The sequence below is a fragment of the Ruminiclostridium herbifermentans genome, assembly GCF_005473905.2.
GTDB lineage: Bacteria > Bacillota > Clostridia > Acetivibrionales > DSM-1351 > Ruminiclostridium > Ruminiclostridium herbifermentans.
Genome location: NZ_CP061336.1, coordinates 634,384 through 692,054, shown reverse-complemented (window position 1 = coordinate 692,054; position 57,671 = coordinate 634,384). Strand labels below are relative to the sequence as shown.

The 57,671-nt window shown below is 31.4% G+C and carries 50 protein-coding genes and 5 tRNA genes (1 of these 55 running past the window's edge); 13 read left to right on the top strand and 42 right to left on the bottom strand.

All coding sequences use genetic code 11. From position 1 onward, the window contains the following. Window positions 1-202: 202 nt before the first annotated feature. Entirely contained in the window at window positions 203-832 is a 630-nt protein-coding gene (locus EHE19_RS02960; protein ID WP_137697541.1) for a hypothetical protein, read from the bottom strand. A gap of 300 nt (window positions 833-1,132) precedes the next feature. Between EHE19_RS02960 and EHE19_RS02955 the strand changes: the two genes are divergently transcribed. The 4 genes from EHE19_RS02955 to EHE19_RS02940 all read left to right on the top strand — a co-directional run bounded on the left by EHE19_RS02955 (window position 1,133) and on the right by EHE19_RS02940 (window position 5,920). Next, window positions 1,133-2,308 carry a polysaccharide pyruvyl transferase family protein gene (locus EHE19_RS02955; RefSeq protein WP_137697540.1) on the top strand — a complete coding sequence of 392 codons (1,176 nt, stop codon included), beginning with the start codon at window positions 1,133-1,135 and terminating at the stop codon, window positions 2,306-2,308. Window positions 2,309-2,471: 163 nt separating this feature from the next. Next, entirely contained in the window at window positions 2,472-3,413 is a 942-nt protein-coding gene (locus tag EHE19_RS02950) for a glycosyltransferase family 2 protein (RefSeq protein ID WP_137697539.1), read from the top strand. 286 nt (window positions 3,414-3,699) lie between these two features. After that, window positions 3,700-4,194 carry a DUF4330 domain-containing protein gene (locus EHE19_RS02945; protein ID WP_137697538.1) on the top strand — a complete coding sequence of 165 codons (495 nt, stop codon included), beginning with the start codon at window positions 3,700-3,702 and terminating at the stop codon, window positions 4,192-4,194. Between the two features lie 13 nt (window positions 4,195-4,207). Continuing rightward, entirely contained in the window at window positions 4,208-5,920 is a 1,713-nt protein-coding gene (locus EHE19_RS02940) for an O-antigen ligase family protein (RefSeq protein ID WP_137697537.1), read from the top strand. A 310-nt stretch (window positions 5,921-6,230) separates the two neighbouring features. Here EHE19_RS02940 and EHE19_RS02935 read toward each other — a convergent pair whose 3' ends face one another. The 4 genes from EHE19_RS02935 to EHE19_RS02920 all read right to left on the bottom strand — a co-directional run bounded on the left by EHE19_RS02935 (window position 6,231) and on the right by EHE19_RS02920 (window position 10,522). Next, window positions 6,231-6,716 (bottom strand): hypothetical protein, encoded by a 486-nt coding sequence (locus EHE19_RS02935; RefSeq protein ID WP_137697646.1) that lies wholly within the window; start codon window positions 6,714-6,716, stop codon window positions 6,231-6,233. Window positions 6,717-7,116: 400 nt separating this feature from the next. Beyond that, on the bottom strand, window positions 7,117-8,313 hold the full coding sequence (locus EHE19_RS02930) for a Coenzyme F420 hydrogenase/dehydrogenase, beta subunit C-terminal domain (RefSeq protein WP_137697536.1): 1,197 nt from the start codon (window positions 8,311-8,313) through the stop codon (window positions 7,117-7,119). A gap of 20 nt (window positions 8,314-8,333) precedes the next feature. Beyond that, complete coding sequence (locus EHE19_RS02925) at window positions 8,334-8,957, bottom strand: pentapeptide repeat-containing protein (protein ID WP_171003565.1); 624 nt, start codon at window positions 8,955-8,957, stop codon at window positions 8,334-8,336. Between the two features lie 107 nt (window positions 8,958-9,064). Next, window positions 9,065-10,522, bottom strand: coding sequence for a glycosyltransferase family 39 protein (locus EHE19_RS02920; protein WP_137697534.1), 1,458 nt, complete (start codon window positions 10,520-10,522; stop codon window positions 9,065-9,067). A gap of 310 nt (window positions 10,523-10,832) precedes the next feature. On the opposite strand from EHE19_RS02920, the gene nudC reads away from it, so the two are divergent. Beyond that, complete coding sequence (gene nudC / locus EHE19_RS02915; RefSeq protein ID WP_137697533.1) at window positions 10,833-11,669, top strand: NAD(+) diphosphatase; 837 nt, start codon at window positions 10,833-10,835, stop codon at window positions 11,667-11,669. Window positions 11,670-11,934: 265 nt separating this feature from the next. Here the strand turns inward: nudC and EHE19_RS02910 are convergent, their stop codons facing one another. From EHE19_RS02910 to spoVB, 4 genes are all read right to left on the bottom strand, one after another. Further along, window positions 11,935-12,606: a hypothetical protein gene (locus EHE19_RS02910; RefSeq protein WP_137697532.1), complete on the bottom strand. Its 672-nt coding sequence runs from the start codon at window positions 12,604-12,606 to the stop codon at window positions 11,935-11,937. A gap of 20 nt (window positions 12,607-12,626) precedes the next feature. Then, the gene (locus EHE19_RS02905) at window positions 12,627-13,181 is read right to left on the bottom strand and encodes a zinc metalloprotease (RefSeq protein ID WP_137697531.1); all 555 of its coding nucleotides are present in this window, start codon (window positions 13,179-13,181) and stop codon (window positions 12,627-12,629) included. Window positions 13,182-14,018: 837 nt separating this feature from the next. Further along, the gene (locus EHE19_RS02900) at window positions 14,019-14,456 is read right to left on the bottom strand and encodes an Hsp20/alpha crystallin family protein (RefSeq protein ID WP_137697530.1); all 438 of its coding nucleotides are present in this window, start codon (window positions 14,454-14,456) and stop codon (window positions 14,019-14,021) included. 178 nt (window positions 14,457-14,634) lie between these two features. After that, window positions 14,635-16,203 carry a stage V sporulation protein B gene (gene spoVB / locus EHE19_RS02895; protein ID WP_137697529.1) on the bottom strand — a complete coding sequence of 523 codons (1,569 nt, stop codon included), beginning with the start codon at window positions 16,201-16,203 and terminating at the stop codon, window positions 14,635-14,637. Between the two features lie 525 nt (window positions 16,204-16,728). On the opposite strand from spoVB, the gene EHE19_RS02890 reads away from it, so the two are divergent. After that, window positions 16,729-17,610 (top strand): C40 family peptidase, encoded by an 882-nt coding sequence (locus tag EHE19_RS02890; protein ID WP_137697528.1) that lies wholly within the window; start codon window positions 16,729-16,731, stop codon window positions 17,608-17,610. Window positions 17,611-17,930: 320 nt separating this feature from the next. Continuing rightward, window positions 17,931-18,665 (top strand): N-acetylmuramoyl-L-alanine amidase family protein, encoded by a 735-nt coding sequence (locus EHE19_RS02885; protein ID WP_137697527.1) that lies wholly within the window; start codon window positions 17,931-17,933, stop codon window positions 18,663-18,665. Here the strand turns inward: EHE19_RS02885 and dusB are convergent. The 9 genes from dusB to EHE19_RS02840 all read right to left on the bottom strand — a co-directional run bounded on the left by dusB (window position 18,622) and on the right by EHE19_RS02840 (window position 27,231). Continuing rightward, window positions 18,622-19,593, bottom strand: a complete 972-nt coding sequence (gene dusB / locus EHE19_RS02880) for a tRNA dihydrouridine synthase DusB (RefSeq protein WP_137697526.1) — start codon at window positions 19,591-19,593, stop codon at window positions 18,622-18,624. The two genes, EHE19_RS02885 and dusB, sit on opposite strands and share 44 nt — an antisense overlap. 451 nt (window positions 19,594-20,044) lie before the next feature. Further along, the gene (locus tag EHE19_RS02875) at window positions 20,045-20,845 is read right to left on the bottom strand and encodes a carboxymuconolactone decarboxylase family protein (RefSeq protein WP_137697525.1); all 801 of its coding nucleotides are present in this window, start codon (window positions 20,843-20,845) and stop codon (window positions 20,045-20,047) included. Between the two features lie 548 nt (window positions 20,846-21,393). Next, window positions 21,394-22,308, bottom strand: a complete 915-nt coding sequence (locus EHE19_RS02870; protein ID WP_137697524.1) for a helix-turn-helix domain-containing protein — start codon at window positions 22,306-22,308, stop codon at window positions 21,394-21,396. A gap of 169 nt (window positions 22,309-22,477) precedes the next feature. After that, window positions 22,478-22,546, bottom strand: a tRNA-Arg gene (locus EHE19_RS02865). 205 nt (window positions 22,547-22,751) lie between these two features. After that, window positions 22,752-23,225 carry a hypothetical protein gene (locus EHE19_RS02860; protein ID WP_137697523.1) on the bottom strand — a complete coding sequence of 158 codons (474 nt, stop codon included), beginning with the start codon at window positions 23,223-23,225 and terminating at the stop codon, window positions 22,752-22,754. Window positions 23,226-23,297: 72 nt separating this feature from the next. After that, window positions 23,298-23,663 carry a leucine-rich repeat domain-containing protein gene (locus EHE19_RS02855; RefSeq protein WP_137697522.1) on the bottom strand — a complete coding sequence of 122 codons (366 nt, stop codon included), beginning with the start codon at window positions 23,661-23,663 and terminating at the stop codon, window positions 23,298-23,300. Beyond that, window positions 23,632-23,946, bottom strand: a complete 315-nt coding sequence (locus tag EHE19_RS02850; RefSeq protein ID WP_171003564.1) for a stalk domain-containing protein — start codon at window positions 23,944-23,946, stop codon at window positions 23,632-23,634. Before EHE19_RS02850 ends, EHE19_RS02855 begins: the two co-directional genes overlap by 32 nt. 213 nt (window positions 23,947-24,159) lie before the next feature. Then, window positions 24,160-24,810 (bottom strand): recombinase family protein, encoded by a 651-nt coding sequence (locus tag EHE19_RS02845; protein ID WP_137697520.1) that lies wholly within the window; start codon window positions 24,808-24,810, stop codon window positions 24,160-24,162. 621 nt (window positions 24,811-25,431) lie between these two features. Then, window positions 25,432-27,231, bottom strand: a complete 1,800-nt coding sequence (locus tag EHE19_RS02840) for an AIPR family protein (protein WP_137697519.1) — start codon at window positions 27,229-27,231, stop codon at window positions 25,432-25,434. A gap of 590 nt (window positions 27,232-27,821) precedes the next feature. Here EHE19_RS02840 and EHE19_RS02835 point away from each other — a divergent pair. Next, window positions 27,822-28,121: a hypothetical protein gene (locus EHE19_RS02835; RefSeq protein WP_137697518.1), complete on the top strand. Its 300-nt coding sequence runs from the start codon at window positions 27,822-27,824 to the stop codon at window positions 28,119-28,121. A gap of 161 nt (window positions 28,122-28,282) precedes the next feature. Here EHE19_RS02835 and EHE19_RS02830 read toward each other — a convergent pair whose 3' ends face one another. The 11 genes from EHE19_RS02830 to spoIIE form a co-directional block, all read right to left on the bottom strand. After that, window positions 28,283-29,056 (bottom strand): hypothetical protein, encoded by a 774-nt coding sequence (locus EHE19_RS02830; RefSeq protein ID WP_137697517.1) that lies wholly within the window; start codon window positions 29,054-29,056, stop codon window positions 28,283-28,285. A 304-nt stretch (window positions 29,057-29,360) separates the two neighbouring features. Next, the gene (locus tag EHE19_RS02825; RefSeq protein WP_137697516.1) at window positions 29,361-29,819 is read right to left on the bottom strand and encodes a hypothetical protein; all 459 of its coding nucleotides are present in this window, start codon (window positions 29,817-29,819) and stop codon (window positions 29,361-29,363) included. A gap of 620 nt (window positions 29,820-30,439) precedes the next feature. After that, window positions 30,440-31,948, bottom strand: coding sequence for a DEAD/DEAH box helicase (locus tag EHE19_RS02820; RefSeq protein ID WP_137697515.1), 1,509 nt, complete (start codon window positions 31,946-31,948; stop codon window positions 30,440-30,442). A gap of 266 nt (window positions 31,949-32,214) precedes the next feature. Then, window positions 32,215-33,138 carry a tyrosine-type recombinase/integrase gene (locus tag EHE19_RS02815; RefSeq protein WP_137697514.1) on the bottom strand — a complete coding sequence of 308 codons (924 nt, stop codon included), beginning with the start codon at window positions 33,136-33,138 and terminating at the stop codon, window positions 32,215-32,217. 142 nt (window positions 33,139-33,280) lie between these two features. Beyond that, a tRNA-Arg gene (locus tag EHE19_RS02810) sits at window positions 33,281-33,355 on the bottom strand. A 113-nt stretch (window positions 33,356-33,468) separates the two neighbouring features. Beyond that, complete coding sequence (locus EHE19_RS19660; protein ID WP_244648378.1) at window positions 33,469-33,534, bottom strand: hypothetical protein; 66 nt, start codon at window positions 33,532-33,534, stop codon at window positions 33,469-33,471. 195 nt (window positions 33,535-33,729) lie between these two features. Next, entirely contained in the window at window positions 33,730-35,142 is a 1,413-nt protein-coding gene (locus EHE19_RS02800) for a dockerin type I domain-containing protein (protein ID WP_137697513.1), read from the bottom strand. Between the two features lie 773 nt (window positions 35,143-35,915). Beyond that, on the bottom strand, window positions 35,916-36,062 hold the full coding sequence (locus tag EHE19_RS02795; RefSeq protein WP_171003563.1) for a hypothetical protein: 147 nt from the start codon (window positions 36,060-36,062) through the stop codon (window positions 35,916-35,918). A gap of 119 nt (window positions 36,063-36,181) precedes the next feature. Further along, a complete protein-coding gene (locus EHE19_RS02790; protein ID WP_137697512.1) occupies window positions 36,182-36,823 on the bottom strand; it encodes a hypothetical protein in 642 nt (213 codons plus the stop codon). Between the two features lie 118 nt (window positions 36,824-36,941). Beyond that, window positions 36,942-37,274, bottom strand: coding sequence for a hypothetical protein (locus EHE19_RS02785; protein WP_137697511.1), 333 nt, complete (start codon window positions 37,272-37,274; stop codon window positions 36,942-36,944). A gap of 347 nt (window positions 37,275-37,621) precedes the next feature. Beyond that, window positions 37,622-40,042, bottom strand: coding sequence for a stage II sporulation protein E (spoIIE, locus tag EHE19_RS02775; RefSeq protein ID WP_137697510.1), 2,421 nt, complete (start codon window positions 40,040-40,042; stop codon window positions 37,622-37,624). Window positions 40,043-41,211: 1,169 nt separating this feature from the next. Between spoIIE and EHE19_RS02770 the strand changes: the two genes are divergently transcribed. Next, on the top strand, window positions 41,212-42,072 hold the full coding sequence (locus EHE19_RS02770; RefSeq protein WP_137697509.1) for a YitT family protein: 861 nt from the start codon (window positions 41,212-41,214) through the stop codon (window positions 42,070-42,072). 11 nt (window positions 42,073-42,083) lie between these two features. On the opposite strand, the gene EHE19_RS02765 is transcribed toward EHE19_RS02770, so the two are convergent. The 5 genes from EHE19_RS02765 to EHE19_RS02745 form a co-directional block, all read right to left on the bottom strand. Further along, complete coding sequence (locus tag EHE19_RS02765; protein ID WP_137697508.1) at window positions 42,084-42,557, bottom strand: glycine zipper domain-containing protein; 474 nt, start codon at window positions 42,555-42,557, stop codon at window positions 42,084-42,086. Window positions 42,558-42,725: 168 nt separating this feature from the next. Continuing rightward, a tRNA-Val gene (locus EHE19_RS02760) sits at window positions 42,726-42,801 on the bottom strand. Between the two features lie 3 nt (window positions 42,802-42,804). Further along, a tRNA-Glu gene (locus EHE19_RS02755) sits at window positions 42,805-42,879 on the bottom strand. Window positions 42,880-42,912: 33 nt separating this feature from the next. Further along, a tRNA-Met gene (locus EHE19_RS02750) sits at window positions 42,913-42,988 on the bottom strand. 520 nt (window positions 42,989-43,508) lie between these two features. Then, a complete protein-coding gene (locus EHE19_RS02745) occupies window positions 43,509-44,252 on the bottom strand; it encodes an FG-GAP repeat domain-containing protein (protein ID WP_137697507.1) in 744 nt (247 codons plus the stop codon). A gap of 618 nt (window positions 44,253-44,870) precedes the next feature. On the opposite strand from EHE19_RS02745, the gene EHE19_RS02740 reads away from it, so the two are divergent. Both EHE19_RS02740 and EHE19_RS02735 read left to right on the top strand, forming a co-directional pair. Next, the gene (locus EHE19_RS02740) at window positions 44,871-45,725 is read left to right on the top strand and encodes an AraC family transcriptional regulator (RefSeq protein WP_137697506.1); all 855 of its coding nucleotides are present in this window, start codon (window positions 44,871-44,873) and stop codon (window positions 45,723-45,725) included. Between the two features lie 168 nt (window positions 45,726-45,893). Further along, a complete protein-coding gene (locus EHE19_RS02735) occupies window positions 45,894-47,600 on the top strand; it encodes a permease (protein ID WP_137697505.1) in 1,707 nt (568 codons plus the stop codon). A gap of 210 nt (window positions 47,601-47,810) precedes the next feature. On the opposite strand, the gene EHE19_RS02730 is transcribed toward EHE19_RS02735, so the two are convergent. Then, a complete protein-coding gene (locus EHE19_RS02730) occupies window positions 47,811-48,455 on the bottom strand; it encodes a hypothetical protein (protein WP_137697504.1) in 645 nt (214 codons plus the stop codon). A 222-nt stretch (window positions 48,456-48,677) separates the two neighbouring features. On the opposite strand from EHE19_RS02730, the gene EHE19_RS02725 reads away from it, so the two are divergent. Next, complete coding sequence (locus tag EHE19_RS02725) at window positions 48,678-48,896, top strand: hypothetical protein (protein ID WP_137697503.1); 219 nt, start codon at window positions 48,678-48,680, stop codon at window positions 48,894-48,896. Between the two features lie 631 nt (window positions 48,897-49,527). Further along, window positions 49,528-50,985 carry a S1C family serine protease gene (locus EHE19_RS02720; protein WP_244648323.1) on the top strand — a complete coding sequence of 486 codons (1,458 nt, stop codon included), beginning with the start codon at window positions 49,528-49,530 and terminating at the stop codon, window positions 50,983-50,985. A gap of 84 nt (window positions 50,986-51,069) precedes the next feature. On the opposite strand, the gene EHE19_RS02715 is transcribed toward EHE19_RS02720, so the two are convergent. The 7 genes from EHE19_RS02715 to EHE19_RS02685 all read right to left on the bottom strand — a co-directional run. Beyond that, window positions 51,070-51,351: a DUF503 domain-containing protein gene (locus tag EHE19_RS02715; RefSeq protein WP_137697502.1), complete on the bottom strand. Its 282-nt coding sequence runs from the start codon at window positions 51,349-51,351 to the stop codon at window positions 51,070-51,072. Window positions 51,352-51,362: 11 nt separating this feature from the next. After that, window positions 51,363-52,037 carry a lactate utilization protein gene (locus EHE19_RS02710; RefSeq protein WP_137697501.1) on the bottom strand — a complete coding sequence of 225 codons (675 nt, stop codon included), beginning with the start codon at window positions 52,035-52,037 and terminating at the stop codon, window positions 51,363-51,365. 920 nt (window positions 52,038-52,957) lie between these two features. Further along, entirely contained in the window at window positions 52,958-53,398 is a 441-nt protein-coding gene (locus EHE19_RS02705) for a YaiI/YqxD family protein (RefSeq protein ID WP_137697800.1), read from the bottom strand. A gap of 386 nt (window positions 53,399-53,784) precedes the next feature. Next, the gene (locus tag EHE19_RS02700; protein WP_137697799.1) at window positions 53,785-54,036 is read right to left on the bottom strand and encodes an acyl carrier protein; all 252 of its coding nucleotides are present in this window, start codon (window positions 54,034-54,036) and stop codon (window positions 53,785-53,787) included. Window positions 54,037-54,096: 60 nt separating this feature from the next. Continuing rightward, window positions 54,097-55,278 (bottom strand): nucleotidyltransferase domain-containing protein, encoded by a 1,182-nt coding sequence (locus tag EHE19_RS02695; protein WP_137697798.1) that lies wholly within the window; start codon window positions 55,276-55,278, stop codon window positions 54,097-54,099. 3 nt (window positions 55,279-55,281) lie between these two features. Next, entirely contained in the window at window positions 55,282-56,799 is a 1,518-nt protein-coding gene (locus tag EHE19_RS02690; RefSeq protein ID WP_137697797.1) for a class I adenylate-forming enzyme family protein, read from the bottom strand. Window positions 56,800-57,013: 214 nt separating this feature from the next. After that, window positions 57,014-57,671, bottom strand: partial view of a BtrH N-terminal domain-containing protein gene (locus EHE19_RS02685; RefSeq protein WP_137697796.1) — the 3' portion only. Its footprint extends 467 nt past the window's final position; the window shows 658 of its 1,125 coding nt (coding positions 468-1,125); its start codon lies beyond the right edge, outside the window — the gene reads right to left on this strand; its stop codon occupies window positions 57,014-57,016.

Genomic DNA, 57,671 nt, shown 5'->3' with positions numbered 1-57,671 from the left:
GGTTAAGAATTCATAGAGAATCTCAGATTGTCTAAATTAATCCTTCATATTATAAATACTACCCCTATAAAAAAACACTTGTGGTTAATGGTACTGCAAAAATACCACCTTGTTAGCACAAACTTTATTTTTGAACTGCTAATCTCCCATGCCCACTTTAAGCATAAACATTTAGTTAAATTTTGCGTAGAACCTCTGAACTCTACTTATTATTAAAATATATTTCATCTAATTTTTGCAACTCGTCTTTACCCAATAAATCATGGAAATAAGAGTATGTATCGGTGTCATCTTGAGCTAATAGCCCTCTTTCATCAATTAGCTTCTTTAAATGCTCTCTTGTCGCAGCAATTTCTTTATCTAAAGCCGCAACCTTTTGTTGATTCTCTCTTATGGAAAAATATACTACTTTTATAGTTTGCTCTAAAAGTTCTAAATTTGCCTGTCTTATTTCTTTAGGCAATTCAAAGTGTCGCTCCTCTATTTCCTTAGTTCTCTTATTAATTGATATAATTAATTTCTCATATTCCTGCATTTTTAATCTTGCTTCTTCATTATTTTTATCAAAAGCCTCTGTTGTAAGCTTTATAATTCCATCCATATACTCTTTCTTTTTGATAGCAATTTCTTTAGCCTCCGCTGTTAATTTGGATTGTTCCTTTAACAGCTCCTTTATTTTGTTCTCACAGTCAATTATTTTTGGTGGCTTAACAATATTTTTAAATAAGCCATTCCATCTTTCGTCTAAAATAAGGATAGATATATCATTCTTAAACAAAACTTTAATATCTAGTTCTTGTACATTTTTTCTTCTTTTAAATATATTCCTCATATATCCTCCATCTTATAATTATATCAGACTAAATTTTTAACTCCGCATTTATAACGTCTAGATTCAATTTCTAATTGCAGAAAAATTATATTTCATATAAAGCTTAATTATAGTAAAGCTTAATTGACCTGAAAAGACGATAAAAATCTTCACGAAGGCTTGAAACAAAATTGACTTTAGTCATTCAATTTATTTATCGGTACAAAAGCTAATGTTTAATAACACTTTTTCGCGATTGCCTTGTAATGAACCTACTCCAAATGTATAATTAGTTATTGGACAAGAAGGAGGTACTATATAATGAAAAAGCTACTGCTGTATGCTCACGCAGGGAGTAGAAATCATGGTTGTGAGGCAATTGTAAGATCAACACTAAAAATATTAAACCTTAATAATATTAACATATCTCTGGCTACTTTTAGAAGTCAGGAAGATATTGATTTCCTATCTCCTGATTTTAAATTAAATATAATAGAATACAAAAGGTATGAAGGATTACATCCCCTTCGTTTAATTGATGCTGCTTTAAGGAAATTACGAATAAATCAGAACCTGCTTTTTTCTTTCTCTCAAAAAGATATTGTCTCTGCTATGGACAAAAACACCTTAAGTCTTTCTATTGGAGGTGATAATTACTGCTACGGCATACCCAGATGGATATACTACACTAACAGAATTGCTGCTCAAAAAGGAAGCAAAACAGTTTTCTGGGGCTGCTCAGTTGACCCTGAGGTCATTAATAAAGAAATGTTGGAAGATTTGAAAAGGTATAGCCTTATTATTGCTAGAGAGAGTATTACCTATCGCGCATTTGTTGAAAAAGGACTAACTAATGTAGTTCTTTTGCCTGACCCAGCTTTTACACTGGATACAAAGCTTGCTAAGCTTCCAAATGGCTTTGTTGCAGGAAATACTATTGGCATTAATGTAAGCCCATTAATTATGAAAAACGAGCGCAGCGAAGGTATTGTTTTTAAAAGTTATTCAACACTGATACAGCACATTATAAATACAACCGATAGTCAAATCGCCTTAATTCCTCACGTTCTATGGGATCATGACAATGATATGGTTCCCCTTCGTAAGCTGTACGATATGTTCAAAGACACTGGCAGGGTTATATTAATTGGTGGCACATATAATTGCATGGAACTAAAAGGTTTTATATCTCAATGCAAATTATTTATTGGGGCTCGTACTCATGCTACAATTGCAGCCTATTCCACATTTGTGCCAACATTAGTAATAGGCTATTCTGTCAAGGCGAGAGGAATCGCAAAGGATATATTCGGCAGTGAGGATAAATACATTTTACCTGTTCAGAAATTAGAGCAAGAGGATCAGTTAATAAATGCATATAACTCTTTAGCAGCTGAAGAAGATGAAATCAGAAAACACCTTGAAGGCTTTATGCCAGAGTACATCAGCAATGCATATAAGGCTGGAGATTATGTAAAAAAGCTTGGCTTAAATTAAGTAAATTTTATAATCTTTCTGTTATAATTACGCCTAATATTGCATAACACGTTCTTCTGAAAATTTGACATCAGTATAGTGCAATGTTAAACTTAAAACCAAAAACGGGAATGTCAGCTAAAAGTAATCAACTTAATTTACATTAAGCATAGGAGGAAGTCAAATGAACAGTCCACCATTAATTTCCGTAATAATACCAATGTATAATACTAGTCAATATATCAAGCAAACAGTGGAAAGTGTACTGGCTCAAACCTATGGCAATTTTGAAGTTATCATAATGGATGACGGCAGTACAGATAACGGAGCTGAAATTGTAAAAGGCTTAGTTGAAAAAGATGCCAGAATCAAGTACTTTTTTCAATCCAATCAAGGTGTTTCTGCTGCTAGAAACAATGCTATTGAGCAATCTCAAGGTGAATTTGTAGCATTTTTAGATAGTGATGACTTATGGTTGCCAACTAAGCTTGAAAAGCAAATAAACAGACTGACCAGTACCGGCATGGATGCCTGTTATTGCGGTTATCAGTACTTTTGCGAAGCTTCAAAGGGTGAAGTCTTTCCCAAACGCTACTCAGAAGGCAAAATATTGATAGATGTAATAAAAGAAAAGGTTTCTGTATGGACAAGCACTGTTGTTGTAAAGAAGTCAGTTATTATAAATAATTCTATTACCTTCAGGCCAGGCTTAAATTGGGCTGAGGATATGGATTTTTTCTATAGGCTGCTATTTAAATGTGAGTTTTGTTTTGTTAAAGAAACACTAGCTCTTTACAGGCAAAGACCCAATTCGCTATCAACCGCACCAGACAGACTGCCTGAGATACAATTGTGGAGGGAATTTGGTCAATGGATACAAACTGCCCAATCCTCTATACCTTATAATAAGCAGGACATTGAAAATGCTATAATCCATTATAAGATTCCTAGTGTTGCAATATATTGTCTTTATCAAAGGCTTTGTAATGGTATAAAGCCAGACGAGGATTTTTTCGAAAAATCACCACTGAAATTGATTGATGATTATAAATTAAGCTTTTCAGAAACTGGTTTAAAGCTTTATATCAAAAAGCTATTGTTGCGTTATAAGTATGGGTATAAGTGATTTATACTACGTTTTGTGTAATTCAATAAAAATTTATATTTTGTTATATTTAGCCAGGAAATATCGAGAAATATTCTTTTCTTTAATAGTTATTCTGGCGAGTAAGAGTTTTATAAATGCAGTAATTGACCATATTATAAATTGGACAAGAAAAGACATTGAAATAATGACATGGTAGACATATATTAATATATGGAAATTATTAAAAAGCCTAGAATTAATGAGGTTTTTATTACTTATCGTTTAGTTTTAGAATTAAAAAAAAGATTGAGGAGAGTATTTTAGTATGAAGATAGTAAATGAAAAAGGCAAGTTATTTGGATTAATTAATATTATTGATTTTAGCATTATTGTTCTAGTATTGTTAGTTGGTGTAGTAGTCTTTTTTAAGACAATTGGTACAGACGTTAGTCCTATTGCAACTGGAGAAAATCAGCAAAATATAACTGTTACTTATAGATGTACAGTAAGAAATACTGATCAAATAAAAGCTCTAAAAGAGGGTGACCAGCTTATTTCACTTTTAAATCCTGCAGACGCATATATCAAGTCCATATCCTATACAGACCTACAAGTACCAATAAGTACAGCTGATGGAAAAGCAGTATATGCTCCTGACCCAATCAGAAAAGAGCTCACAGTTAAATTTACAATGAAAACTAAACCTGGTAACGGAAAAATTACATTAGATAGTCAGGATGTTGCAGTAGGTAAAGTATTTACATTAAAAACTCGTACCTTTGAAACACAGGGAACTATAGAAGCCATCGAGTTTAATTAGGAGGAATCTTTAAGTGTGGAAATATATATCTAATAGCCTGCTTTATAGCCTTCTGATATATATTTATAAGTTATTCTCTAATGCTTTTCGTAATAGCTTAATAAATAAAATATTGCTAAAAATATCAGAATGGAACCAAAGCAGTCTAACTTATAAAATTGTACAGGATTACACTGCACGTACTCCAAAATATGTATACTCATTAACATATAGGTTCTTGGCGTTTTGCGGAAATAAGCTGGATTATATTGCAGAAAATATTAATTCTGCATACTCACGCGCATACAAAAATAGCCTTCTTTATAAATTAATTAAAGGCACATTGAATTTAGGCGAAAAGTGTTTTGGTAAGTGGTATAGAGTTGCTTTCTTTATTATTATTGCCATTATTCTTTGTTTAGCTGGCTGCTTCTTGCCTAAAATTGCTGTAGTAGGAATTATAGGTGTTTTAGCCACAATATTTATATTGCGTGATTTTGAAAGAGCAGCTTACCTAGTAGGTTTATATCCTATATTATACTTTATAGCTGTTGAAACTAATATAGGTTCACTAGCATCTACTTGGGATGAACTTCTAATTATTTTCTGTATCGGAGTATGGTTTTATAGATGGATAGTGGACAGAAGAGATTTCTCCTTTAATTGGTCACCTGTTGATTTTCCATTATTTCAATTCTTCTTTGTGGCAATAGTTCTGTTTGTTGTAGCGTCCTTTGATTCACTTGGTTTTGATGGATTAAGGTCAAATATAGAGTACTTAATGTTCTTCTTTATTGTTGTTAAGCTGCTTAGAAGTGAAAATGGTGCTAAAAACTTAGTAAAGATAATGATTTTTACAGGTATTTTTATGTCTGTAATTGGTATATATCAGTATATTGCTAAAGTTGAGACTCCTGCATATTGGACTGACAAGGTGGAGGCTACTTCTGGCCCTAGAGTTTTCTCAATTGTAGGAAGTCCAAATGTTCTTGGCTGCTTATTAGCTATGCTAATACCTCTGGCGATATCACTGGTTTTTTCAGAAAAACATATTTTGAAAAAACTTTTATACACCTTCGCTACTGGTTTGATGGGAGTTTGCTTAATTCTTACTGGTTCACGTTCTTCCTGGATAGCACTTGGGCTTGCACTGATTATTTATGCAATTCTAAGTAAAAAATACAAGTTAATTATTGGGTTAGTAGTTGTAGCAGCTCTCGCTTATAGCTTTGTTCCAACAGTTCAGAGCAGGATTAGTTACTTGCTACATCCGGAATATATTGCAAGCAGCTTCAGAGGCGGAAGATTCTCAAAATGGCCAAAAGCCTTGGAAATGTTCTATAACAATCCTATATTTGGAACAGGCTTTGGAAAATTTGGTGGTGCCGTAGCAACAAATAATAAGGTTAAAGGCGCCTTCTATGTTGATAATTATTATCTTAAGGCAGCTGTAGAAATGGGCATATTTGGTTTCATTTCATTTTTAATAGCTTTATATAATGGGGTGGTTTGGCCTCTAAGAGCAATTAGAAAAGTTGAAGATAATGTTTCTAAAGGAATTGTTCAAAGTGGATTCGGAGCTATGGTAGGTATTCTATTTACTAATATAGTACTTAATAACTTTGATGCACCTTCTGTAACCACATACTTCTGGACAATATCAGCAATTTGCGTTTATCTAGGATTTATTAGGAAAGGTCCTACTAATGTACTTACAAAAATTATTGCTAAAAATGAGAGTATTTAATTTAGTACTTATTTAATTTTATAACCTCAAATAAGCTTTTAGCCTTCTTATTATTTTAATTGCAGTTAGCAAGCCTGCAAATAATTTAATAAGGAGGCTTTTTATTGAGGCTTTTTATTAGGGCTTTTTATTAGGGCTTTTTATTGGGCTTTTTATTGAGGTATTTTATTGAGGTATTTTATTAAGGCTTTTTATTTTCTACTCAGATATAAGCTGTTAGAAACACATTTAGAACGTGTGATATTGGTACACAAAAAACTCCTTAGATAATACCATTCTCAGTACTATCTAAGGAGTTTTTAATTCAATGTTATTTGTTTTCTACCCCATGATCTTTTTTCAAAGTTTCTAAGTCTGCTAAAAACTCTTTTGATACCTTATCAGCCTCATTTAACTTATCAGTTCCAGTTTTAGCTAACTCTCCGTCGCTCTTCTCAGCTGCATCAAGAAGTATGTCAAAAGCTTCTCCTTGTACTGTCGCTGCAGCAATATATTTATCGTGTACTTTTTTCACTTCTTCTGTTGCTGGAACAGTTGCTTTTGCTTTTGCAACCAGTTCTGCAGATGCAGGAATTATCACATCTTTTAATTTAGCTGCAAATGCTGCATCGTCTGCATTACTGTCAGACCTAATCGCATCGTACTCGGTGGTTACTTTTGTTTCCAATGATGCAATTTCTGGTAGCTGATTATTAATGTAATTAATCAAATCATCTTGCACTGGATCAGATCCGCAACCTACTAATGCTGTTACACAAATAAGTAGTGCTGAAATGATTGCTATAATGTTTCTCATTTTTTTCACTTTTATGCTTCCTCCAAATGTCGTTTTTTACATACCCATTACTATTTTTCGCTAAGCATGCTTTATAATTATAGCATAAAAAGTCAATTTAGATTACTTGCTGCATGAAATAATATTTTTTTGTTATAAAATGTAATTATACGACTTTTGAAACTTTAATTGTTTTATAATCAAAACTACTATAGCTAGGGGCATAAACTTAATAGAAAGTAATAATTTCCACGACATCATCTTGTATTCAGACAAATTGGAAGAATACTGTTTTGAGGAACTTCAAACTTAAGCTATAAAAACACCTTGCACTAAACAAAGATATTTTCTCCACTAATTAGTCATAATTAATTAGTATCACTTCAATGTATAATCTTACCTTAGCACAATAACAACTGTATCAATCCACACATTTCAGCACTTTTTTCGCTAAATTTAGTAATCTCGTTTTTTTTAGTATTGCAATTACTACTGATTTTGTTTTCCTTTTAACTAACACAGTCATACTCTCAGAGCAATATTTATCCACTAATTTGTCAAAGGAAAGGTTATCTAAATCTCTGAAAAAACCTTCTCTGTTTGGATTTAAAATAGCAGATCTAAATGCAGCAGGATTATAGGAAACTGCTTTGTTTAAATCAACCTCTTCAAACAAAATGCTATCTTGAAGGCTGTCAAACATAGTTCTTCCTCTTTCGCTATTTATCAGAATAAGTGAAGTACCTTTATCATCATCCATCTTTGGCAACACCTTATTTATACCCCAAAAATCAGCAAGTGTGATATCACTCTTTCTGTGCAATGTCTTAAAGCTACACTTATGGCATGAGGGTCGCAGGCATGTATCCTTTAAAAATGCCTTCATATATAAATCCTTATCCAGGGTTTGAATATACTCATTTCCATTGTCAAATTCTAAAGCCATAGAGAATTTATTCCATCCCTTATTTTTGTGTCTAAAATTTGCTCCCTCTGCCTTAGCACCTTCGCGTTTTTCCTGATATGAAAGGTATTTTTCCCAAACCTTAGGCGATGGTACTCCGTGACAAATAATATCTATACAAAACAAATTGTCATAGTCCTTCTGTAAATAAGCTTTTAAACCTTCTATCTGGCAAGGTGTTCCTGAAAATAATACCTTTCGGCTCTGCTTAAGAAAATGTTCGGCTGTTTTATAAGTTTCTCCAATCTTACTCTGAACATATTTTGAACCACGGAAAGCTTTCAGTTGTTCCTTAGTTTCCACATAGCTGTGCAGTACAGTTAAATCTTTATTTAGGCTAACGCCAAACACAACACCGCCATCATTAATTATCTGCTCTGTAATCAGTGTAAATATACCGCCTGATGAGCTCTCTAATCGAATCTGTTCATTTTTATTGTTACAGGCATAAGCTCGTGGTTCATTATCTACTTTTATATTAGCAAGCACTGGACATATCTTTTCACAAAGTCCGCAATCAACACATCTATCTAAGTCTACTTTAGGATATAAAAAACCTTCTTTATCAGCCTCCATAATAATGCATTGCTTAGGACAGATATTTGAACAGGCATGACAGCCAGTGCAGTTCTGTTTTTCTGTAATTTTAATCATTAAATCTCCTCTTCTATAGTTCACACAATTTTAATTCCAAGAATTGAAGCTAAGCAACTAGCTTGATAACTATTTACCTTCATTCCCTTCAAGCTTTGTAAATCTATGTTGATACCTTCTATATTACAATTACTAAAGTCTACATCATTCAGATTCGTTTTGATAAAGTCGCAACTATTGAAATTGACTTCTTCAACCTCTATATTTTTAGTGTTATTTTCCATTAATCTACCCTCACTAAAATCAGAATTCTTCACTTTAATATTGCGAATTTTGCTGCCATTTATATTTATATATCTTCCATTAATCTTTTCAAATAATATACTTTCCAAAAAACATTCACTAAAAACAGTTCCCATTAATTTGCAATTAATGAATTCGCATCTTTTCAATGATATCTTATTGAAGATAAAGTTTGACAAATCACATCTCTCAAAAATGCAATCCCAAATTATCAATTTTTCTGGTTTTATTAGCTTGAAGTCAATTTCAATAAAGTGACAACACTCAAATTCTGCATCCTCAATTTTAATGTCCTTTTCAAGTTTTCCAACAAACTTTTTATTTGTAAATTGATTAGTCAAAGCACATTCTTCAAAAGTTGCTTCTTTTAGTACTTTAATTTTAGGTCTATCTAATTTCATAAATATGCCCATGCCAACATTTCTAAAATAATATTAAGGAAATGGATTAGCCTCGGTATCTCCTTTTCTATATTTTAATTACCCTTATCACCATACTTACATTTAAATTATATCTTACTGTCTTCGGTAAGAAAACTCGACCCAAATAAAATCAATATTGGTATAACAGGCATATGATATCTTGCCTGTACTTCAAGGAATGTATAGGATACTAGTATCCCGCCAAATATCATCAATAAAACAAGTGCATCATACCGTTTTTCTCTAAGGGTATAGAAGCATGCACATAAAGCCATTAAGATGACCAAAGTATAGAAGAACTGAGCCATACCATAAAAAGCTCTTGGATGAGATTTTATTATTCTTTCAGCTTGGGAGTTTTGTGCCGCAACCATACTCCAATAGTACCCGTAATTTTCATTTCCCCAAAGAATCTGATATTTTTTCTTTGCTAAGTTCCATAGATGCTTGGGGTCGCCCTTCAATCTCTCTATGGCTATTTGTTTTGCCTCTTTATGAACCTTTTCAAAATCATAATTATTCTTTTCAATTATTCCAAAGTCTTCTGTATTAAAGGTTCCATTGGATTTGATATTAGTTCCTATCATCAAGTTAAATCCACCGTTTGATTTTGTTATATCAACTCCTGTGGCATTTTGAATAGGTATATTTACTAAATTAATCAATCCAAAATAACAGATAACTACCAACACAATAGATTTAAGCTTCAAGCCTGCATTATCAATTGAATTTGCCCGGTATTTATTATATAGTAATACAAACACTGCAAATACAGGCAGCAAAAGCATTGCCATAGGTCTTACCAACTGTGCGCAGGCTGTAAGCACACCAATTCCAATTAAAATCAAATTACCATTTATCATTTCATAATTTTTATAGGTATACTTCTTTATAAATTTTAAAATCAGCAGTACTGAAGCAATAAACAATATTAAGAATAAATGCTCAGATGCAATTACAGAGGTATACATTATTTGAGCCGGCCAAAGTGCAGTCATTAGAGCTGCTACTCTTCCTGCCTTTTCTCCGTAAAGCATTTTTCCACCTGTATAAATTAGTATTACAAGAATTACAGAGGCAGCTACATTAAACAATTTAGCAACCATCAAGCCTGTCCCAAAAATATAATATAGTCCTGCCAATACCATACCAAAGCCTATTTTAAAAGGAAATACAGCATAGAAATCAACAAAGCCTTTGAAATCGCCTTGGCTTGCATTTATTCCGTAGTTATGTAAATGCAGAAAATCTGAAAATGGCTGAGTTTGAACAAAATACACCCATATAAATCTTGGAACTAATGCAATAATTATCAGCAATGTAATAAAAACCTTAGTGTTTATCTTGGTAACTATATTTACTTTATACAATATAAATATAGCTGCTATAGATAAAATCACATATATATACCCCATATAAAAAGGCATTTTAACAACAGATGGGCCTAAATTTCGAATAACACATATGCTAATTAGTATAAGCAGCGCAATAGCACCCCAAACTATTGCATAAAAAATAAAATCTTTAAATTTTAACTTATTCAATTTAATAGTTCCTTTCGATTATAAAATATTCAAAACTTCCATAATATACACTGTCAAAAAGTTTGATTTTTGAGTTATCGCTAAAATGCAACTTAATTTTATTTCACTCTTCATAATTGAAAACTATAGGTGTGGAGACATACCAGTTCCTAAAAATATATTAACATATATATGATAATCATTGAATTTGATTTTTAAAATTACATATGATATTCTAAGAAAAAGTTTGCGCCAGACAATTGTTTATGTCTTTTTAATAAATATTTAAATCAATATATTCTAAAATATTTGTATATAAAGGTAGAATAAAATGTATAGAGAAAGTATTTATAAATGCTACGAACCAGCTGTAACACCTCAAAATGTAAATGATAACGAAAAATATTGGTTTGCCTTTTGTGAAAATAAAATGCTTATTAAGGTTGAAAACAACAACTACAGCATTCCTTATTTGAACAATTTACAGCAGATTAACATTTCACCTGTCAGAACCCAGTATCTAGGGCTTTATAAAGGCTGTCCGTGTTATTCTGCAGAAATTGCCTCAGAAGAATATATTCCTGTTGGGATGGAATTTATAGCATTGAGAGCGCTATTTGAATTAATAGACATGGACTTATTTCTTTTAGCGGGCAAAGCATATCAGATAGTACTTTGGGATCAATCTAATCAGTTTTGCGGCAGATGTGGCAGTCCTACAATAGAACCACCTGACGAAAGAGCAAAAAAATGCCCTAAATGCGGTTTGATTAAGTATCCTCAGATTTGTCCAGCTGTAATAACAGCAGTTTTTAAGGATAACAAGATACTTCTAGCACATGCCAAAGCTTTTAAAAACAACATACACGGACTTATCTCAGGCTTCTTAGAACCAGGCGAAACTCTTGAGGAGTGTGTTCAAAGAGAACTTATGGAAGAAGTGGGCATCAAGGTTAAAAACATAACATATTTCGGAAGCCAGCCCTGGCCGTATCCAAACTCTTTAATGGTAGGCTTCACTGCTGAGTATGAAAGCGGTGAAATTTCTGTGGACGGTACTGAAATCGAAAAAGCCGATTGGTTCAGCCCCGACAACCTTCCTGAACTGCCCTCACAAGTAAGTATAGCAAGGCAAATAATTGACTGGTATACTCAGAAAGGCTTATAAATTATTAATGAGACGGGTACGTTTAGGATTTTGTGTAAATATGGTTACCAATAATTTAGCATAAACCACTTGATAACCAATGAATTAAAAAACACAAATTTGTCAAGGTCGGATTTTATCCGTTATATATAACCTTGATGGATTTGTGTTTTTTGATACTATAAAAAAGTGGGTTATGTTAATCAAACACAAGAAATGAAACGTTCTCAATGAGACAGACTTTTAATTTCATTTGTCTGTCTCATTATTTCTTTATTATTTGTGCTTATTTAGTATCCTTGTCAGCTCTAGCCTTCAAAGCCTCTACTCTTTCTTTTAATGCTTTAACTGCTAAATCCTCTGATATATCGTCCTTTATAAACTGTACTTTGTTTCTTGCTTTTATTTTACCGTCTTTTAACAACATATCTCCCTGCTGTGGGTTAATAGTATCGCAAGGACTATCTTCATAGCTTTGCAAAAAGAAAATATGTCTTTCTCCTTCTTGATAATATTGTATACCCTCCATACTATATTCTCCATCCTTATATGCTCCTCCATACTGCTTAATCTTAATTATGTCGTCTGGAGAATACTTTCCTTTTATAACTTTACTTACCTTGACTTCCGAAACCGTATATATATGACTTATCGGTTCTTTTTCCCCAGTTATCGTATTTATAGTCTCCCCTGTTACCAATTCTTCCGGCTCATTAACTTTTATAACCTCGCCTATTACTACTGTATCTGCCATTTCATCTGCTTGATCGTAATTTTTAAAATACATATACGAAGCTGATGCACTACCAAACGTGGATGCATTTACGGATAAGTCACTAAATGAGATATTACTATTTAAAACTTCTACAGGCGTTCTATTTATAAAAAAAACTGTTAAAATAACCAATCCCAAAGATAGTGCACTAATTAAAAGCTTTTTATTTTTTAAATTTTCCATATTTTTCTCCTTTTTATTGGCTACCAATTGGGCCACAAGTAATTAACTGCATTTTTATCATATGTTTGTGGCGTTTCTTCTGCCAAACCTGAAGAACGCATTATAGTTCTCCCCGGATCTGTTTCATTGTCATTATGTCCAAGACCAAGTGCATGCCCAAGTTCATGACAAGCTGTTCTTTGTATTAGACTATTAGAAAGTGTCCGTGTATTTAATATTATTCTAAATCTAGATGTAAAATATGTTCTGGTTTGAGCGTTGGCCGTATTATAATCTATAGGTTCATGTAAACCAAACCAACTGGCAGATTCTGAACTCTGTATTATTTTATTAGGACTTGATGTGCTAGTGGATATACTCCGACTAGTTAGTCCGCAAGCATTCCATGAATTCACCGCACTTTGCGTATAGCTGAAATAAAATCCCGTTAAATATGTACTGGTATCTACATCAACTATAGCACAATTATACCCATATGGGTTTGAAACATATGTAACAGCAAATACATTTGACGTTACAGTTGTAATAACAAGGGCACAAATAACGGCAAATAAAACTAAATTTGTTTTTTTCATTTAAATATATTCTCCTTAACTCTTTATTAATGTACTTCTTACTTCTTAAAGACAATTACGGTTAAACCTCCACCTTACATATAAATTTACTTTTATATACCACTTAATTTTAGGCTGAAAATTCTACTATATTATTACCAATTTGTATATTCAAGAAATATACTGTAGAAGGTTTAGACAATAATAATTGGCTTCTCAAAATCATGTTTTAATGTAATGATTTTATATAATATTTGTATTAAACCATATATAAATCACCTCAAATATATTATTTATTATGTTAAACCTTACCATATTAGATTGTTTTTTTCAATAGTAAATTTTTATTCCTTATTTAACAGGTATTTTACATAAATTTAATCATATTTGTAATCATATATCACAATAGCAAATATAAGTTTTGATTCATAGTTAAGGAATTAATAGAAGTACAATTTGATTGTCTAGTTTTATTTATAACTTCCTTAGCCATTGAGTAATCCCTATAATATAAAAATCTATGGCTGTTAATAATATAAATCAAAAAGAGGTACTAAAGCATAGTCTAAACTTTTGCTTTTCATACCTCTCTATCAGTATTATATTTGATTTTTATATATTAAAAGTTCAATTTTAGGGAGTAACACTATCTGCTCAAATTATTATCTACAGGTAACTTCTCTCCTCCTTCCGCACATTTTAATAAGTAGATTTTTTGTCTAATTCTATATCACCTCACTTGCAATTCAATTACTTTTCAAAACTATAAATAATTGAATTTAGGCATAATGTATAGCATCTATTTTGTCTATCCGAGTTAATATAATTTAAATATGCTTGCCTCAAATTGTTCAGCTACTACTGAATCTCAATTCTGCTGCTCAGCTTTTTAGCTTCGCTCTTAGGTAAAATAATTGTCAAAATCCCATTTTCGTATTTTGCTGAGACATCTTCAGCTTTTACATTCTGAACACAAAAGCTTCTGCTAGTTGAGCCGTATCTTCTTTCCCTTCTAATATAGTTATTCTTCTCTTCCTTTGACTCTTCAGTCTTTTCTACCGAAATTGTAAGCCTGTCATTCTTTAAATCTAATTTAATATCTTCCTTATTTACACCAGGGATTTCTGCATCAATTACAAATTCATTTTCATTCTCCTTAATATCTGCTTTTATGGAACTTGCACTTACAATTCCCATAAACGGTTCATTAAAGAAATCATTAAACATATTGTCGATGTCAAACAAACCTGATCTTCCTTGAATATTGTTGTTTCTGAATGGTACTATTCCAAACATATAAAACACCTCCATAAAATTTTATTTATATAATATTTTGTTTTTGATTTTGACTTTCTTTGACCTTATGGCTATATTATAATCACTACTTGGTTAATTCTCAATTTTTGATTTTGACTTTCTTTGACCTCCGCAATAAATAGAAGGCATTTAATTTACATTATCCCTCATTTCCTTATTATTTCTTAAATTTTCTAACTTTTTTGTCGTTCAATCCAAAAAGCTGTAGAACTTCTCTCCAATTTATAACACCAACCAATGCCATTAGAAATACAGCTATTATAATATATGCAGCTATTGCAAAAAGTGTTTGGACCTGCGTATAAAGGTTCATGAAATTGAAAAAGCCATATATGTATTTACTAAAGAAGAATAAAACTACTGTCACTGCTAATGGGAAAACTACCCAATGTCTTAAATCCAATACCATTCCTGTATTTTTAACTATTGTAGCAAAATTTAAAATACATACAACTAAGGAGCTTATAATAATACCAATTATGTATACAGATAGCCCATATTTAGGAATTAGAAAATATACAAACGAAATTCTTATAATAGAACCAATTACCGAATTTAACAACAAAAGTCCCTGCTTACCTAAGCCATTCATTATACCCATCAAAATTTGCTGCAAATAAAGAAATACACAGGTAAATGAAAGCAAAAACAGTGTGCTGCCAACGTTCTGACCAGGATAAATCATATCTGCTATTTTATCTGGATAGCAGGCGAATAGTGCCATAAAAATAAAGCCAAGCACCATAGTTATCTGTATAGACTTTGAAATCCTATAGTTTACTCTATTGAAATTCTTTAAGGATATAGATTCTGAAATAGCTGGCACCAGCGTCGTAGCAAGCGATGTCGTAACAAGTTCCGGAAAAAGCACCAAAGGCATTGCCATACCCATAAGCTTACCATACTGCTCCATACATTGTATATAATCTAGTCCCCCTGCTAACAATCTTCTAGGTATCAATATTACCTCAACTGCCGCCATAACTGATATTATAAATCTGTTAATTGAAATTGGAGCTGCACAGCTAAAAATAGAAATAAATAATTTTCTTTTTCTTATTTTGCCCTTATCAGAATTACTATTTAGGAACGAATATTTTTTATATTTATAACAGAAAGCTAGCACAAGTAAATTTGACACTTCTCCTACTGCCATAGCCAAAGTTGCCAGCGCACATGCGTACTCAAGTCCAGCCTTTAGGAATTTTGATGCAACAGCCATCACTATCAATATTTTTATCAACTGCTCTACTATTTGTGAAATTGCCGTTGGTGAAACATCCTGTATCCCATAAAAATACCCTTTATATGCTGATGCTACTGCTATGAACGGGATGCAAGGAATCATTATCATTACAGAAAAATAAGTTCTACTGTCTTTTAATAATACATTGACAACAAAATCAATATTAATATACATAAAAACTGAAATAAAAGTACTGGCCATTAGCACAAATATTAATCCTACTTTAGAAATTCTTTTTATATTTATTTGATGCCCTTTTGCCATTTCTTCAGCAATTTTTTTTGATACAGCTATAGAAACTCCTGATGTCAAAGTTAAAATAATTAACGTATATATAGGTACTATTAGTTGATAAAGCCCCATTCCTTCTGCCCCAATTATATTTGACAGATAGATTCTATATACAAAGCCAATAACTCTTGATATAAATCCTGCAATCATTAGTATAATAGCACCTGTAATAAATGTTTTTTTTGCCATATCCACCTCTAAATGATGTTTTTTATAAACTAACGCGTTGTGCTAACATTTTATAGTCGTGCAGTTAAAATTAAAGTAATGTCTTACTGATACTCTCGTATCAGTATAAGCAATAAGTAATTAACCTTCAGACTCAGTTCAAAATTAATTAGCACAATAAATTAAATAACTGACAATATCTTAGGACCAACCTAAAACATAGTTGTTCAAGCTTAATATATTTTTAAATACAACAGCCTTAATTTGGGTTACAAATATTTATTCTCTATTATTATTATTGAAGTTTATAACCATTTATGTCTCTATATTTGAAAGGGTTTACCATAAATTACAGGTTGTGCTTTCATACATAGAGGCTTTATAATAGGCCTATCAGCAGCTTTGCGCAAAGCTCTCATAAATGATGGCATAGTAGCAAGACATGGCATTTATCACATGGGTATAAGACCTACATGACTATCAAAAATAACCCTATAATATTTATCTCGTTGATTAATCAGCTATAGGGAAACTAATGGAGGGCAAATGAACAAAAAACTTCTATCAACTACTTTAGCATTATCTATTTGTGCAATAGCAATAGCCCCAATTTATAAGCACTTGGATATTAACGCAAATACAATTAAAAATGTTAGTGCAACAAGTGAATTAAAGCAATTGGAATCAGAAAAGCTATTACTAAAGAAACAATTATTGAATGCTAAAGATAAAGTGATATCTACAGAAAATGATGTTAAAGCAGCAATTGCAGAAGATAAAACAAAAACTCAGACAAAAGCTAATGATAATAAGACTATCGAAAATAAGACAACAGACAATAAATCAAGTTTAAATACAAAAACATCTAATACAACTACTAAAACAACATTAAGTAAACCAAAATCCAAAACCAGCACAAATAAAACTGTCAGTTCGTCAACTAAAACGTCAAAATCAACAACTAGCAAATCAACTTCAAGTACTACATCGAGCAAAACTACTGCTACAACTAATAAAAGTACAACTACAAATAGAGGTACAACATCAACTGCAACTAGTTCTAAGGTAAGCGCTATAATTAGCACTGCGAAAAGCTTTATTGGTGTTCCTTATGTTTGGGGCGGAACTACAGCAAGCGGTTTTGACTGCTCAGGATATATTCAATATGTATTAAGTAAAAATGGCATTTCTGTTCCAAGAACTGCTGCTGAGCAGTATAAGGTTGGAACAAGTGTATCAAAAAGCAATCTTCGTGTGGGTGATTTAGTATTCTTTACCACTTATAAAGAAGGTCCGTCTCATTTAGGTTTTTATTTAGGTGACGGAAATTTCATACATGCTAGTTCTTCAAAAGGAGTTACAATATCAAGCTTGAACAGCAATTATTATTCTAGTCGTTACATTGGCGCAAAGAGAGTAATAAATTAAATTAATCATAAATACGAATTTTCTGCTATATAAAGGCTTTAGAAAAATTTTTCTAAAGCCTTTTTTATTTTCTTGTGTTAAAATATATAATGCTATTTCGCATTAAAAATATAAAAGGATAATTAAAAACACTGCTTAATTACATGATGGACTGTAATAATAGCCATTCAAAGTATTAACAATTTATGCAAACTTCACCCGAATATCAGCATAAGCGGTTATTAGATGATATATAACATTTTAAATTTCAGAAAAATACGTATAAGGTCAATAAGGTTTTATGACGCTATTTTGTGTCAAAAGTTAGCAATGGAGGATATATGAAAAGACCAAGTGAACGTAGTCTTAAAATTTTAATAGCTTTGCTTTCAGTTGCCGTTATTTTGTTATCAATAATCACATTTCTTGCTAAAAACGGCTTTTCTATAAAAAATATTCTTCCTAATTCAATAGCTTCAGAGTTTTCTATGAAGCCCATAGAGCCGCCTCCAGCCGTTATAATAGATGCTGGTCATGGTGGCTGGGAGCCAGGTGCAATTAATGGCTCCATCCAAGAAAAAGATATTACACTGGCTATAGCCTTACAAGTAGAAAAAATTTTAAAAGAAAAAAATATAAGTTACCTTATGATTAGAAATGATGATACTTTTGTAAGCCTAGAAGACAGAATCAAAATAGCAAACGAAAAGGCTTGCAAACTATTTGTCAGTATTCACAACAACTCTTTCAGCGATCCTTCACAAAGAGGTGTTTTAACAACATATAATCCTTATTCAGAAACTGGCGAGGATATAGCAAGAATAATGCAATCACAAATAGGTGACTTATGCGAAAGAAACAGAGACCTTATGCCACGTCCTAATCTATATGTTTTGCGTTATACAAACATGCCCTCTATATTGCTTGAAATTGGCTTCATTTCAAATAAAGAAGACTCAAAGCTATTAACCACTGCCAGTTTCCAAAAAAAATGTGCAAATCAGATAGTCCTTGGAATAGAAGATATTTTAGCTAAGTATTTTCCTGACGAATTAAAAAGTTCTGAAGAACACTAAAAATTTCTTCTTTATCCGTTAGTGTAAAAATCCTTTGTTTAGTATGAGCTGCATCTCTCAAGCCTTTAATATACCAAGCTATATGTGATCTCATTTCAAGTATTCCTGTTCGTTCTCCTTTATGGTCTATCAGCATATTCATGTGCCTGATAATCATTTCTATTTTTTGCTGGGCTGTAGGTAATGGAATAAATTTTCCCTCTTCAAGGTAACTATTAATTTGATTAAATATCCAAGGATTCCCTTGAGCACCTCTGCCTACCATTATTGCATCACAGCCCGTTTCCTCAAATAAACGTTTTGCTTCAAGAGGACCAAACACGTCGCCATTTCCTATTACAGGAATAGAAACTGCTTTCTTTACCTGTTTTATAATATCCCAGTCAGCTTTTCCACTGTAGTATTGTTCACGAGTTCTTCCATGAACTGCAACTGCACAAGCACCATTTTCTTCAGCTATCTGAGCAATTTGCACAGCATTAACAGTCGTATCGTCCCATCCCTTACGTATCTTTACCGTAACTGGTTTCTGAGTAGCACTTGAAACAGCCTTTACAATCCTTGCCACCAACTCTGGCTTTCTCATCAAAGCACTGCCCTCACCGTTTTTTGTTATTTTAGGGGCAGGACAGCCCATATTAATATCAATTATACTAGCATCCGATTTGTCCAGCCTTGCCGCTACCTCTGCTAATATTTCCGGTTCAGAACCAAATATTTGCACAGCACCAGGCTTCTCCTTTTCATCAAGGAGTGTTAATTGAGTACTTTTCTGGTCATTATAGTGCATTCCCTTTGCACTGACCATTTCAGTATAAACAAGACCACAGCCCTGCTCCTTGCATAACACTCTAAACGGCATATCAGTAACCCCTGCCATTGGTGCTAAAAAAACTCTATTTTTTAATTCAACGTTTCCTATTTTCAATGTTTAACATCCTCATTTGTTTATTAGTCATTTTTTAATTTTACCATCTTTTATTGAAAATAGTCCATATTGACTGCTGAAATTTTATCAGAACAAGCACTTACGCCGACCATCCTGCCTAATGTCAATAATCACAGATAATTGCTTTCGCTATATCACCTGCAATAGTTGTTCTTCACCTATTGCTCTAGCATCTATTTCTAACTGAGTTTCAAAATTTTATTATGTTTCTAACTTTTACTATTTCTTGTAACAAGACATCGGTATACAGAAATTGTTGTTTTGCATCAGCATGCGAGAGAGGTATATCCTCTAAGCTGTGTGCATTCCGTATACAGAAAATATTTCTTACAGCAGACCCTTCAATAACAGCTTAAAGCTTGTTGAACAACTTTAATCTTGCATGAATACTGATTTTGTGATTTCATTTACTCGAGTAAGAACGGTTGATTTACCGCTGTTTCCTAGCTTCTAATACCGCCATCAATATATTCATTCCATTTATGGCTGATGGGAAACCAGAAAAGGCGGTCATCAAAAGCATTATTTCTTTTATCTGCTCAGGTGTTACCCCTATATTTAAAGCCATATTAATATGTGTTTTTAGCTGAGACTGAGCAGTACCTAGAGCAGTCATAGCAGAAATAGAAGCAATTTCTCTATATTTTTTGTCTATGTTATTTCTTGCTGTAATATCGGCTTGACCGCAAACCACAAGATTTACCAGTTCCGTTGAAAAGTCATTATATGTTTTTTCTAAAAGTTCTACTTGCCCGCTGTCTAATTCTGACATCACCTGTGAACCTACTTTATACCTATCCATAGGTGATATTTCATTTGTTGGCTCAATGCCAATTTCATCTTCTATGCCTTTGCTCATTCGTTCAGCTAATACGGTTCTTAGTAGGTTCATTGCATTAATACACGCTGGAAAACCAGCAAACGCTGACATTTGAAGCAAAATTTCTTTTATTTCGTTAATGGTACAGCCAACATTAAGCGCTCCATTTAAATGCTGCTTTAGCTGTTCTTGTGCATTCCCAATAGCCGTTAATGCTGCAATTACCGCAATTTCTTTAAATTTTATATCTAAAGCCTCTCTAGTATAGATTTCACCCCATACATACTCAACCATATATTTTTCTAAATCTGGAAATATGGTATTTAAGCTGTTGTTAGCATTGTTTTCTGACTCTCCTAAAACCTCTTGCATTTTTAAATATCCCTTTTCTAGCCTGCTGTTCTCTTCCATGATGTTTACTCCTTCTAGTTAAGCTTACTTAGTTTTTTAAATAATTCTATATAAAAACCCAAATACCTTTTATATCAATTCAATTTTTGTAGTTTTTTGTAATATTTGTATTCTCATAATATATAAGTAAACAAGCTATTAAGTCTAAACTCTTTCTACTGTGAGTGGTATCATTTTTAAGCATTTACATTACCGCTATTAATGCTTTTGATTGACATGCTGGTTAAGGCAGAGACACAGAAGGAGTTCTTTGAGAACCTTTCCAGTGAGCTTATCAAGGAAAAGCAGGGAAAGAATAAGAAAAAGTGGGTTTCTACTTTGGCATAGATGAGTACCTGTTTGAGCAGGTGAATATGAAATTAAAGTATCTCAATATAAGAATAAGCTATTGCTTTCATGCTTAATTTAAAAATTCTTCATAATAAAACACGACTAAACTGCAAAGTTTAATCGTGCTGTTACTTATTTTAAACTATATAAAATCTCTTCTTTTTATATCTACTAACAGCTATCTTATAAATAAAAAGACTCAATGATTAGAAAAATAATTAACGACCTTCATTTATGGCCTCAACAGGACGGGCCTCAATGTACCCTCTATAGCCCATTGGTGCAAGCTGAAATCTTGGTGCAGCTTCTGGTGCCCATTTATAGCCATAAATTGTAGGGTCAAATTTTTCAATATGTTTCCAAACTTCATCGATTGCTTCCATAAAATCATCATCATTATATGCTTCCCCTTGAAAAATCATTAGTTTACAAGGTGGCAATTCTATTAATTCATACCCTTCAGGTATTTTATTTGCATAGTCCAACGGAACTTCGACTCCCTGAACATATTGAGAGGTTCCTTCTTTTATAAGGTTCTTTGGGAGCCACATTCCAATAGGCTCATATAGCGCCTCTTTCACACTTGTTAATACTGACCAAACATCACAGCCTACTTCCTCACAGTATGCGAAGTATTCAGTTGCCTTTATTCCTCTCTTTAACAAAACCTTTCGTGCAGGACGCTCAATTACCTGTACAAATACGGATTTAGTATTATTTTCTTTGCTCATCTCTTTTTCTCCTTTATGAAATACTCGGTAGGTTTCAAAAACTTTACTTGGCATAAACAACTTTATTGGCGGTGTACTTTTACTATACTTACTAGGCGGCATACCAAACTCCTTTGAAAATGCTCTTGTAAAGCCTTCGTGTGAATCAAACACAAAGTCAATTGCTACATCAATAATTTTTTCATTACTATCTCTAAGTAACAATGCCGCTTTAGTAAGTCTTAATGCTCGAATATAATCAAATGGAGCTTTACCAGTAGCCTCTTTAAATAATCTTGCAGCATGCCAAGGTGAATATCCTGCCACATTAGCTAATTCTTTTAAAGTAATTTTTTTCAAAATATTTGCCTCTATATATTCTTGCATTCTTTGCACTGCCATAATTGTTTCAGCCTCATACATTTTCTAACCTCCTGATGTCTTAATTATATTTCATAAGCTTTTTTAATTCTTGACTTCAGTTGCTAATAATATAGTCTGGCGGATTCGTTACTTTAAAGCCACATTATCAAAAAATAAAAAGTGTCAAAACCCTTACGGATACTGGCACTTTCTACTTATTAATCATTTCTGGCGTCCCGGACAGGAATCGAACCCGTATCAGTGGAACCGGAATCCACCGTCTTATCCATTAGACTACAACGCTTGATATTAGTGGCTTACACGAAATCACTTGATTTATAAATCAGTGGACTAACCTTATCTTTTAGGAAGAAAAATTAGTCATATCCACTGATATTATATCACAATTATTCTCACTTAAAACTACCCAAAAAACAATAATGGGTACTTTCAGTAAGGTAGACAAACAAAGATGCCCTCCGTTTCTGAGAAGTCGTAAATGATTATAAAGTAAATATTATATATTTATTTTTTAAATCCAAATCAATGGAATTATTAATATTAAATGTTTTAAGAATAGTTGTTAAAGGGAAGTATGATTGATTAAATAATGTTTTACACCCAGTTTGCCCTTCAGGATTAAACGAATATTGATATTTTTCTTCATGATAATTTATTTCTCCATTATTATAGTAATTTGTAGCATCCAAGTAAACTTTCTTTTGAGTAGTATATTGTTTCTTTAAATCTGTATTTAATACCCCGTCTACAAATGGAGATTCACTTGGTTTTATGCTATAAGCTTTATCAAAGACTCTTAAAATGCTTACGATGCTTCTTAAATATACATTACCTGAATCATCAATAAAACAACTCTGATTATCAGGATTTAACAGATATCTTTTGTTATCAATTATAAAAATCAGTACAAACTTATCGCCTAAATAAAAATATTTATTATTATTGTCAACAATCAAATATGAAGTTCCTTTTAGGTTTGGTTAGCTTTTAAGTGGTGTGATATCAGTGATTTCATTCCCGTAAAAGCTTTATTTTTGCAATTTTTTTAATTGCTTAATTGGCAATAAATCTGATATTTTATTATCATCAAGATATAAATTTGTAAGTTCATTCAAACTACTTAGTGGTGTTATGTCAGAAACATTATTCCCTGAAATATTAATAGTTCGTAATTTTTTTAAATCTTTAAGAATTGTTATGTCTGAAATTTGGCAATTACACAGAAATAATTCCTTCAAATTTTCAAGATACTTTAAATCATCTAAGGATGATACTTTGGTATTAGTTATATAAATACTTGTAACCTTCTGTAAATCAGATTTTAAAATACTTGAATTTTGTTTCTTGAGAATAAGTCGTACATTAGCTTCTATAGCTTTTAAATGTAACAACATCTCTTTGATTCTCAAAATTTGAATTATTAATTATAATGGTATTCTTCTTTTTATCCCAGTTAAAAGCCTTACCTAATGATTCACTAATCTTGTCAGCTCTTACATATACATTATTATTATAAGTTATATTGTCACCGCTTACAGCTTTACCATCAATTTTTACAGTAACTTGATTAAAAACCGCTTTAATAGTTTTTGTTACTCCTGCTGATAAAACAGTAGTACCTAATATTAAACAGCATACTAAAAGACCAGCTATAAACCCTTGTAATCGTTTATTCAATTTTATCCCTCCATGCTAACAATATTTTACTTTATTGTATCGTTGCAATATGGAATTTTCAATATAATGTAAATAATAATGATAATATTTCTAAGTCGCTCATACAGTAACTGTAGTCGATTCCTCAATGTGCAATGATAACATATGTAAATAATTAACTATTCGATATTTGTAAAATACCCCTCTGCCCTTAGACAAACTAAAAAGAAGGGTTTAATTCCCCTTCTCCTCTTCTGCTTCTTTATATATATCAATATATTTATACAATGTTGCTCGACCTATTCCCAGATACTTTGCAAAACCCGTTGCTGTCATATCTCCATACTTGCCATCCTTAAACCTTTTATACTCTTTAATAAAGTTATCTGGTAATTCTGCTTGTGGTCTTCCTAATTTAGTTCCCTTGGCTCTTGCTGCATCTAATCCTTGGTTTATTCTTGCTACTGTTTTTTCTCTCTCCTGTTGGCTCATATGTGCTTTTAAAGTTATTACTATATCAACAACCATATTATATATGCTACTGTCCTGTGCCTTGTTATATTCATTCATATATGGAATATCCAAGGCTATAACTCTAATTCCTTTACTCTTTAAATCCTTTAATTCCGCAATTACATCATCTGCATCCCTGCCTAATCTATCCAAATCGGTGATTATTAAAATATCATCTTGTCGTAATGTCTTAGTCTTTAAGTCTCTATATACTTGTCGGTTCTCTGCTTTAATTGTTCCGCTTATTCGTTCCTCTACAATGTTATCAAAAGTAAATCTATTATCATTTGCATATTGTTCTAGTGTTATTTTCTGCCTGTCTGTAGTCTGTTTTTCCTTCTGAGTACTAATTCTCATATATCCATATATCATAGTATCAATTCCTTTCATTGATTATGATATAATTATAACTGTCTACGAAATCATATTCAACTTTCATAGACAGTTATATAGGTAATTTATGCTCATTTATCAGCAAATATCTGCTATTTTCTTGTAAAATCAACTGTCTATGAAAACATATGATTTATATACACAGATTTTTATATATTTCTTAGCATTAAAAAACTTCTTCAACCTCAAATCTTGGTAAATTCCACTGTGAGAATAATTAAGACTGATTTTTAACATGCTATTAAAATTAATATCAGAAAAACATCTTTTTAAATATAAACACTAAGAAAACAAAACCTGCCATCACTAAACTGATTTTTGCTAACATACTAAAAATATTTAATATAGGAATTAACAGCCAAAATACAATCGCACAAATGATAAAAAATAATACTAATTTTAATAATTTCCCCATAATTAACTCCCTTTTTATTTATTATGCTTCAAATATTCAATCCATAAAAGACTTTACTCAAAAACTAACAATAATAAAATTTATAGTCTTCTACTTTAAATTCTTGTAAGCATCATACATTCAAGATTATTTCAAACATATCTGTAAGCAAATATATACTATTTTAGAACTGTAACATTTTAATTTTACAGATTGAAAATATCCTTTATATCGTCAATTAATGCTATACTGTCTTTTTTATTTAGTCGATTCTCAATTTTAAAATTAATTATTTTAACTATACGTTCACTCTCTATAGTATTTTTCAAAAACTTAGGAAGATTTTCTCCAATAACTTCAATAACTGTAGAATCGTCATATATTTGTTCCATAATATTTTCTATTAGTTTTATTAGTGCTATATTATATTCTGATGAAATAAATAGAGTATCAAAACATTCTATAATTTTCTTTTTATCAGGATAATCTTTTATACTAAATACTTCTTCTTTAAATAAATCTATTTTGTTAAAAATTTTAAGAATTGTTCTAAAATAAAGAGAAATAAATAGCAAATTAGATGCTCTCAACTTATCATCTTTCTTATGTTCTAGTATATTTCTACTGTAATACATTATAGCATATGGGAATAAATAGTATCTTGGGTCTTCAGGAGTAGAATCATTGAATGTATTGTTATAGAACTGACCACCAGGCACATAATCTCCGATACTTTTTGCTTTTGCAGGGTTTAAAAGTATCCCTGAAACATATGCTTGTATTACTTCTTTAGCAATCATAGTACACTTTCTGCTTTTAAAAGATTTATCAAACAAATAATCATATTTGGAATTACCTTTATACTTCTGCTTATCTTCTCTTAAAATTGTAGCATTTCGTTGTATTTCATAGTTAAATCCTAAATAAGCAAATTGTTTTTTTAATTCTTTCTGAAATGATTCAAGTGCAAAAAAATCCTTACCTGTTACAGCATTTTGACTATTAGTATATCTAGTAATATCTGCTCTTTTATTATTTGTATCTCTTATTATTTTTACAAGTATTGTACCTTCTAAGTTGTTTGGTCTTTTTAAAGCTTCCCATTGATTATATATAACACTTGCAGTTTGGCATCCATTAACAATTTGGGGTGTATCAATAGTTAATTGAAAATCATTTTTCAACTCATAATCTTCACACACTATAGTTATTCCATTATTGTAATACCAAAAGTTCTTTGGATTATGAAATGTCTCAGCAATTTTCTTATTAATTTTATTACTTCCAAGAAAATTCCTAATATTCGAATAAAATAAGTATTCTCTATCTTTCTTAACAAACTGAGCTAGATTCTTTAGTGCTACTTCTGCTACTATTGTTGTATGTTCTCTGTTCTCAAAATGATTTTCTATTATAATGCCAGACTTTTTCCCTTTAAACTTTGAAGGAATTGCATTTGCCATCTCATCCTGATACTCAAATATCTGTAAAAGTCCTAATATTCTCATCCTACAACTGATACCACAAATTTCTGGAGATGCCTCATTAAATTTTGAAACTTTATTTTCAAATACATCAACGTCAATAAAATTATTAGTTATGTAGAAAATCTGAATGTCATTTACTTTGTCTCTATCAAATAATAAATCCCTTATTCTTTGAATACTATTATTTTTTAGACAATATTCATCATTTAAGAAAGTCTCCATTTTTGAAATAAATGCATAAACATTATCTTCCGAATGAGATAGCCCATATTTTGCCTGAATTAAATATAAAGTACCACAAAAAATAAAAGCTGCATCAATACCCTTATCATAACTTCCATCCGATATTATTACACCAATACCATTTTCAATATCATCATCCTCCAATTCGCTTTCAGTTTTATCAAAAACATCAAGAAGAATCCATTCTACAAACTTTCTTCCTTTTTCTACCGTATTGGATGTTCCTAATAAATATTCCTCAATTCTTGATACTATTCTATCTAATTTGCTGTCCATAGTAGCAACCTCCAAATGACCTATTTTTTTCTAAATTATACCTTTTTATATTAAATAAATCAAATATATACTAATTTGGTATTCAGCTATATTGACATAACACCTAATTACTAATCGCATAAATATTATTACAGCAATTTATCATCCTCTCTATAAATATAGTACTATCCATATTTCCAGTTTATATAAAACATCAACTATTCATTTTCTTAACAACATTGATATATATTTAGATGATAATTGATAACAACTTTAAATTAGTGCTATTAATTGAATATAGAATTATAGAGAAAATAAATATATCATGTCATAAATGCTTAAATGAGACATAAATATCTTGCAAAATTATCCCATAATGATATAATCTTTTTAGGGAAAATTAAATAGTTGCCATGATTTCTAAGTGTTGGTAGCACCTAGAAACCCATGCAGGTGAAAACACCACCCACACGTATGGACTTTGTCCACCACAGCAACCAGTTATTATTATACTTGCTTTTGTTTAATTTTGCAATTATATGTGCGTGTAGGGTATACCTATTCGCACTTTTTAATTTTCCCTCCATTTTAAAATTTGGAGGGAATCATATATGTCTTTTAGTTCTAATACAAATAATAGCAGTAATTTTGGAAGTTTTATTTTAACAAGTATAGATAATAGAATAGAAGAGCTAAGTAATGAATACAGTAACTCGTCTGAATATTTAGAGTTCTATTATCTATATAATGATATTTTAAAGCAATTGGAAAAAGTATTACCTCCTGAATCTTCCGATTTAATTCATCAACTTGACAGTATACAAGGAAATTACTTAGTTGGTTATCAGAAATATTTTTATAAACAAGGACTTTTAGATTGTAAAATGATGTTTAATTTATTGAATAAATAATGTAGGATAAAATTTATTATCCTGCTAGCCATTAATTCTAACTATTATACCTTATATTAAAAGAATTATATATTTATAAAAGAACATTTGCTATCTTGATAATATACTAAATACATACATTTTAAGACTGATTGATATTTCATCTCAAAAGCTAACATAAGTTAATCGTATATCTTAACATCAATTAAATTGTATGTGTTTTCACCTGTTCTTTTGATTCTAACCATAAAGTTGCTTCTTATTTCTGCTCCAAAAGAATTCTCAGCATCGACATAAGATTTTATTACAAAAGTTTTTGTTTCAACTTCTTTGATGTATTGTTCATTATAACTAAAAGGAAACTCAGATGTTGAGGGAGATTTTAATCTCTCCTTAACCTCTTTTATAGCTGCTGTCCAAGCAAAAGCTTTATCATCTTCACTTGGTTCTTTTTCATATGTACTAGTAGTAATATTATCAGTGTTACCATCATTATACTTAATTCCATTAGTATAATATTCATCATTATTTTTATTTAAAACATTAGGAGAAAGTACATCAATATCGTATTCGTTAGAATCTGATATTACTTGTTTTAAGACTATAAAACTTGAATCACTAACGCTTATAGTTTCCAAAGATTTTACAAGCTCATATTTCTTTTTATCTTCAAGCTTTTCAAAAGTGTTACTTTCTATCACTAAATCGTAGCTCCTATACCCTTCATATTTACCTTTAAATTTCATAATAATATTTACGTCTTTCAAATTATAAGTAGATACTATCTGTTTGGCTTTATTAATATATTGGTTTTCATATAATAATATTTTATTATTTACAGATGTAAAATAACTAATAATTAATACCAATAATACTATTGCAATAATAAATAATGCAATTTTTTTTCTATTTGATTTAATACTATTGACAATAATCGGTTTATTTAAGATTTCCATTTTATCCTCCATTATTTCTTATATAAATTATGGCAATACAAATCAAACACCACTTAACCTAATAAAATGTATCGTATTACTAATCGAGCAAATATAATAATATCAAAGCTTTATAGTATATACATATAATCAAACCATTTCAGCACTCTCTACAATGCAGTAATACCAATGCTTTCAGTTTATGCAAAAACACAGAACACTCGTTCGCTCAATAACATTGATATGTGGTTAGATGTGTTACTCATTACTCAATTTTTAGTTGTTATAAACTAAGCATTTTTATTTAATATAAAATAATTCATAGTTATATATTCTCATGCTCTATCACTTTTTCTTGCTCTACCACTTTCTGCTGTTTTTTTATAGCGTTTAGACCTTTTGCGTATACCTTTAAAATAGCATTTTGCGTTCTATCAAAAGAATCATATGTACCTTTTTGCATATATTTAATTAAATTTGTAGTAATAACAAAAGAAGTAACCATAATTAACGCTACAATAATAAATAGTATTCCTGAAAAACCTATCTTAAAAATATAAAAAGAATTAGAGATATCCTTTTCAATTAACCAAATAATAATTGTTGAAACTGATATTGTAATAAAACATAATGCACCTAAGAACAAACAATATATTGAATATATTGGATTCTCTTCTACTATCTTATCCCCTAAGAAATGCTTAGTTAATTTTGACACAAAAATGCTGATTAAAGTTGCAATAAGTGATGAACATATCGATACAAACCATGTATTCTCAAACATTTATATTATTATCCCCCAATAATTCTATATTGTTACAACTAAAATTATTATACCATACTTGCTTATAAATAAAACCAGCCTAACGTGAATATAGTCATAATGTCTCATATTTCTAACAAATCTTCTAACACTTTTTAAAATTTTCTAACCATTATGTTATAAGCGTTTAAAAGTAAATACATAAATAAAAGCCTCACATGAGGCTTAAATAAAGGTTTTGAATAATAAAAGATATAGCTAAATAATCTTAAATAATAAATGAAGCGTAACTCTGGAAATCGTGTGACCGTTAATTTATTTTCCTACTCGACAAAAACCTTAACTTACAATTAAAATAGGTAGGGCAAAAACCGCCCTACCTATTTTAATCGCAAGTTTTGCGTTACTTTGTTTTTTATTTTCATTCCGCTACGCTACATGAAAAATAAAAATTCAAAGATAACGCAATATAATTTATTTACTTTTTACTTTCTGATTAATAGATTTACTAATTTTATAAGAATTAAAAATATTTTTTCAAAATCTATTGACTTTTACTGTTCATTATTTTATAATTATAATTTTGCCCCATTTTTTCCACCTCTCATAATTATATGACAAATGGAATTTTTTTCGCAAAATCATTTTTTACTAATAATCCAATATGTCTTTTTATAATATTCTGACTTTCTGGAATTCTCTATGTTAGATTCCACAGCATAAGCTAATCCATTATCCATGAAGTATCCATTAATAGAATTTAGCCCCAAACTCTTATGGTCTGTTTTGGCAGGATTAAATAAATCATCATTAGTTGTTAAAAAGTCCTTTAGTTTCTTTTGTTCTTCCTTAAATAATTTTATTCCAATCAAACTATTTAAGTATTCTTGCAATATAGAACCATCTAATTCAGTATCTAAATCAAACACATTTTTCTTATCATATTTCAATCTAGTTATTACAGCCTGCTTATACCCATCTTTTTTTCTCTTCAACATTTTTTGAATTATCTCTATTAGATTCTGAATTTTAGTATACATCATTTTATTTACTTTTCTATGAATCTGATTATCTTCACCAGTAAATGTATCTATAATATTGTTAACAGATTTTTTAAAATATTTATTTGTAAACTCAATTTCACCATTTTCCTCCAAATAGTCTGCTTGCTTCAGTAGATAGTTATTTGTGTTCCGTATTCTATTTAAGCCTTGATTAGTCAAATTCTTTATGTATAAAGTAAATGTATCATCAATATTGTTTATATTTAGTCGCTTACGCCCTATCATTTGTTGTATTTCATCTAAGTCAAAGTAATCAATAATAATATGTTTAATTGAAGTATCTTGAAAATTCACACCATTATCTAGAACAGAGGTGGTACATAATATCTGGCATTCAAAATTCATTTTCTCTATAATACTTTTGAATGTATCCTCGTCTGCATGTTTGTATAATTTATTGTTCTCACTACAATAAAACTTTGCATCAGGAAGTAACTTACTCAGCGTATAGGCTTTATCAGCACCACAAAAATATAATGCTCTTTCATCTTTGGGAAGGTTAAATAATATTTTTTCTATAGTTTTATCATTCTTATAAAAATATAGAGTCTTGATAAACTTATTATAGTCAGTTGTAAGTTTATACTCCTTAACCTTCTTTTTGACCACTTCTTTTATATATTTCTTTGGTAACAATGCGGTTGCTGTCATTAGAATTTTAATACTATTACTATTATTAATTAACCAGTTCCACATTAAATCAGTAGTATTATTGAATAAAGCATCAGAGAAAAACCAATGTGTTTCATCACATACAATATAATCAAAATGAGCAATAGCCTTTGCTTTATCTGGATTATTCTTATTTTTTAAAAGTAATCTAGTGATTGCTTGATAACTGGTTAATCTAACATTAGCAATATAATTTTTTTCTTTCTTTTCAATATCTTTTTTAGTTTGTTTTTTAAGAGCTATTCTATTAACTAGAAATAATATGCTTTTATTATTTTCTTTGCAATATTCAATAAGAATATCCTTAACAAAAGTTGTTTTCCCTTGTCCAGTTCCTGCATTAATCAAAACTATATCTTCTGTATTCCATTTTTCAACTTCACTTAATGGAATAATATCACTTACCCTTACCATTATTTTACTCCTATCCTCATCAACTTATTGTATATGCTTTATAGATATATGTCGTTCATAAATACATTATTTATATTTTGACATTTATAAAAATCAAATATAGGGATATTATAGCATATATAGGCATTTTTAGTTATTTATTTATGCTTGTATATAGTTATAAGGTAATATGTATAAATCGCTTAAAAGCGCATTTTTTGCCTAGAAAAAGAACCTTGTCAGGTGGCAAGGCTCTTAGTTTGATATAACCATTTAGATTTAATCGGTTATTTTTTAATCTTTCTTATACTTGTTTTTTTAGGTGGTAAAACATTTCTTATTGGCGTATAGGAATTATGACTTGATTTAATATCTGTATCACTTAGTGCCACATACTTACGAGTCATATCAAGAGTTTCATGCCCCATAATGGTCTGAAGATGCAAAGTCCCTCCCCCATTCCTAAGATAATACAAAGCAAAGCAATGTCTTAAAGAATATGGAGTTATATAAACATCCAACTTTTTAGAATAATTTGCAAATCTCCTAGACATAATATCCGAATTTAGCGTTTCACCATTACAGCTACAGAAAACAGGGATATTATCTTTCCAATCAGCAGGACGATAATTTACAAGCTTAGTAATAGCTCTTACCGTTTCTATACTTAAAGGTAATGTTCTTGAGTGTCTTGTTTTAGCCACTTCTTCAGGAACAATTACACAGTAATGCTTAAAATCAAAATCTGATATTTTAAGTTGCAAGGCTTCATTCGGACGAATTCCACAGTCAAGTTGTGTAAGCATCAAAGTATAATCTCTAAGCCCTGCAAAATTACTTTTGTCAGGTATAGACAAAAATTGTTGTAGTACGTCTATAGGTATATCTATTATCTTATCATTAACTTTTCTTTTGGGTAATTTTGAAAAAGGGTTAACTCTTATCAAGTTATCCTCAAATAAATAATCACAAAAGCACTTTAAATAAGCCCTCCTAAGATTGTAAGTGCATGGTTTGATACTCTCACTCATATATTCCATACATGCTTTGTCAATGTCTTGTAACGCATCAGGATGTCTTTTAAAGAAGATGTTTACATGCTTATTATAGTCGTATAGTGTTCGTTCACTTGCTCCCTGAGATTTTTTCCATAGCAAAAAGTCTTTTAATTCTTTCTGCCAATCACCAGTTATTTTTTTTACTGACTTCATTAATAAATTACCTCCTCTGAATTTTTCCAAAAGAGGCAGTCCACTGATTTGTAATTGGTATTATTCTAAATCAGTGGACTCGTGTATTTTTTGCCAACATTTTTGAGAATAAAAAAACGCCAGAACCCTCTAATTCTAGCGTTGGCGTCCCGGACAGGAATCGAACCCGTATCAGTGGAACCGGAATCCACCGTCTTATCCATTAGACTACCGAGACATTGAATCGGTACTCAGCTTTAAATCGAATCATTACCATTTCAAACTACTACCATATTATAGCCCAATAATTACATGTTTACAATATAGAAAACTAATACTTACCAGTAATTATCATTTCTGTGCTGGGAATTTATTAATAACCCCCAGCAAATATTGCTTTACTAATGATAAATCCAGTGCTGTTATTTGACTGTCCCCATCAATACAGCAGTCTGTTTACAATTTGAAGCTGAAAATTCTGTTATCTAGCCAAGCAAATATAGTTTAATCATTGAATAATCTATCGCATCAATATTAATACTTACATTTTAGTCCACTACAAACAATAGCTGGTACCTCTTCAATAGTATTTGTTTTCCATGGCATAAATAATCATTTCTGCGCTGGAAATTTATTAATAACCCCCAGCAAATATTGCTTTACTAATGAAAAATCCAGTGCTGTTATTTGACCATCCCCATCAACATCGGCAGCCAGTTTGCCATCTGAGGCTGGAAATTCTGAAATCTGGCCAAGCAAATACATTTTAATTAGCGAATAATCTATCGCATCAATATTATTACTTCCATCTACATCACCATACATTATAGCTCCATCAGCAGAGCTTACTTTTAATAGTACAACTCCATGGGAGGGTACATTTGCTGTATATCCAGTACTAAACGTGCCGCAATCCTTGTGCTCCCATAGGTCACGAACAGCAACAGAACCATCATCAAGCCCTATATCGCTCCATTTTACAGTGATATCTGCTGCTGCAGCACTTCGATTGAAGAGGGCAACCGCCTTAGTAGTACCATCTGTTCCTAGAGGCTTACACCACACTTCAAGTTCTCCCGAAGCACTTACCTTAGTGCCTTGCACTCCTGCGGAATCTTGATCAATAGCTATAACTTCTTTGTTTGTAAGAATCTCTTTTGTAGCATCAGTCATATTTCTAATGTCATTTCCAGCAATAAGCGGAGCTGCCATCATGCACCACATACTGAAATGTGCTTTGTATTCTGTATCTGTCATATTACCATTGCCAACCTCCAGCATATCCGGATCATTCCAATGACCGGGCCCTGCATAAGCAGCCGATTTAGAGTTTTCATCAATAATCCTTGTAATGCTTCCCCAGTTATCAGTAATATCGCCTGTTGTTCTCCATGAATTACCGCAATCTACCAGCCATGGTCCAGCAAAATACCAGCAGCATATGCTATAGTAAATAGGTCTTCCAGTTTTTAAAAGCGCATCCCTCATTTTTTCGTAGCCCGCCTGCAGATTACTGTCTGAAGCACAGTTATCATATTTTAAATAATCCACTCCCCAGTCAGCAAAAGTTTGTGCGTCTCGCTCTTCATATCCCTGGCTCCCACTCTGTGGTATATTGCAGCATGTAGTTACTCCCCTGTCACCATAAATTCCAAATTTCAATCCTTTTGAATGGATATAATCTGCCAAAGCCTTCATACCGCTAGGAAAACGTATTGGATCTGGAATAAGGTATCCATTTTCATCACGGGCAGGATTTGCCATCCAATTATCATCAAGATTGACATACTCATAACCTGCATCCTTCATTCCTGTTGTTACCATGGCATCTGCAATTTGCTTAATCTTTTCTTCATTAATGTTACCTCCAAAGATGTTCCAGCTATTCCATCCCATTGGTGGAGTTAATCCTAGATTGTTGTCTAAAGCCAGCGCTTGTTTTTCATTCTGGACAGAAAGCGGAAATGGTGAAATAAACATTGCTGTCAAAATACCCAATGCCACAAGGCGTTTAATTTTTATCATTACTATACTCCTCCTAAATTAATTTTTTCTAATGAAATTCACATTGTCACTCTGTAAAGAAATTATGTTTGAAAGTAAGGTACTAACTTTGTACAATGTTCGCTTAATATGTATGACTTACATTATTTTATACGATTACAGATTACTACTAGAAAGCAGCTTCTTCATTAGTATTGATAAATATTAATTCTTTTTTATCCCATTATTTTCACTTATAAGAAATTATTCTACATATAATTTCATTCTCCTTCAATTAGCAACATTGTTCTAACTTTCATCAATTGTCTTAAATATCCTATGCACTCATTTATTTGAGAAATCAATTACTATCGTCCAAATTACCGATGTTATTGACCAATAGTGAATTTAAAGGCTACTCCATCTACACAGTCAAAATCCGCTAGGTGTTTAGTCAAAGAGAAGCATATTAGTTCAAAATTTTCAAACTTAGTCAGAAATCAAATCTAAACCCAAACCGAGTTCAAATCGCTCAAAAAGCTTATTTCGCATGAAAAAGCCATTTAAACTTCAGTTTACAATTCCACCCCAACTATTTACATAGAACCATATAAATTTCGTCTTATATGCGTAAATTGTTATTAACTCTTGTCAGAAAGATCCCACAAAAAAAATCGGTCAGGGTCAAAACTATAACCCAACCGACTAATATTCTTTACTTAAGAAAAATATTTGCGTACAATCTGAGATTTCAATAATCCAGCTATATTTGCACATAGAAAATTATTTATAACCACGATACATAACAGTATTAGTTATTTAAATTCAAAGTAAATGAAAGGAAGTGCTTTTATAGTTGCATAAATAAGGTCCACTAATTGTGTCAAAGTATTGACATAGGTACCTTCACCAGATTCATAAGCCATTAATATTCTTTGCTTTAAGCTAAAATCATATTTCACGTAAAAACCCCCTTAGCCGGATTTTGCCCAGTAAGGGGGTACATATCATTCAAATCTAACTTATGAGGCAGTTCAATATTCAAACATTGCTTTTTTGAATATAATTGCAAAAAAATTTACTACAATCTAACTAAAACAAGATTGAGCAGGTAAACTATAGCCTGACCCAACAATGCATTCCAGATAAATACAAGGACAAAAACAATTCCTCTGATGTTATTTGGAAGTTTAAAAAGTACACATAAGCCACGTGTTATAGCTCCATTGAACCAAAAATATGCTAATATCTCCAGCAATAAGGATATGTAAATAAGTATTTCAAAATTGTACGAACCGGCCATGTTCCCAATAAAATAACTCAATAATTGTATAGGTGTGACAATGACATTAGCTATAGCATACAACTTTGCAACCTTTGTCAATTGGCTGGAATATATCATAACCAAAGACATGGACTTGCTCTCATTTCTATTTTTAAAATGCTTAATTGTATCAAAAGCAGGATATGAAAAAGCAATTAAATCTAAAAAGCCTACCACCAAAGCTGTTAAAATCAACATTCCTATTGATTTAAAATCTAATATAAAATTATTTTTAAATTCTGCATTGTTTGAGTTCATGTTTAGGGCAACGAAAAATACATCCCGTAAGCCAACAAAAACAATGCCTACGTAGAGCCACATAATTTTATCATTCAGTTTTGAATAGAAGTCTTTTTTTAGTAAGAAGAAATCTATTAACTTGTTAAAATTCAATTTCATATATGCTCCTTAAGATTGTTATACACATATCATATCATATAATAATATATATAATATATTAAAATCAAGAGCGATATCATTATTACTACAGATTATTTGATAAAGCCGCTTTAAAATCCTAAAACAGCTTTAACAAAAGGAAAACCACTGCAACAACACTTCCTATCAAAGCTGAGTTAATTATTACATTTTTCATAAATTCACTGTTTGATTTTGTTGACTTCTTCTGTGGGACAAGCTTGCTCTTATTTTCTTTAATATAGTTGTTAATGATTGATTCTGCCTCCTTCAGAATAAAATCATTTCTAACATTGTTTCTCTTATCTGAATTGAAAATATGGCATTTCTCCTCTCTGTCTTTTTCCTCTTTTAAAACTAATATAGCCGATTCAAATAAGTTAGAATGAATGTCATTAATGAATATTACTTTTTTAGATTTCCCATCAAACATAGTATCCTCCATCAAGAATATTTATACTAATTTGCATTTAAAAATGTAGTATCACATTTTAAAATAGCCGCATCTGCGGCGATAGGACGTAGTCCGCAAATGTTTTTTACTACTAACCTCCCCACGCCCATGCAAGCATCCATTAGAGCGAATCTATTGTGGGAGGTACGCAGTATTTTATCTACTTTAACTACTCTATCTAGCAATGAGTGGCTAGCTTCTGCATCACACCTCTTCACCAGTAATTTAAAAAATAGTTCATCTATTTTTAAATATAAACATAGTAGTATGAGTAGTTTATGGAAGTTTACTATTTTTATACACAAATACTAATTATCAATTACAAATTACTTAGATTTCCATACCTTTGCTACCAAAACCATCATATCATCAACTGGTTTTTTATCATCACAGGCGCATAATGCCTCTTCTAATAAATCATCTGCTATTTTTTGAGGATTTTTGCTAGTCATGTTTTCCAAAATACCTTGAACAGCTTTTATACTGTCTGGAGTGGCTTTAAATGCATCAATAATTCCATCAGAAAGCATTATAAGAAAGTCACCATTATCTACTTTTTTATGTACCAATTCCAGTTCAACATCACTCATAATGCCTGCTGGCAGCGATGCTGTCTTTACTATTTCAACAAAATCATTTCTTTTGATAAAAGTAGGTGCTGCCCCAACCTTCACAAATTCCACTTCTCCCTCATATAAATCCACAACAGATATATCAATGGTTGCAAAGGAATCATCGTCAGATTTAAGAACTAGAAGTGAGTTAATAAGCTTAACTGTTGTATCCTTATCAAAACCCGACTCCATAAATTGCTCAATTAAATTAATTGTTGCCTTACTTTGCATACATGCCTTATGCCCTGTTCCCATTCCATCACTCAAGGCTGCTATATATTTGCCATCGCCAGTATTTATAAAAGTATAGTTATCACCAGAAACATATTTATCATGCTTTGACATTCTTGCTACACCAGTAATTACTTTAAAGGTTTCCTCCTCACCAAGCTTAATGGTGCACATGTTAGTTTTTGCATTTAGTCCGCACTCACTACCATCCTTCAGCATTCTGCGGTTAACTACCCCAGAAACTACCTTCTCAACATTTCCGATACAGCTTCTTCTTCCACCGCATCCTTTGTAGGATAAAGTAATTTCATATTTACCATATCGATTTTCATATACAATAGCCTCTACATTTTTCATACCTGCTTTTGATAATTCCAATATTAGCTGATTTTCTATATCATCCTTAAAATCAATATCTCTATTTAATTCATTAGCTAAATTAGAAATCACCTTTGACATACTCCTCAACTGTTGTGACACTAAGCCTCTGCTTTCTCCAACCCTATTCCTCCAAACCATATCAACCTTAAACAGTTCAAACACATTATTTACCGACTTCACAAATTCTTCCACTCTTTCACATCTGTCCAAAAAATATTTAGGAATGTCCTCTTGTTCAATCCATCCCTTGCTATCTAACTTTTCAACTATTTTGAACATAATTTGGTAAGTGTTACAAAAGTTCTGTTCCCAGCAATGGGTACATAAGCTGCAATCTCTGCATACTTTATCGGCCACTCTATCAAATATTGCTGTAATATCGTGTTTTTCTGTAATAGTCCTAGTTTCAGATATTTCATCAAAGGTCTTAGCCATTTCGCCAAATGCAATTGCAAACCTGTTTAATTTATCAACAGTTATCTCTTTGATTCTAGCGCTATATCCTTTTTTATCTCCTTTTGAAAATAACTTGGTATCAAATCTGCTAACAATAGCATCCATAACTTTTTCTGGGATTAGCAGAAAGACTAATATTGATATAATTATTTCATATATAATAAGCACCTCAATTGAACCTGTAATAATGTACGTCAATATTGCATCTCCCATTAATACGCCTAAACAGCATCCAACCTTGCCCATGCTTCTTAGAATTCCTGAAATTAGTCCACAAAAAGCAAATGAGGCAATAGCAGTTGATGTCTCAGAGGAAATACTTATTAGAGTTCCTACAATCACACCAATTGCAGTGCCATTCCCCGTACCAGCTTTATAGCTAAAAATAAGTATTATTATTATGCACAAAACATTTCTAAGACTTACTCCATAAATATAGAAAGGCCCCAAACCGCTTACAGCCAATGCACATGCAATAGCTATACTCAATGTTTCTTCATTTGTAAGGCTGTATATCCTTGTGGGACTATCTAACACTCCCATTACATTTTTAAATACAAATACAAGTGCAAAAATAATAAATGCGTTTAACAATGCTTCAAGAATGCTATACATATAGAAGCCTTGTAAGTATATAAACAAAATTTCGGGTACTAATAGACCTATAAAGGTTATAATTCCGACTCTCAAATGTGAACCTACACTCTTCTTAAACGGAATATTAATTGCATTTATCAAAAGCATTGCAGTAAAAGCTGTAATTAGCTTATAGAAGAGTTCATTTTCATATGCTGAACCAGATGATAGCATCCCAGCAAAAATTGCAATTGATATAAATATCCTGTTAATATTCATTCCTAATGTTGCTGCATAAATTGCAATACCAAATGGCATTCGTCCATCAAAAAGTGTGATTCTTCCTAGTAAAAAAGCCATGGGCAAGATAAAAAAATTCGCCTTATTCAGATAGTCAAGCAGACTCAAAAGTTTTGCACTTCTGCTCTTTTTTCGTTCAGCAGAACTAAAGCCCCCAATATTTTTATACGGAAGTGTTTCTGTCTTCATCTTTATTGTTCCCCCTGTACTTTATCATTTGTTTTTTAATTATTATTTACCTCTTAAAAAATCTCTTAAAAACTCTATTATGGCAGCACTATATAACTATTGCTATAAAATGCTTTGAGTTCTTTGGATTACTTATAATTCTTAATCCAAAACCGCACCTCATTTGCCTTAAGTCAATCAATACTGGCTGAATAATGGATAATATAGGACGATAATTTGGGTTAGTGGTTAAAGACTCATGAAGTCACTTCCTATAACCCAATCGCTGACCCCTATAAATAAACGCTTGAAAGCACATGTCGGCTAAAAAAACGATATTCTATCGCTTCGAAAGTTTCAACCCTAATTGACTTTATGATTATAATGCGGGCAATAAAAATTATTTGTCATATTTGGTATAGGGAAATAATATGTTTTTGACATGTATCATCAAATTGCTGTACAACTATAACATGAATTTAAGTATTTCTAGTTTGATTAAAACAAAATTGTAATCATAACGTTATTCTTTTTTGATGCACCCTGTCGAAAAGTTTTTTGTTGCCTTGATATTATTTTTCAAATATCATTTAACCACCAAAAAAATAGGCGCAACCCTATCAATGAAAAATCGAATTATACCAAAGTTTATTAATTGTTTGTTATCACATAATCAAAATTATACTAAGCAGTAATTTGACTTTTCATTTGTCAAAGTCTTATATTTTCATAATTAAAAAACTCTAGTTGTATAGGAAATACCAAAAAGCATAGAATAATTTCTACTAAAAACTAGACTAAATACTCAATTTATTGTGAAGTTTATCCTTAAATAATATATCCGCCCACATATATAAACAATCTAGTTTAAGCACAGGCATAAGCAAATATATACTTGAGCAAACTATAAAAATATTAGTATCAATGCACAGGCAGTAATTACTGTCGGGCAATTGACTAAAAACATACTTGTAATTAAAGTTATTTTAGATTCTTCAAGTAAAAGCTATAAAACAAACCCAAACTGAATCAGGAACAAAAGCACAATTACGATAAAAACTAATGACTTATGAGACGATATCATCGGATATTTGTATGGTACTTGATTTTAGTTAAAGTTAGGAAAGCTTAATTAATTACTATAGGTTGAAAATCAACATTAACAACACATAAATTATAGGAGTAGCTATATGACAAAAATAAAGAATTTTACAAAAGACTTTTTACTAATTAATATAGGGCTGATACTAGTGGGAATTGGTATCTGTATATTTAAAATCCCCAATAATTTTGCAACTGGAGGGGTAAGCGGCTTAGCAATTATTATAAGCAGCTTCTTTCCAAGAATTGACGTCGGTCCAATGATGCTTATAATTAATATTCTATTAATGCTAGTGGGATTTCTTTTCCTTGGAAGAGATTTTGGTTCTAAAACAATTTACTCAAGCTTTGCGTTATCAGGTATTGTATGGCTTATTCAGACCATATTCCCAATTAAAGCATCATTAACAGGTGATCTTATGCTAGAGTTAATTTATTCTATTATCTTTCCAGCAGTTGGCTCAGCAATTATTTTTAACTGCAACGCATCTACAGGTGGTACAGATATTATAGCTAAAATAATAAGTAAATTAACTCAGCTAGATATTGGAAAAACTTTATTACTCTCAGATTTTTTAATTGCTGCAGGAGCTGGTGCTGTTTTTGGAATTAGAATAGGTATGTATTCTATTATAGGGCTAATTATTAAAGCCTTTATGATTGACATTGTAATAGATGGCTTAAATGTAAAAAAACTAATGGTAATAATAAGTTCAAAACCTGATGAGATTAAAAACTATATTGTAAATACTATTAATAGAGGAGCAACTATATATAAGGCTGAGGGTGCATTTACTAATAAACAGGAGATAGTAATTAGTACAGTTCTAAACAGAAGGCAAGCTATACAGCTTCGTACCTTTATACGAAGTGTAGACCACTCTGCATTTATCACAATCAGCAATACATCTGAAATTATTGGCAAAGGCTTTAGAAGCATTGATTCATAAGATATTAATGCCTATATAACTCTTCCATCTTTCTTTGCTTTGGCATCTTGGCTTACTCCTAAAGCTACACCAATACAAAGTCCTATACTTATTCCTATTCCCATGTTACTAGAGTCACCAATAATACCTACTGCCCCAAATACCATACCAAACATCATTCCAATTGTCATATATGTGGACAAATAATAGTTATCATCAACAAGTTTATGTTTAGAAGCAAAATGTGAAATAATTGCATTTAAATATTTATCATATTCCCTTTTAGTTTGCTTATCTGTATTAGTTCCAATTGTGTCAATATAATTCTCAAGTTTGCCAATAAAGCCTTCACAGTCCTTACATTCATCATGAAATGATGCAAGTCTTTTTGTAATTCGCTCAACCAAATCAAGTCTATAGTAGTTAATCTGCTTTTTATCCATGTACACTTTCTTCTCAAAAATTTTTGCTAAAATTCTTTCTATTAAGCTTTCATCTATATCCATCTGCTTCTATCCTTTCAAATACACACCATGATTAGCTTATATAATTATATTATACAATAACCTTAATTTGCAAATAGCCATCTTTTAAACTTATTCTATTATCAACGTATAATGATAATATATAAATTTCTGTACATAAAAAAAGATTGCATTAAAATGCAATCTTTTTGGTGGGAACTATAGGGCTCGAACCTATGACCCTCTGCTTGTAAGGCAGATGCTCTCCCAGCTGAGCTAAGCTCCCAAATGGTGACCCGTAGGGGAATCGAACCCCTGTTATCGCCGTGAAAGGGCGGTGTCTTAACCGCTTGACCAACGGGCCACGAAATAAGTGATACATTTTATCACTTATTTATGGTAGCGGCGGTGGGATTTGAACCTACGACCTGTCGGGTATGAACCGAATGCTCTAGCCCCTGAGCTACGCCGCCATAAAATTTGCCGTTTCGCAACGTGCTTTTACATTATACAAAAGAAGATGGTTTATGTCAATAGAAATTTTTATTTTTATTTAATTTTTATTAAATCCATTTATTACCAAAATTACTCGTTCTTACAGTACCCTTTTGCAGCATTTTTCACCATTATCTATTATTCAAAAACGTTGAAGGTTCCAACCATTTCCACTATGTCTGCCGTTTTTATTATTATTTATTAACCATACACAACAAACCTTTAGCTTGGATTAGGCTATTGTTTTTTTTAATTTAAAATATAAAAAATCCCTATGCCAAAACTTCAGCATAAGGATAGAATTTTCAAGAAGAAATATATTAAGACTAGCTGGCGGAAATAATTCCGCCAACTAGAATGAATTATTTTCATCGGTATGTATTTTATATCATTTCAACGATAATGTATATGTAAAAAATACTAAAAAAACATTACAATTTTGAAAATAAAATTGTATATTTTTTAGTATTTTTCTCCTGTCTATACTATATGTAGTTTTTATCCTTTTTCATCAACTTCTGCTCCAAATATTGCAACATACTGATCCATTAAATAAAATTTCCTTCCATTCCATTTTAGTACGCTTTGTACATACCCTAAAGAATCAGCATGATACTGACCTGATATCCTTTGATAACCTAATAATTCATAAATACCATTTCCGTCAAAATCAACAGGATATAGGCCGCTTAATGGGTCAACCCATCCTTCAATAGGAGATTTTAGTTCTCCATTTGGCATATATATATCATTTAAATAATCCTTACCTTTATAGGTTATATCTATTATATAATTTGTTTGAAGTTCAATATTCATTACTGATACTTTGTAATAGTTTTCATACTCTATCTTATAGCTGTATTTATTATTGTAGATTTCATAATCAAAAATCATCCTTATTTGATTATTTATATCAGTAAATATATAGTAAAACATAATTCCCCCACTGCCACCTGAGGCTATGCTTACAAATATATCCTTAACCTTGTCTCCAGTGAAGTCCTCTAAAATTATTGCAGGACTGTATCCCGAATTTGATGCAAGCTTAAAGTTCTGTATGAGTCCTGTCTTACCATCCTTTATATTGAGTGTAATATCTTGTATAAATGAACTATCCTGAATTTTGTTTCCAGTGAGATATACATAATCAGGAATACCATCTCCGTTAACGTCACCAATAGCAAATGATATAACATTATTTATATTATTTGAATACTTTCCGAATGAATTTATATTATACAAATTGCGTCCTCCCTTCGGCTTTCCCAATGCAGAAGCTAAAATATTATTAATTCTCTAATGGTATTGCCTATTCTATTTACATGTTCTAAATACCATGTTCATCTTTCATAATTTAAAGTAATAAGTGTTTAAGATTAGCAGTGCAGCTAATAATATATAAATGAATGTATATTTAATTTCCTCATCCAAGTTTAGTATAAAATCAGAAGCAATCACGGTCTTAGCTGACCTTAACCATGTATAATGGTTACCTAAAGTTCTGAGTTAAACCAATACTGATTCCGTGCTATAAATTTTTGCAGCAGCAACGGATTAAGTTCTTCAAAACCAATACTATTTATGAAGCTTCTTACTTCCTATTCCGTTCCAAATCGAAAACTAAAAAGATGCATATATTACCATAATATGTTTCTAGACATATATGATTCTTTATATATAAAATATTCTATGTTAGTATATGCTTAAAAGTTACATAGGAGTGGTATATTAAAATATACACTAAGCTATAGTGTTCCGTTATGGTTTAAAATCACTGTTAAATAAAATAGGGTTAAAGGGAGGTTGAGGATTCCATGCCGTAAAATATTGTGCTCTACCAAATACGGATGGATATTAACTATGGAAGCACATCATCAAAAAATTTACAACAATAATGCTGAACCATTTCCAATATATATATTCAATACTGATGTTCAAGAATTTCCTCCTCACTGGCATGAAAGAATTGAAATAATTTATGTATTAGGTGAAGAACTTAAAATTGGCCAAAACAATGCCACATACACTTTACATAATAGAGATATTTTTATTGTGGGCATGGGAGAAGTACACTATTTTATAATGCAGCCTCAAAAATGTGACAGAATTATCCTTATCTTTGAGCCTGCACTATTTGAGGAACTTTCAAACCTTTTAACGGGAATAAAAATTTTAGACCCTCACATTCCATATATTAATAATACAAATAATGAATTTAGCGTTCATAGCTTTTTCGAGAAACAAATTTTAGGTATCTATAGAGAAAAAAAAGAAAAACAATCCGGCTATGATTTATTTGTTGGTGCCAGACTCTATGACATTGCAGCTGGAATAGTGCGCTATATACCAAATGAAAAGCTTGGCTCTGCTCAATTGAACAAACAAATGAAAAAGCTGGAAATACTTGAACAGGTAACAAAATACATAGATGAAAATTACAAGGAAGAAATCTCACTAGCTGATGTTGCAAAATCGGCCAACTTTAGCATGTATCATTTCACTCGATTTTTTAAAGATACCACTGGTATGACCTTAGGACAATATATAAACAACTACAAGGTATCCAAAGCTGTAAATATGCTTATTAATACCTCTGATTCTATATCAGAAATATCATTTAACTCGGGCTTTAACAGTATAAAGACCTTCAACCGAGTTTTTAAGCAAGTAAAAGGCTGTTCTCCATCAGAATTTAAAAAAGCAATATTTGAGTAATATACAGCAACCTTTGACGAGATATTTTATTATATGCTATCTATAATTGAGTTAAAGAAATACATAATATATCCTAAAATTAAATGATTCAAAGCATTTGTACTAATTTAAAACTATAGCTAATATGAAGTCTACAAAATAATTATAATACTTAGTGAGGTATAATATATGTCCTACAAAAATTTTAGTACAGCTATTTTTTACAACGCATTTGATATATTAAAGCTTAAGGAAGATAATGCTTTTGAATCCTCCTTTGAATTTTTTTCCAAGCATATAAAAATTGGAAAGGTTTATCTAGAGACCTATCGTAGCGGTATTTTTCTTTCAGAGGAAAATATGCTTTTCTGCAAAGAGTTTTTTAAAGAAAAGGGCATTAAAGTTTCAGGTGCTATCACTACAACTCCCAAAACAAATAATACTTGGGATTTTAGTTCCTTTTGCTATAGTAATCCTGAACAAAGAAGGCAATTAAAAGAAGTAGTCGCATATACAGCTAGTATTTTTGACGAAATAATTTTAGACGATTTTTATTTTACTAATTGCAAATGCGATTCATGTATTGAAGCTAAGGGAAGCAAAAGTTGGGCTGATTTCAGAACACAGCTGTTAGCAGAAGTATCTTCTGAAATTATGAGTACAGCAAAAGCAGTCAATCCAAATATAAATATGATAATAAAATATCCAAACTGGTATGATCACCATCAGTTTACTGGTTATACCCCAAAGGCTCAAGCAAATTTGTTTGATTCCTTTTATACCGGAACAGAAACTCGTGATTCACAATATACGCAGCAGGTTCTGCAGAGATATATCGGTTACTTTATAATGAGATATTTTGAAAACATAAACCCCGGTAAAAATTTAGGTGGATGGTTTGACTCCTTTGATTGCACCTTAGATACTTACGTAGAGCAATTATATATGACCCTTTTCTCTAAGGCTAAGGAAATAACCCTTTTCTGTGCCGGTTTATTAGCATATGATTACAAGCTTTACGTTCCACTTGCTGGCTTTGTATTTGAGCAATTTGATAAGCTTATGGGACATATTGGTGAGCCTGTTGGAATCTCATGCTATAAGCCCTTTAACTCTGACGGCGAGGATTTTATTCACGGATACCTTGGTATGCTAGGTTTACCCCTTGAACCATATTCAGAATACCCAGCAGAGAGCAGATTTATTCTTCTTACAGAAAGTGCGAAAAAGGATTCAGATATCGTTGATAAAATTAAAAAAAGCTTATGTGATGGTAATTCTGTAATGATTACTACTGGTTTACTTAGAGTTCTTAACGAGCAACTTTCTGATATAGCTGTAATAAATTATACTGATAAAAAATCAATAGTAAAAGAATTTGCCGTTCATATGATGTACTGTGCTTTCAAGGATTATTATTATTCTGAAAAAGAAATTCTAATGCCACATATTGATTTTAAAACAAATGACAGCTGGCAAATGGCAGTTGGAATACATACTTCTAATAATCATGCGGTGTTATTACAAAACAAATATAGCAAAGGTAAGCTTTATGTTTTGACTATTCCTGATAACCCAGGAGACTTGTATAGCTATCCTGAGGCTGTATTGAACTTAATAAGAGAAACTGCATCAATTAATCTGCCTGTTCATTTAGAAGCACCGTCAAATATTGGTCTTTTTGTATATGACAATAATACCTTTATCGTTGAATCCTTCAGAAAAACTAATGTTGAATTCACGGTTGTGGTACACAAGGAAGACCAGCGCTTATCTCAAATTGAACCTAGTAATTGCCATATTGAGCCTCAATTTGATGGAATAAGCAGAAACGGAAACACATATTTTAAAATATCTCTGCAGCCTGGTGAATACAAGGCCTTACGTATTGAATAGAATAAGTATTATACTTTCGGCGTTTCAATGAAGCGCGGGATATTCTTATTGCTTGAAAACCAAAGCAGTACCGCCACTTAAAAAAGTGGATTATATTTTCTTTCTTTGCTATATAGTGTCCCCAGCACTTATATATATGTATATGTGAGCAAAAGCCGTTCCTTATTTATGGAACGGCTTTTGTAATATTAATTATTTTAACTTTGGAATTTAAACATTCTCAGCTGTATTGTTTACATCTCCTCCAGATTTCCACTCATCCATTTTTCTTTTAACCTCATCATAAGTTTTTCTGCATATTTCAGGCAGCTGACCACCAAGTGCTTTTTCTGCCTGAGCAAAGCCTTTATCTATGGCTTTCATTAGTTCTTCATACTTTTCTGGGTCATTATTAGAAATTGCTTTTGCAAATGCAACTATTCTGTCACTTACAGCTTGTACACCACATTCTCCATCCTCTGAAATAGCTTGTTGAGCAGCAGCCCTTGTTTCTTCATCGATTTCCAAGCTATCCTTTCCAGAGAAAACATCATGAAATTTTTTACCTTGACTCTTTAGTAACTGTTCCACCAAGTCTCTCAAGTTTTGTGTAGCTCTATTTGCTTCAGCCCATAATCTTTCAATTTCTTCCGCATTAGCTGCGGTTGTTTTCTTTTCTATTTTATCCTCTGATGTAGGTTTTACCGAAGTAGCAGGCTTTCCATAGACTCCTGCAGTATTTTCTGATGATTTTCCCAATTCTAGCACAACTGCAGTATCTTTAGAAGTATCACTGGATATCTCTTTTGTTTTTTCTTGTTTTTTTGCACACACATTTTGATTTGCTATTGGTTTAGAGTTTACTCCTGTTATCATAATAAATCCCTCCTTAGATTAACGTGCCTATGGCACCACTCATATCCCTATACAATATTAATCGGCTTAAAATAGTTTTTCCATTAATGCATAATTATTTTGAATAACGGATATAAATAATAGTGCCGCTTTCTTTATAAATACTCTTACACTACATAAATATTCATATATCTAATAATCATTAATATAGAAAGTGAGAAAAAGTACTATAAAGGTGAATATATGATAGTTCAATGTGAAAAAAGAGATTTTATTAAGCAGGATGACCTTATAGCAATTACAAGGGACGACAAATTTATTGGTTACGGCAAGGTTATTGCTATATTAGAAGAATATGTTCTTGTTGATATTGACAAAAAAGCAAGCAAGTCACTATTTGAAATTTTCAGTGAAGAAATCCCCTATGATTTTATGTTTATAGATGCCCCCTTACATGAGTAAAAAAATTCGCTTATTTCAAGATCTGTAACAGTTCCTATAAACAACATACTAAAGCTTCAAATAAAACTCTATTGGTGCGGTAGAATTATCAATTGCATCCATGAATACCTGCTGCGCAATAACTACATCGTGTAGGTTTAATTTTTGAATCAATGTATTTGAATCAATTACTCTTACCACAAATTAAAACTAGTACTTGTAATCGAGTATCCAATTTATCTAAGTTTTATTGGTGTAATAAGTAGTTTACCTGCAAACTCAGTTCAAATAAATTAGCATAGCGGCTTAAAACAATAGTGGTAGTCTAATTTTATATATTTAAACTTCTATATTTGTTAACATATCCTATATATAGGAAATAGATAGAAATACACGGGAACTTTAATATTATCACTTAGTTCTCAATATTTAATTTTTTACCATTAATCCTATATTTTAACATTATTAGAGCCTGTTTTCTCTGTACATCTCACATTCCTAATCCTCACAAGATATTAATTGTCCTTGTTAACAATTTGTTTTAAATTTAATAACAATTTATTAAAACTTTCTTAGTAAATTGTACATAATTAAAGTTTATTATATAAACATAAGATAAAGCAAACAATATTTACAGATTGGAGGTAATATTATGTTAGATAGAAATAATAACGATTGGAATACAGAATTTCAAAATGACAATAACTTAAATACTCAGCAGCATGATAATCAAGATTTGAATAACCAGACACAGTATGTTTATAATATCGAAGTAAAATCAGAAGATCAGGAGCAAGATAATATTAGTTCATTTGAGCAAATACAAGGCAATACTAGCTGGGATAGTCAATCACAAAATACATCATATTTCGTAAACGGTGTAAACCAACAGTTTCAAAGTCAATTAAATTACAAGGAGAGTATTGTTAAGCCTGAAAGAAAAAGAAGACACAATTTGCTGACATATATGTCACTTGTTCTAGTTACTTCTGTTATTACTAGTTTTGTTGTGGGCGGAGCTTTATATACCAGTTTCTCAAAGCAGCTGAGTGATGTGCAGAATAATATTTCATCAAATGGAGGATTATTACAAACATCTTCTGCTGAAAATAATATTTCTGGTACAAATCTAGTAGCTTCATCAAATTTAAGAGATTTAACAGTAACAGAAATAGCCAAGAAAGTTGGGCCTTCAATTGTAGGTATAAAAATGACATTTAAAACCAACACTCGTAACTTCTTCTTTGGTTCTATGCCTTCCACATCTGATGCTGAGGGTTCAGGAATTATAATTAGTTCAGATGGGTATATTATGACAAACTACCATGTTGTTGAATATGCTGACCCAAATAGTAATTTAAAGAATACCACTTTGACAGTTTATTTACCTGATAAACGTGAAGCAACTGCTAAGTTTATAGGTGGAGATAGCGACAATGATTTAGCACTTATAAAGATTGACCTCACGAACCTTCCAGTTGCAGAACTTGGTGATTCATCAAGTGTTGAGGTTGGAGATTTAGCTGTTGCTATAGGAAATCCACTCGGAATGGAATTTGCAGGTTCAGTTACCTCTGGAGTTATAAGCGCATTAAATAGACAGTTAAAAACTGGAAACATGTCATTAAATCTTATTCAGACAGATGCTGCAATAAATCCAGGTAATAGCGGTGGTGCATTATTAAATTCAAAAGGACAAGTCATAGGTATAAATTCAGCTAAGATATCTGTATCTGGTGTTGAAGGTTTAGGCTTTGCAATTCCAATTAATACTGCTAAACCAATAATAGAGCAGTTGAAGACATATGGTTATGTAAAAGGAAAACCACTAGTAGGTATTACAGGACAAGAGGTTTCTCAAGAAATATCTGAAATGTACGGAATCCCTGTAGGTATTTACGTTGTTGAAGTTCCAACTGATGGAGCTGCTTATGCTGCAGGAATAAAGAAAGGTGATGTATTGGTAAAGCTTGATGGCAAACAGATAAAAACCATGTCCGACATAGATGCTGTAAAGAAATTGCATAAGGCAGGCGATACTGTTGATGCCGTAGTTATCAGAGGAGATAAAACTCTCACTCTTAAGCTTACCTTTACTGAAGATAGATAAACATTATGAATTAGCAATCCATTTAATTACCTTTTCCATTATATAAGCAAAGACCCTTATCATTCCACAAGGTCTTTGCTTTTCTCATCTTTCTTCAAATAATAAATCTGTTATCTCAGCATCTGTGTTTCCTTCAACAAATCTCATAACCTCATTTAGTACAGCATTTGCTTGAGTTCTGCTTGATGAAACACATGCCACACCAATTACTATTGTTTGATAATAATCCTGTTCTTCTACTTCAGCTATTGATACATTAAACTTATTGCGTGTTCTATTAATCAAACTTTTCACAATCATTCTTTTATCCTTCAGAGAATGACAATTAGGTGAATAAAGCTTCATTCTTAAGGATGATACAATCATTTTTACCTCCATCAATAACCTAATTCTTCTCCTACTAGTATTACCTTTATCCTGTCTTTTTTTCTTTGGTATGCTGAAAAAACATAGTTACAGCATATTCTATCAGAGCTGTTACAACCATTTGTTATATCATCTGCATCTGATAAGAATGACATACATTCTCCCTTTTCCTTACAATAAGTGTTGCAATTAAGCCTAACACAATTTGCAGGTGCTGCTAATAATTTAACACGTCTTACTGCCTCTTCAAAATTTTTTACTATCTTATTATATCCAGCAATAATAATTACAGACTTAGGACCATAGCATATAGCTGCAACCCTGTTAGAATTGCCGTCTACATTATATAACTCACCCTGCTCAGTTATGGCATTTGTACTGCAAATATAAGCATCAGCTGAAAAAGATTTAATGTATATTTCTTCGATATCTTCTCTGGACAAGCCCTCTTTATATCTATCTAGAAAGTTATATTTTCCACTTCGGAGCAAGTCAAATATTCCACTTTCGAAAATACTTTGGGAACCACCAATTCCAACAGTATCTCCTTCCTTAAGCAGCTCTGCTACCTTATTTACTACATCCGTTTTACTTTCTACATAATGGACTTGCATATTGTTCTTTCTAAGATTTTCAGCAACCTTATTTATTCGTTTCTCAATAGTTGATTTTAAATGATTATCCATACTAACCTCCACACAAAATTTTGATATAAAAATAAGTCTATTATCGTGGAGGTACGCAATAGCTTTTCAACATGCTTCCTAATTCTTTCACTGCTAACCTCCACATAAAATTTTGATATAAAAGTAAATCTATTATCGTGGAGGTACGCAATAGCTTTTCAACATGCTTCCTAATTCTTTCATGCTAACCTCCACACAAAATTTTTGATATAAAAATAAGTCTATTATCGTGGAGGTACGCAATAGCTTTTCAACATGCTTCCTAATTCTTTCATGCTAACCTCCACACAAAATTTTGATATAAAAATAAGTCTATTATCGTGGAGGTACGCAATAGCTTTTCAACATGCTTCCTAATTCTTTCATGCTAACCTCCACACAAAATTTTGATATAAAAGTAAATCTATTATCGTGGAGGTACGCAATAGCTTTTCAACATGCTTCCTAATTCTTTCATGCTAACCTCCACACAAAATTTTTGATATAAAAATAAGTCTATTATCGTGGAGGTACGCAATAGCTTTTCAACATGCTTCCTAATTCTTTCATGCTAACCTCCACACAAAATTTTGATATAAAAATAAATATATTATCATGGAGGTACGCAATAGCTTTTCAACATGCTTCCTAATTCTTTCATGCTAGCCTCCACACAAAATTTTGATATAAAAATAAATATATTATCGTGGAGGTACGCAATAGCTTTTCAACATGCTTCCTAATTCTTTCACTGCTAACCTCCACATAAAATTTTGATATAAAAGTAAATCTATTATCGTGGAGGTACGCAATAGCTTTTCAACATGCTTCCTAATTCTTTCATGCTAACCTCCACACAAAATTTTGATATAAAAATAATTTTAAGAAATCTTTTCGCGTTTCACATTAATTATATCATACATATATTTCCTATTAATAACTTATTCTTCCCGCTTTTCAATCAGCTTTATTAACGCTCTTTCAAAATTATCATTGTCCTCTTTTGAACGTTTTTTAACACTACCTGTTCTGCCTCCTGCTCTGCGAACCTTTTGACCAAGATGCCTTTCAAATAACAGCCTGTCAATATTATTATCTGAATAAATCAAGCCATTCTGATTGAGCACCCTTGCCCCCTTTCCTAATCCCATTGCAGCCACTCCATAATCCTGAGTAACTACAATATCTTCTTTCTTTAGTAAGTTTATTAGCTTTATATCTACGCTGTCTCTTGATTTATCTACTGTTATTATGATACTGTAACCATCATAGAGTTCATGGCTTGTGTCAATTATCATTGTTACAGGAATTTTATACTTTTTTGCAACTCTCACTATTATTTCTTTAACAGGACATGCATCTGCATCAACAAGTATCTGCATTCTATCCTCCACGTCTATTTTTTAACGACTTCTGCACACCATTAAAAATGCACCAAGTTAGCACAAACCTATCTTTTTAACTTATATTCCTAAAATAGCATTTATAAACTTGTAATAAAATAATTATATAGTATTAATTTACTTAAGCCAATTATTAGTATACTATATTACGCAAAATAGTATTTATTCTCGTTCACTGCCTTTAATCAAGTTCTAATAAAAAGTGCAACCAAAAACTCCGCCTAGTATTTAGGTAGTTTTTATGATTGCACTTAGGTTAAATACATATTTACTTAAACTTTGCAGTTGAATTAGTTACTTAAATCCAAAAAACCAAGTCCTAAAGTTTAACTTACTGCACACAGCTTTTACTCTACTGCTTCTATCTAATTATTCATACATTTTTCAAGCAGTTTAATTATCTTTCCTAATGTATTAAAATTCTCTATATATAAATCATCATCATCAACGCTAATATCAAATGCTTCCTCCAACATAACAATAGTCTCAATGCTGGTAATGGAATCAAGACCATGCTCTCTTAAGTCTGTATCATCTGTTATATTGGCAAATTCACTCTCATCTCTTTTTAAAGATGTAATCAGCATTTTAAGTATATTGTCCCTATCAATTGTCATAATCTCCCCTCCAAGCTTATTGCGTTATTGCACCGATTACATATATCTGTGTTGCAAGTTCTAGTTATTTAATGTTCTATGTTTAAAAACCCCATCAGATTTTGCTTTAGCATCTAAGTACTTATTCATGCCTGATAATTGATTTTCCGCTAAGGTCAAAACTCTATCTGTCTCAAACAACCTTGTAAAGAAATCATATTCCCATAATGATGGTTCTTTATTTTCTATTCCATATTCATCTAAATAAGTAAGATCATCTGGTCTTAATGCATTTAGTACTTTTTCAGGAATTAACTCACCAAACATCATTTCTATATAATGGAAATTATAATAAACAACCTTATCAAGATTGTATCCCTTAATTCTTTCAACAAGTAAATCCCAATCAATCTTGTCATAAAACTTCTTAATATACATATACAAATCAGAGAACTTATAGATTTTCAAATCTCTTAAGTCAGTAACCCACATCATTAGTGTTGCTTCTTTGTACAAATGGCAGCTAAGCTGAATAATATTGTCTATGTAATCAAGCATATATCCTTTAACACCGTTTATCTCAATAGGAAGAGCCCTTGCAATTAATTCTTCAGTAGGCACCTTATATGGACAATTTCCCTTCCAAAGAACATCATGGTTGATATCAACCTGTACAAGCTTTGCAAACTTGTTGTCGCTTATTTTCTGAAATTCCTGTAATTCGTGAGAAACCATTTGCTGCAGCATTTTTTCTTTCCTTGAAGCTGCTATTATTTCTTGTTTTTCCTCATCAAAATGTCCCTGAACGAATCCTATTCCTTCCAAGGCTTGTGTTACAGGAACTACATCATCAAGCTTCATAATCATATCTAAGTCATTAAATATTCTTGTTTCAATCTCAGGATAAACCATAATAGCTAGCAGATTACCTTTAAGAACAGGCACAACAACATTATGCTCATTAAATGCCTTTAAAACATTGGTAAGCTCTTTTTGATAATATGCATTTCGTTCCCCATAAACCTGCCAATTCGCATCTAAAAGACGATGTATTTCTTTTTCAAGCTTATCAACCAATTTAAACTTTTTTAAGTTATAATAAAACATACCTAATGTTCTATGAGTTATCATCTGAAAAATAATATCTGCCCAATTAAGGTGACTGTTAAGAATTTCTTCCAATCTAGCCCTCTGTGATTCCTCCATTTCAATTGCTGTCATTAATACCAGTTGTCTCTCTAGCGACAAATCTTCTCGTTTCATTTTTTAACTCCTCCTATTTTGGATTTGGTCTATATAAAAGCTTCTGAGGATATTTTTGTTAAGTTTACCCATTTCATTTCTTGGCATCTTTTCAACTATTACAATTTCTCTTGGAATCTTTCTATCCTCTAGATTTGCACGACACCATTTATACAAATCTTGAACTAATACATTCTCACCTTCAGCCACACGAACCAACGCAATAATTTTCTGACCTAATTTTTCATCATCTATTCCAATTACAACAGCTTCTCTAATTAAAGGGTTCATAAGCAGTATCTGTTCAATTTCAATAGGATACACATTATTTCCACCCTGATTAATTAAGTCATCTGTCCTACCTACAATAAATAACATGCCTTCTTTATTCTTGTAACCTTTATCCCTAGTCCTTAATCCCTTATCAGTAATCGCCTCTAAGGTCTTGTCTTTACATTTATAATATCCGTCCATAATGTAATCAGTACGAACAAATATCTCTCCTATCTCGTCCGCTTCACAAACAGAACCATCATCACGATAAATTGTAACGTCACAGCCTTTTATTGGTCTTCCTACTGTGCCAGGATATGCTAATAAATCCTCACTACATGCAAAAGAAACTCTCACCGATGCTTCCGACAAACCATAGGCATTGTATACTATAGCATTCTTAAATTTTTCCGTAGTCTTTAAGAACACACTTTCAGGAGTTATCATGGCTCCGAGAATAATTCTTTTTATAGAACTAATATCAAACCTATCTAAAAAAGGATAATCAAATATTTGCACCATCATTGTTCTTACTAAATATGTTGTTGTTGGACGTAATTCTTGGATTGTTTTTAAAAAGATAGCAGGATGATATAAATCATTTAGCAAAATAACACATGCCCCGCAGCTGATAGCCATGAACAGGTCACTAGCTATTGGTCCTGCTTGCGTTAGAGGTCTTGCTATAAGGAAGCTATCTTCACTAGTAAATTGCAAAACATCTGCAACTGCTAATGCATTACCAGAAACCGCATAATTAGAAAGCACTACTCCTTTTGGCTCTGCGGTAGAACCTCCTGTAAAGCATATGCCAAATGTGCCTTCTTTAATGTCTTCAGTAATTATTTTCTCAGAATCAAATTTGTAAACCTGTACATCAAATTCATTTTCTAAAACAATAAGGTACTTAATTTGCAATCTGTCCTTAATCTTACTAACTTCATCGAATCCATTCTTATCTGTAACCAAAAATTCAATATCTGCATAATTAATTCTTCTAAATAGTGATTCCCCTTTAAGTTGATACGAAAGTGGCACTACAAGTTTATTTTGCTTGTTTAAAGCAAACATATATGTAATAAGCTGAGGACTGTTAGGAAGAAAAATACCTCCTATCTTAAAATCCATACTATCAATAAAATCTGATGCCTTTAATACTAACTCCATCATTTGTGCATAAGTGAATTGTGAATTTCCATGGATTAACATAATATTATTCGGAAACTTGTTACAACTCTCTGAAAACAAACTCCATGGTGAATAATTCAAATTGCATCATCCCTCTCATAATTAATCTCTCATCTAGCCCCTCAAAATTTGAAAAGCCTTAAGCGTATAATCTTTGCTTTATAAAGATAACTTTATTCTAAAAGCTATTGGCAGAGGTACATTTACTATTCTATTGAAAACTATTTGTAGATTTAAAACACACCTTGTTTATTCAAGCATAATTATTTAACTGACCTAAATTAATTGTGTTATTTTACTTAAGCAAATTGCCTAAACTTGATATTACCTTCTGTTCATTTATAATAACCTTATTAAGCTGATCAATAATGTCATCTATCAGTATTAATTTTTTCGTGATTCCTAACTTCAAAGATAGATTTGCACATATATCCCAATGCCTTGATGACTCTTCTAGCAGATTTGATATTTCTTCTTGAGAATTTTGAGGTATAAAATCATTAAGTTCATTTATAAATGTTTTAAATCTTTTTCTACTTCTAGATATAGTCTTAAAAGTCTCATTATAATATGTTTTAAACATATACTGTCTTGTTTCGGATAATTCTTCTGACTTCTTACTATTTAAATCACTAATCAAGGTATTAATTGCTTCAAATCCACATTGGTATCCAAGAACCTCTTTTTCACTGTTCATTCTGCTGCAGCTTTCCCTCAAAGTAGCAATAATTCTATCAGTTTTAACTTTGAAATTTTTATAATTCTCTAACTCACACCATACATTTTGAATTGGCCTTGAATATTCGCCCATTATTGCATTACTTAATGGATTCTCAGACGCTCTAGCTATCCTTATTTCATCTATTTGCAGCTTTCCGTCAAAGTCACTATTTGTCAGTTTGTATTTGTCAAATAACTCATACCAACCTTCCTCTTCATTGTATCCAGTTATC

What these genes read in the sequence shown, in the direction of transcription:
- EHE19_RS02960 (WP_137697541.1), bottom strand. Translation starts at nt 832, where the DNA reads ATGAGGAATATATTTAAAAGAAGAAAAAATGTACAAGAACTAGATATT.
- EHE19_RS02955 (WP_137697540.1), top strand. Translation starts at nt 1,133, where the DNA reads ATGAAAAAGCTACTGCTGTATGCTCACGCAGGGAGTAGAAATCATGGT.
- EHE19_RS02950 (WP_137697539.1), top strand. Translation starts at nt 2,472, where the DNA reads ATGAACAGTCCACCATTAATTTCCGTAATAATACCAATGTATAATACT.
- EHE19_RS02945 (WP_137697538.1), top strand. Translation starts at nt 3,700, where the DNA reads ATGAAGATAGTAAATGAAAAAGGCAAGTTATTTGGATTAATTAATATT.
- EHE19_RS02935 (WP_137697646.1), bottom strand. Translation starts at nt 6,716, where the DNA reads ATGAGAAACATTATAGCAATCATTTCAGCACTACTTATTTGTGTAACA.
- EHE19_RS02930 (WP_137697536.1), bottom strand. Translation starts at nt 8,313, where the DNA reads ATGATTAAAATTACAGAAAAACAGAACTGCACTGGCTGTCATGCCTGT.
- EHE19_RS02925 (WP_171003565.1), bottom strand. Translation starts at nt 8,957, where the DNA reads ATGAAATTAGATAGACCTAAAATTAAAGTACTAAAAGAAGCAACTTTT.
- nudC (WP_137697533.1), top strand. Translation starts at nt 10,833, where the DNA reads ATGTATAGAGAAAGTATTTATAAATGCTACGAACCAGCTGTAACACCT.
- EHE19_RS02910 (WP_137697532.1), bottom strand. Translation starts at nt 12,606, where the DNA reads ATGGAAAATTTAAAAAATAAAAAGCTTTTAATTAGTGCACTATCTTTG.
- EHE19_RS02905 (WP_137697531.1), bottom strand. Translation starts at nt 13,181, where the DNA reads ATGAAAAAAACAAATTTAGTTTTATTTGCCGTTATTTGTGCCCTTGTT.
- EHE19_RS02900 (WP_137697530.1), bottom strand. Translation starts at nt 14,456, where the DNA reads ATGTTTGGAATAGTACCATTCAGAAACAACAATATTCAAGGAAGATCA.
- spoVB (WP_137697529.1), bottom strand. Translation starts at nt 16,203, where the DNA reads ATGGCAAAAAAAACATTTATTACAGGTGCTATTATACTAATGATTGCA.
- EHE19_RS02890 (WP_137697528.1), top strand. Translation starts at nt 16,729, where the DNA reads ATGAACAAAAAACTTCTATCAACTACTTTAGCATTATCTATTTGTGCA.
- EHE19_RS02885 (WP_137697527.1), top strand. Translation starts at nt 17,931, where the DNA reads ATGAAAAGACCAAGTGAACGTAGTCTTAAAATTTTAATAGCTTTGCTT.
- EHE19_RS02875 (WP_137697525.1), bottom strand. Translation starts at nt 20,845, where the DNA reads ATGGAAGAGAACAGCAGGCTAGAAAAGGGATATTTAAAAATGCAAGAG.
- EHE19_RS02870 (WP_137697524.1), bottom strand. Translation starts at nt 22,308, where the DNA reads ATGTATGAGGCTGAAACAATTATGGCAGTGCAAAGAATGCAAGAATAT.
- EHE19_RS02855 (WP_137697522.1), bottom strand. Translation starts at nt 23,663, where the DNA reads ATGTTGTTACATTTAAAAGCTATAGAAGCTAATGTACGACTTATTCTC.
- EHE19_RS02845 (WP_137697520.1), bottom strand. Translation starts at nt 24,810, where the DNA reads ATGATATATGGATATATGAGAATTAGTACTCAGAAGGAAAAACAGACT.
- EHE19_RS02840 (WP_137697519.1), bottom strand. Translation starts at nt 27,231, where the DNA reads ATGGACAGCAAATTAGATAGAATAGTATCAAGAATTGAGGAATATTTA.
- EHE19_RS02835 (WP_137697518.1), top strand. Translation starts at nt 27,822, where the DNA reads ATGTCTTTTAGTTCTAATACAAATAATAGCAGTAATTTTGGAAGTTTT.
- EHE19_RS02830 (WP_137697517.1), bottom strand. Translation starts at nt 29,056, where the DNA reads ATGGAAATCTTAAATAAACCGATTATTGTCAATAGTATTAAATCAAAT.
- EHE19_RS02825 (WP_137697516.1), bottom strand. Translation starts at nt 29,819, where the DNA reads ATGTTTGAGAATACATGGTTTGTATCGATATGTTCATCACTTATTGCA.
- EHE19_RS02820 (WP_137697515.1), bottom strand. Translation starts at nt 31,948, where the DNA reads ATGGTAAGGGTAAGTGATATTATTCCATTAAGTGAAGTTGAAAAATGG.
- EHE19_RS02815 (WP_137697514.1), bottom strand. Translation starts at nt 33,138, where the DNA reads ATGAAGTCAGTAAAAAAAATAACTGGTGATTGGCAGAAAGAATTAAAA.
- EHE19_RS02800 (WP_137697513.1), bottom strand. Translation starts at nt 35,142, where the DNA reads ATGATAAAAATTAAACGCCTTGTGGCATTGGGTATTTTGACAGCAATG.
- EHE19_RS02790 (WP_137697512.1), bottom strand. Translation starts at nt 36,823, where the DNA reads ATGAAATTGAATTTTAACAAGTTAATAGATTTCTTCTTACTAAAAAAA.
- EHE19_RS02785 (WP_137697511.1), bottom strand. Translation starts at nt 37,274, where the DNA reads ATGTTTGATGGGAAATCTAAAAAAGTAATATTCATTAATGACATTCAT.
- spoIIE (WP_137697510.1), bottom strand. Translation starts at nt 40,042, where the DNA reads ATGAAGACAGAAACACTTCCGTATAAAAATATTGGGGGCTTTAGTTCT.
- EHE19_RS02770 (WP_137697509.1), top strand. Translation starts at nt 41,212, where the DNA reads ATGACAAAAATAAAGAATTTTACAAAAGACTTTTTACTAATTAATATA.
- EHE19_RS02765 (WP_137697508.1), bottom strand. Translation starts at nt 42,557, where the DNA reads ATGGATATAGATGAAAGCTTAATAGAAAGAATTTTAGCAAAAATTTTT.
- EHE19_RS02740 (WP_137697506.1), top strand. Translation starts at nt 44,871, where the DNA reads ATGGAAGCACATCATCAAAAAATTTACAACAATAATGCTGAACCATTT.
- EHE19_RS02735 (WP_137697505.1), top strand. Translation starts at nt 45,894, where the DNA reads ATGTCCTACAAAAATTTTAGTACAGCTATTTTTTACAACGCATTTGAT.
- EHE19_RS02730 (WP_137697504.1), bottom strand. Translation starts at nt 48,455, where the DNA reads ATGATAACAGGAGTAAACTCTAAACCAATAGCAAATCAAAATGTGTGT.
- EHE19_RS02725 (WP_137697503.1), top strand. Translation starts at nt 48,678, where the DNA reads ATGATAGTTCAATGTGAAAAAAGAGATTTTATTAAGCAGGATGACCTT.
- EHE19_RS02720 (WP_244648323.1), top strand. Translation starts at nt 49,528, where the DNA reads ATGTTAGATAGAAATAATAACGATTGGAATACAGAATTTCAAAATGAC.
- EHE19_RS02715 (WP_137697502.1), bottom strand. Translation starts at nt 51,351, where the DNA reads ATGATTGTATCATCCTTAAGAATGAAGCTTTATTCACCTAATTGTCAT.
- EHE19_RS02710 (WP_137697501.1), bottom strand. Translation starts at nt 52,037, where the DNA reads ATGGATAATCATTTAAAATCAACTATTGAGAAACGAATAAATAAGGTT.
- EHE19_RS02705 (WP_137697800.1), bottom strand. Translation starts at nt 53,398, where the DNA reads ATGCAGATACTTGTTGATGCAGATGCATGTCCTGTTAAAGAAATAATA.
- EHE19_RS02700 (WP_137697799.1), bottom strand. Translation starts at nt 54,036, where the DNA reads ATGACAATTGATAGGGACAATATACTTAAAATGCTGATTACATCTTTA.
- EHE19_RS02695 (WP_137697798.1), bottom strand. Translation starts at nt 55,278, where the DNA reads ATGAAACGAGAAGATTTGTCGCTAGAGAGACAACTGGTATTAATGACA.